The organism is Microbacterium keratanolyticum (assembly GCF_016907255.1).
Lineage (GTDB): Bacteria > Actinomycetota > Actinomycetes > Actinomycetales > Microbacteriaceae > Microbacterium > Microbacterium keratanolyticum.
Window position 1 is genome coordinate 850,918 of sequence record NZ_JAFBBQ010000001.1, and the last position, 55,139, is coordinate 906,056.

The 55,139-nt window shown below is 67.9% G+C and carries 57 protein-coding genes (2 of these 57 only partly in view); 20 read left to right on the forward strand and 37 right to left on the reverse strand.

The window, feature by feature from the left end; translation table 11 throughout:
- The 3 genes from JOD62_RS04055 to JOD62_RS04065 all read right to left on the reverse strand — a co-directional run.
- Positions 1-1,049, reverse strand: partial view of a sensor histidine kinase gene (locus JOD62_RS04055; protein WP_271171439.1) — the 5' portion only. Its footprint begins 139 nt before the window's first position; 1,049 of the gene's 1,188 nt are visible here — the first part of the coding sequence; the start codon lies at positions 1,047-1,049; its stop codon lies beyond the left edge, outside the window.
- A gap of 80 nt (positions 1,050-1,129) precedes the next feature.
- On the reverse strand, positions 1,130-2,158 hold the full coding sequence (locus JOD62_RS04060; RefSeq protein ID WP_204938043.1) for an AMP-binding protein: 1,029 nt from the start codon (positions 2,156-2,158) through the stop codon (positions 1,130-1,132).
- A 5-nt stretch (positions 2,159-2,163) separates the two neighbouring features.
- On the reverse strand, positions 2,164-3,075 hold the full coding sequence (locus JOD62_RS04065; RefSeq protein ID WP_204938044.1) for a 1,4-dihydroxy-2-naphthoyl-CoA synthase: 912 nt from the start codon (positions 3,073-3,075) through the stop codon (positions 2,164-2,166).
- 70 nt (positions 3,076-3,145) lie between these two features.
- Here JOD62_RS04065 and JOD62_RS04070 point away from each other — a divergent pair, with 70 nt between their 5' ends.
- Positions 3,146-3,841 carry a peptidylprolyl isomerase gene (locus tag JOD62_RS04070; RefSeq protein WP_271171440.1) on the forward strand — a complete coding sequence of 232 codons (696 nt, stop codon included), beginning with the start codon at positions 3,146-3,148 and terminating at the stop codon, positions 3,839-3,841.
- Here the strand turns inward: JOD62_RS04070 and JOD62_RS04075 are convergent.
- On the reverse strand, positions 3,828-4,781 hold the full coding sequence (locus JOD62_RS04075) for a permease prefix domain 1-containing protein (protein ID WP_204938045.1): 954 nt from the start codon (positions 4,779-4,781) through the stop codon (positions 3,828-3,830). The genes JOD62_RS04070 and JOD62_RS04075 overlap by 14 nt on opposite strands.
- A 2-nt stretch (positions 4,782-4,783) precedes the next feature.
- Entirely contained in the window at positions 4,784-5,128 is a 345-nt protein-coding gene (locus JOD62_RS04080; protein ID WP_204938047.1) for a PadR family transcriptional regulator, read from the reverse strand.
- 129 nt (positions 5,129-5,257) lie between these two features.
- Here JOD62_RS04080 and JOD62_RS04085 point away from each other — a divergent pair, with 129 nt between their 5' ends.
- Positions 5,258-6,241 carry an o-succinylbenzoate synthase gene (locus tag JOD62_RS04085; RefSeq protein WP_204938048.1) on the forward strand — a complete coding sequence of 328 codons (984 nt, stop codon included), beginning with the start codon at positions 5,258-5,260 and terminating at the stop codon, positions 6,239-6,241.
- Here JOD62_RS04085 and JOD62_RS04090 read toward each other — a convergent pair.
- Complete coding sequence (locus tag JOD62_RS04090; protein WP_204938050.1) at positions 6,211-6,864, reverse strand: TetR/AcrR family transcriptional regulator; 654 nt, start codon at positions 6,862-6,864, stop codon at positions 6,211-6,213. The genes JOD62_RS04085 and JOD62_RS04090 overlap by 31 nt on opposite strands.
- Before the next feature lie 140 nt (positions 6,865-7,004).
- On the opposite strand from JOD62_RS04090, the gene JOD62_RS04095 reads away from it, so the two are divergent.
- The 3 genes from JOD62_RS04095 to JOD62_RS04105 all read left to right on the forward strand — a co-directional run bounded on the left by JOD62_RS04095 (position 7,005) and on the right by JOD62_RS04105 (position 12,270).
- On the forward strand, positions 7,005-9,815 hold the full coding sequence (locus tag JOD62_RS04095) for an MMPL family transporter (protein ID WP_204938052.1): 2,811 nt from the start codon (positions 7,005-7,007) through the stop codon (positions 9,813-9,815).
- Positions 9,812-11,782: a YhgE/Pip domain-containing protein gene (locus JOD62_RS04100; protein ID WP_204938054.1), complete on the forward strand. Its 1,971-nt coding sequence runs from the start codon at positions 9,812-9,814 to the stop codon at positions 11,780-11,782. Before JOD62_RS04095 ends, JOD62_RS04100 begins: the two co-directional genes overlap by 4 nt.
- Before the next feature lie 80 nt (positions 11,783-11,862).
- Entirely contained in the window at positions 11,863-12,270 is a 408-nt protein-coding gene (locus JOD62_RS04105) for a RidA family protein (protein WP_204938055.1), read from the forward strand.
- Positions 12,271-12,336: 66 nt separating this feature from the next.
- Here the strand turns inward: JOD62_RS04105 and JOD62_RS04110 are convergent, their stop codons facing one another.
- The 8 genes from JOD62_RS04110 to JOD62_RS04145 form a co-directional block, all read right to left on the reverse strand.
- The gene (locus JOD62_RS04110; protein ID WP_204938057.1) at positions 12,337-12,735 is read right to left on the reverse strand and encodes an SHOCT domain-containing protein; all 399 of its coding nucleotides are present in this window, start codon (positions 12,733-12,735) and stop codon (positions 12,337-12,339) included.
- Positions 12,736-12,947: 212 nt separating this feature from the next.
- Positions 12,948-13,934 (reverse strand): c-type cytochrome biogenesis protein CcsB, encoded by a 987-nt coding sequence (gene ccsB / locus JOD62_RS04115; RefSeq protein ID WP_204938058.1) that lies wholly within the window; start codon positions 13,932-13,934, stop codon positions 12,948-12,950.
- A gap of 4 nt (positions 13,935-13,938) precedes the next feature.
- A complete protein-coding gene (gene resB, locus JOD62_RS04120; RefSeq protein WP_271171441.1) occupies positions 13,939-15,726 on the reverse strand; it encodes a cytochrome c biogenesis protein ResB in 1,788 nt (595 codons plus the stop codon).
- The gene (locus JOD62_RS04125) at positions 15,707-16,462 is read right to left on the reverse strand and encodes a cytochrome c biogenesis CcdA family protein (RefSeq protein WP_204938059.1); all 756 of its coding nucleotides are present in this window, start codon (positions 16,460-16,462) and stop codon (positions 15,707-15,709) included. Before JOD62_RS04125 ends, resB begins: the two co-directional genes overlap by 20 nt.
- Positions 16,459-17,097, reverse strand: coding sequence for a TlpA family protein disulfide reductase (locus tag JOD62_RS04130; protein ID WP_271171442.1), 639 nt, complete (start codon positions 17,095-17,097; stop codon positions 16,459-16,461). Before JOD62_RS04130 ends, JOD62_RS04125 begins: the two co-directional genes overlap by 4 nt.
- Positions 17,098-17,161: 64 nt before the next feature.
- Positions 17,162-17,791 carry a histidine phosphatase family protein gene (locus JOD62_RS04135; protein ID WP_204938062.1) on the reverse strand — a complete coding sequence of 210 codons (630 nt, stop codon included), beginning with the start codon at positions 17,789-17,791 and terminating at the stop codon, positions 17,162-17,164.
- Between the two features lie 49 nt (positions 17,792-17,840).
- Positions 17,841-18,206, reverse strand: coding sequence for a DUF5684 domain-containing protein (locus tag JOD62_RS04140; protein ID WP_204938063.1), 366 nt, complete (start codon positions 18,204-18,206; stop codon positions 17,841-17,843).
- Positions 18,207-18,258: 52 nt separating this feature from the next.
- Positions 18,259-18,678 (reverse strand): MerR family transcriptional regulator, encoded by a 420-nt coding sequence (locus JOD62_RS04145; RefSeq protein ID WP_204938064.1) that lies wholly within the window; start codon positions 18,676-18,678, stop codon positions 18,259-18,261.
- Between the two features lie 70 nt (positions 18,679-18,748).
- Between JOD62_RS04145 and JOD62_RS04150 the strand changes: the two genes are divergently transcribed.
- Together JOD62_RS04150 and aspS are read left to right on the forward strand one after the other, a co-directional pair.
- Positions 18,749-19,657: an NAD(P)/FAD-dependent oxidoreductase gene (locus JOD62_RS04150; protein ID WP_204938065.1), complete on the forward strand. Its 909-nt coding sequence runs from the start codon at positions 18,749-18,751 to the stop codon at positions 19,655-19,657.
- Positions 19,658-19,699: 42 nt separating this feature from the next.
- Positions 19,700-21,481: an aspartate--tRNA ligase gene (gene aspS, locus JOD62_RS04155; protein WP_204938066.1), complete on the forward strand. Its 1,782-nt coding sequence runs from the start codon at positions 19,700-19,702 to the stop codon at positions 21,479-21,481.
- 94 nt (positions 21,482-21,575) lie between these two features.
- Here the strand turns inward: aspS and JOD62_RS04160 are convergent, their stop codons facing one another.
- Complete coding sequence (locus JOD62_RS04160) at positions 21,576-22,403, reverse strand: sulfite exporter TauE/SafE family protein (protein ID WP_204938067.1); 828 nt, start codon at positions 22,401-22,403, stop codon at positions 21,576-21,578.
- A gap of 26 nt (positions 22,404-22,429) precedes the next feature.
- Here JOD62_RS04160 and JOD62_RS04165 point away from each other — a divergent pair, with 26 nt between their 5' ends.
- Complete coding sequence (locus tag JOD62_RS04165; RefSeq protein WP_204938068.1) at positions 22,430-22,957, forward strand: GNAT family N-acetyltransferase; 528 nt, start codon at positions 22,430-22,432, stop codon at positions 22,955-22,957.
- Between the two features lie 36 nt (positions 22,958-22,993).
- On the forward strand, positions 22,994-23,176 hold the full coding sequence (locus JOD62_RS04170; RefSeq protein ID WP_204938069.1) for a YegP family protein: 183 nt from the start codon (positions 22,994-22,996) through the stop codon (positions 23,174-23,176).
- Between the two features lie 55 nt (positions 23,177-23,231).
- On the opposite strand, the gene JOD62_RS04175 is transcribed toward JOD62_RS04170, so the two are convergent.
- The 6 genes from JOD62_RS04175 to JOD62_RS04200 form a co-directional block, all read right to left on the reverse strand.
- The gene (locus JOD62_RS04175) at positions 23,232-25,733 is read right to left on the reverse strand and encodes a DUF2156 domain-containing protein (protein WP_204938070.1); all 2,502 of its coding nucleotides are present in this window, start codon (positions 25,731-25,733) and stop codon (positions 23,232-23,234) included.
- Positions 25,734-25,747: 14 nt separating this feature from the next.
- Positions 25,748-27,052: an alpha/beta hydrolase gene (locus tag JOD62_RS04180; RefSeq protein WP_204938071.1), complete on the reverse strand. Its 1,305-nt coding sequence runs from the start codon at positions 27,050-27,052 to the stop codon at positions 25,748-25,750.
- Positions 27,053-27,139: 87 nt separating this feature from the next.
- A complete protein-coding gene (locus JOD62_RS04185) occupies positions 27,140-27,895 on the reverse strand; it encodes an amino acid ABC transporter ATP-binding protein (RefSeq protein WP_204938072.1) in 756 nt (251 codons plus the stop codon).
- Positions 27,892-28,689: an amino acid ABC transporter permease gene (locus JOD62_RS04190; protein ID WP_204938073.1), complete on the reverse strand. Its 798-nt coding sequence runs from the start codon at positions 28,687-28,689 to the stop codon at positions 27,892-27,894. Before JOD62_RS04190 ends, JOD62_RS04185 begins: the two co-directional genes overlap by 4 nt.
- A 31-nt stretch (positions 28,690-28,720) precedes the next feature.
- Entirely contained in the window at positions 28,721-29,539 is an 819-nt protein-coding gene (locus JOD62_RS04195) for a basic amino acid ABC transporter substrate-binding protein (RefSeq protein WP_204938074.1), read from the reverse strand.
- A 131-nt stretch (positions 29,540-29,670) separates the two neighbouring features.
- Positions 29,671-30,939, reverse strand: a complete 1,269-nt coding sequence (locus JOD62_RS04200) for an MFS transporter (RefSeq protein WP_204938075.1) — start codon at positions 30,937-30,939, stop codon at positions 29,671-29,673.
- Between the two features lie 125 nt (positions 30,940-31,064).
- Between JOD62_RS04200 and JOD62_RS04205 the strand changes: the two genes are divergently transcribed.
- Positions 31,065-31,571, forward strand: a complete 507-nt coding sequence (locus tag JOD62_RS04205) for a MarR family winged helix-turn-helix transcriptional regulator (protein WP_204938076.1) — start codon at positions 31,065-31,067, stop codon at positions 31,569-31,571.
- A 12-nt stretch (positions 31,572-31,583) separates the two neighbouring features.
- Here JOD62_RS04205 and JOD62_RS04210 read toward each other — a convergent pair whose 3' ends face one another.
- From JOD62_RS04210 to JOD62_RS04235, 6 genes are all read right to left on the reverse strand, one after another.
- Positions 31,584-31,886, reverse strand: coding sequence for a Dabb family protein (locus JOD62_RS04210; RefSeq protein ID WP_204938077.1), 303 nt, complete (start codon positions 31,884-31,886; stop codon positions 31,584-31,586).
- Entirely contained in the window at positions 31,883-32,146 is a 264-nt protein-coding gene (locus JOD62_RS04215) for a glutaredoxin family protein (RefSeq protein WP_204938078.1), read from the reverse strand. Before JOD62_RS04215 ends, JOD62_RS04210 begins: the two co-directional genes overlap by 4 nt.
- Positions 32,143-32,445, reverse strand: coding sequence for a rhodanese-like domain-containing protein (locus tag JOD62_RS04220; RefSeq protein ID WP_204938079.1), 303 nt, complete (start codon positions 32,443-32,445; stop codon positions 32,143-32,145). Before JOD62_RS04220 ends, JOD62_RS04215 begins: the two co-directional genes overlap by 4 nt.
- 86 nt (positions 32,446-32,531) lie before the next feature.
- Positions 32,532-32,630: a 30S ribosomal protein bS22 gene (locus tag JOD62_RS04225; protein ID WP_003792170.1), complete on the reverse strand. Its 99-nt coding sequence runs from the start codon at positions 32,628-32,630 to the stop codon at positions 32,532-32,534.
- Between the two features lie 103 nt (positions 32,631-32,733).
- Positions 32,734-32,925 carry a helix-turn-helix domain-containing protein gene (locus tag JOD62_RS04230; protein ID WP_204938080.1) on the reverse strand — a complete coding sequence of 64 codons (192 nt, stop codon included), beginning with the start codon at positions 32,923-32,925 and terminating at the stop codon, positions 32,734-32,736.
- A gap of 100 nt (positions 32,926-33,025) precedes the next feature.
- Positions 33,026-33,970, reverse strand: coding sequence for a TetR/AcrR family transcriptional regulator (locus tag JOD62_RS04235; protein WP_204938081.1), 945 nt, complete (start codon positions 33,968-33,970; stop codon positions 33,026-33,028).
- A gap of 83 nt (positions 33,971-34,053) precedes the next feature.
- On the opposite strand from JOD62_RS04235, the gene JOD62_RS04240 reads away from it, so the two are divergent.
- Both JOD62_RS04240 and JOD62_RS04245 read left to right on the forward strand, forming a co-directional pair.
- Positions 34,054-34,962 carry an ATP-binding cassette domain-containing protein gene (locus tag JOD62_RS04240; RefSeq protein WP_204938082.1) on the forward strand — a complete coding sequence of 303 codons (909 nt, stop codon included), beginning with the start codon at positions 34,054-34,056 and terminating at the stop codon, positions 34,960-34,962.
- Positions 34,959-35,777 carry an ABC transporter permease gene (locus tag JOD62_RS04245; RefSeq protein WP_204938083.1) on the forward strand — a complete coding sequence of 273 codons (819 nt, stop codon included), beginning with the start codon at positions 34,959-34,961 and terminating at the stop codon, positions 35,775-35,777. The genes JOD62_RS04240 and JOD62_RS04245 overlap by 4 nt, the downstream gene beginning before the upstream one ends.
- Positions 35,778-35,795: 18 nt before the next feature.
- On the opposite strand, the gene JOD62_RS04250 is transcribed toward JOD62_RS04245, so the two are convergent.
- On the reverse strand, positions 35,796-36,212 hold the full coding sequence (locus JOD62_RS04250) for an ArsR/SmtB family transcription factor (protein ID WP_204938084.1): 417 nt from the start codon (positions 36,210-36,212) through the stop codon (positions 35,796-35,798).
- Positions 36,213-36,290: 78 nt separating this feature from the next.
- On the opposite strand from JOD62_RS04250, the gene JOD62_RS04255 reads away from it, so the two are divergent.
- Entirely contained in the window at positions 36,291-37,721 is a 1,431-nt protein-coding gene (locus JOD62_RS04255; RefSeq protein ID WP_204938085.1) for a TrkH family potassium uptake protein, read from the forward strand.
- On the forward strand, positions 37,714-38,385 hold the full coding sequence (locus tag JOD62_RS04260) for a potassium channel family protein (protein WP_204938086.1): 672 nt from the start codon (positions 37,714-37,716) through the stop codon (positions 38,383-38,385). The genes JOD62_RS04255 and JOD62_RS04260 overlap by 8 nt, the downstream gene beginning before the upstream one ends.
- 128 nt (positions 38,386-38,513) lie before the next feature.
- On the opposite strand, the gene proC is transcribed toward JOD62_RS04260, so the two are convergent.
- On the reverse strand, positions 38,514-39,353 hold the full coding sequence (gene proC / locus JOD62_RS04265) for a pyrroline-5-carboxylate reductase (protein WP_204938087.1): 840 nt from the start codon (positions 39,351-39,353) through the stop codon (positions 38,514-38,516).
- Positions 39,354-39,462: 109 nt separating this feature from the next.
- Between proC and JOD62_RS04270 the strand changes: the two genes are divergently transcribed.
- Positions 39,463-40,434 (forward strand): cation diffusion facilitator family transporter, encoded by a 972-nt coding sequence (locus tag JOD62_RS04270; RefSeq protein ID WP_204938088.1) that lies wholly within the window; start codon positions 39,463-39,465, stop codon positions 40,432-40,434.
- A gap of 15 nt (positions 40,435-40,449) precedes the next feature.
- Positions 40,450-41,334, forward strand: coding sequence for an alpha/beta hydrolase (locus JOD62_RS04275; protein WP_204938089.1), 885 nt, complete (start codon positions 40,450-40,452; stop codon positions 41,332-41,334).
- A gap of 33 nt (positions 41,335-41,367) precedes the next feature.
- Here JOD62_RS04275 and JOD62_RS04280 read toward each other — a convergent pair whose 3' ends face one another.
- On the reverse strand, positions 41,368-41,823 hold the full coding sequence (locus JOD62_RS04280; protein WP_204938090.1) for a nucleoside deaminase: 456 nt from the start codon (positions 41,821-41,823) through the stop codon (positions 41,368-41,370).
- 96 nt (positions 41,824-41,919) lie between these two features.
- Here JOD62_RS04280 and upp point away from each other — a divergent pair, with 96 nt between their 5' ends.
- Positions 41,920-42,552 carry a uracil phosphoribosyltransferase gene (upp, locus tag JOD62_RS04285; protein ID WP_204938091.1) on the forward strand — a complete coding sequence of 211 codons (633 nt, stop codon included), beginning with the start codon at positions 41,920-41,922 and terminating at the stop codon, positions 42,550-42,552.
- A gap of 9 nt (positions 42,553-42,561) precedes the next feature.
- Here upp and JOD62_RS04290 read toward each other — a convergent pair whose 3' ends face one another.
- The 3 genes from JOD62_RS04290 to nadE form a co-directional block, all read right to left on the reverse strand.
- Entirely contained in the window at positions 42,562-43,356 is a 795-nt protein-coding gene (locus JOD62_RS04290; protein ID WP_204938092.1) for a GNAT family N-acetyltransferase, read from the reverse strand.
- Complete coding sequence (locus JOD62_RS04295; RefSeq protein ID WP_204938093.1) at positions 43,353-46,847, reverse strand: TM0106 family RecB-like putative nuclease; 3,495 nt, start codon at positions 46,845-46,847, stop codon at positions 43,353-43,355. The genes JOD62_RS04290 and JOD62_RS04295 overlap by 4 nt, the downstream gene beginning before the upstream one ends.
- Positions 46,848-46,954: 107 nt before the next feature.
- Positions 46,955-47,785 carry an ammonia-dependent NAD(+) synthetase gene (gene nadE / locus JOD62_RS04300; RefSeq protein WP_204938094.1) on the reverse strand — a complete coding sequence of 277 codons (831 nt, stop codon included), beginning with the start codon at positions 47,783-47,785 and terminating at the stop codon, positions 46,955-46,957.
- An 89-nt stretch (positions 47,786-47,874) separates the two neighbouring features.
- Here nadE and JOD62_RS04305 point away from each other — a divergent pair, with 89 nt between their 5' ends.
- Positions 47,875-48,432: a phosphorylase family protein gene (locus JOD62_RS04305; protein WP_204938095.1), complete on the forward strand. Its 558-nt coding sequence runs from the start codon at positions 47,875-47,877 to the stop codon at positions 48,430-48,432.
- An 11-nt stretch (positions 48,433-48,443) separates the two neighbouring features.
- Here the strand turns inward: JOD62_RS04305 and JOD62_RS04310 are convergent, their stop codons facing one another.
- The 4 genes from JOD62_RS04310 to JOD62_RS04325 all read right to left on the reverse strand — a co-directional run bounded on the left by JOD62_RS04310 (position 48,444) and on the right by JOD62_RS04325 (position 53,897).
- A complete protein-coding gene (locus tag JOD62_RS04310) occupies positions 48,444-51,449 on the reverse strand; it encodes an AAA family ATPase (RefSeq protein WP_204938096.1) in 3,006 nt (1,001 codons plus the stop codon).
- Positions 51,449-52,603 carry an exonuclease SbcCD subunit D gene (locus JOD62_RS04315; RefSeq protein ID WP_204938097.1) on the reverse strand — a complete coding sequence of 385 codons (1,155 nt, stop codon included), beginning with the start codon at positions 52,601-52,603 and terminating at the stop codon, positions 51,449-51,451. Before JOD62_RS04315 ends, JOD62_RS04310 begins: the two co-directional genes overlap by 1 nt.
- Before the next feature lie 54 nt (positions 52,604-52,657).
- Positions 52,658-53,389: an IclR family transcriptional regulator gene (locus JOD62_RS04320; protein WP_204938098.1), complete on the reverse strand. Its 732-nt coding sequence runs from the start codon at positions 53,387-53,389 to the stop codon at positions 52,658-52,660.
- A 193-nt stretch (positions 53,390-53,582) separates the two neighbouring features.
- Positions 53,583-53,897 (reverse strand): GNAT family N-acetyltransferase, encoded by a 315-nt coding sequence (locus tag JOD62_RS04325; protein WP_204938099.1) that lies wholly within the window; start codon positions 53,895-53,897, stop codon positions 53,583-53,585.
- A 328-nt stretch (positions 53,898-54,225) separates the two neighbouring features.
- Here JOD62_RS04325 and JOD62_RS04330 point away from each other — a divergent pair, with 328 nt between their 5' ends.
- The gene (locus tag JOD62_RS04330) at positions 54,226-54,906 is read left to right on the forward strand and encodes a winged helix-turn-helix domain-containing protein (protein WP_204938100.1); all 681 of its coding nucleotides are present in this window, start codon (positions 54,226-54,228) and stop codon (positions 54,904-54,906) included.
- A gap of 44 nt (positions 54,907-54,950) precedes the next feature.
- Positions 54,951-55,139 carry the 5' portion of a DNA-3-methyladenine glycosylase family protein gene (locus JOD62_RS04335; protein ID WP_204938101.1) on the forward strand. 759 nt of this gene lie beyond the right edge of the window, so only the first 189 of its 948 coding nucleotides appear in the window; its start codon is at positions 54,951-54,953; its stop codon lies off the right edge, out of view.

Here is a 55,139-nt window from a genome sequence, read left to right on the forward strand (position 1 = left end):
GATTCGGTCGCCGTCGAGTTTCGGACGTGAAGGTCGACATGGTGGGGCATCCACGAGATCGTCACGTCGACGTCGCCGCTCCCATGTCGGATGGCGTTCGTGAGTGCCTCCTGCAGGATGCGGTAGACGGCGAGCTGGATGCTCGCGGGCGGCTCCCCCGGCGGCAGCGGATCGATCGTCACCCGGGGTTCCATGCCTGCGTTGCGCACCTGCGCGAAGAGCTGCTCGAGATCGGCGAGCGTCGGCTGCGGCCCCTCCCCCTGCTGATGACGCAGCTGCGTCAGCAGCATCCGCACATCCGACAGTGCGGCGCGTGACGTCTGCGCGATCGTGGCGAGTGCGGTCGTCGCAGCCTCCGGATCGGTCGCTGCCGCATACCGAGCGCCGTCAGCCTGCGCGATCACGACCGCCAGCGAATGTGCGACGACGTCATGCATGTCTCGTGCGATCCGCACGCGCTCCTGCTCTGCGATCGCCACGGCCTCCGCGCGAACCTGGGCCTCCCGATTGCGACGTGACTGCAGCACCAGGCGCCAGAGCAGACCCGCCCCCCAGCACAGCAGCAGTCCGAAGACCCCGGTGATCATGAAGATGCCGCCGACAGTGAACACCCGCACGGTGGTGAAGGCGTCCTGGATCATCGACCCGCTCGACAGCACCCCGAAGTAGCCCCCGGCGATGATGCCACCCAGCACCGCGGATGCACCGCCGATCCACACCAGGCGTCTGCTGCCCCAGGCCGCGGCCGCGAACAGCACGGCGAAGATGGCGATGTTCGCGATGCTCGGCACCTGGGCCGTGCTCAGCTGCACGAATGCCGCCGCCCATGAGATGCTCAGCGCGACGCCCGGACGAAGGCGGGCGATCGCCGCCGCGAACCAGAGCGCGGCGCCGACGAGGAGCTGGACGGTGAGCGACGCCCACGTCGGCAGCACCGCCTCCGTCTGAGCGGACACCATGGCCAGCGAGAGCGGCACCGTGAGCACGAAGCCGATGGCAGCGCCCAAGATCTCAAAGACGAACTGGATCGAGATCGGCGTGCGGGTCACGACTCCACGCTACGGGAGCGGACGCTGTGCGGCATCCGTCTGCAGATGTATCCCGCGGGAGGCACACGCCCGGACGATGCTCAGGTCGTCGCGGCTCTCGCGAGGGCCGTGAGAGCCGCCCTGTCGGGTTTGCCTGATGCCAGGACGGGGATCTCGGCGACGGGGATCAGCACCGAGGGGCGGGCGGGGGCTCCGATCTGCTCCGCAACGGCGATGCGCGCGACGGCGAGCAGTTCGTCGACGACCGGTGCGGTCACGGGAGCGACGATGGCGGATGCCTCCCCCCAGCGCGCGTGGGCGATCGGAACGACCACAGACTGTTGGAGTCCGGGAATGCCGCGCACCACGCGTTCGACGCGGTCGAGCGACACGTTGACGCCACCCGAGATGATGACGTTGTCGGCGCGACCCGTCACCCTGACGACACCGCTCTCGATCTCCCCGAGGTCGCCGGTGCGATACCAGCGCGTCCCGGCGTGGTCCTCGACGAATGTCCGTGCGGTCAGCACGTCGTCGCCGAGGTATCCGTCGGCGAGCATCGGCCCCGCGAGCTGCAGTTCCCCGTCGACCGCTCGCACACGCACGCCGTCGAGCGGGACGCCGTCGTAGACGCAGCCTCCGCTCGTCTCGCTCGATCCGTACGTGCGCACAATGCGGGCGCCAAGCTCGGCAGCACGGACCCGCACGGCATCGGGCAGCGCCTGGCCGCCCACGAGCACCGCGTCGAACGCGGCGAGCGCCCGCGCCCCGTCGGGGTCGTCGAGCAGCGTGGCGACCTGCGCAGGGACCAACGAGGTGAGCAGCCGCCGGTTGCGTTCAGAGGCCACCGCCGTGGCCGCCACGAATGCCTGCGCGGTGAATGACCCCGCCAGCGTCACCGGCTCGGTGCCGGCAAGCGCCGAGCGTACGAGCACCTGCAAGCCCGCCACGTAGTCGGTCGGCAGTGCCAGCACCCACTGGCCGACGCCGATGCGCGCCGCGGTCGCCTCAGCACTCGCACGAAGGGCTGCCGCGCTCAACACGACCCGCTTGGGAACTCCCGTCGAGCCTGACGTCTCGATCACGGCGCCCGACGCCAGCGCTGCACGCCCCTGCTCTGCCCCACTCATGCGCGTCAGTAGTGATACGGGAACGCCGACCAGTCGGGCGCCCGCTTCTCGAGGAACGAATCACGACCCTCGACGGCCTCGTCGGTGCCGTAGGCAAGGCGCGTGGCCTCGCCGGCGAACACCTGCTGGCCGACGATGCCATCATCGACCGCGTTGAAGGCGAACTTCAGCATCCGGATCGCCGTCGGCGACTTGGTGAGGATCGTCCGCGCCATCGCGATCGCCTCGCGTTCGAGGTCTTCATGGGCGACGACGCGATTCACCGCACCCATCTCATAGGCACGCTGGGCAGAGTACTCCTCCGCGAGGAAGAACACCTCGCGGGCGAACTTCTGGCCGATCTGCTTCGCGAAATACGCCGAGCCGTAACCGGCGTCGAAGCTGCCCACGTCGGCATCCGTCTGCTTGAAGCGGCCGTGCTCGCGGCTCGCGATCGTCAGGTCGCAGACGACGTGCAGCGAGTGTCCGCCGCCGGCGGCCCACCCGGGAACGACGGCGATGACGACCTTCGGCATGAAGCGGATGAGGCGCTGGACCTCGAGGATGTGCAGGCGCCCCGCGCGCGCCGTGTCGTGCACGGCCGTCTCGTCGTCGGAGTACTTGTACCCGTCGCGACCGCGGATGCGCTGGTCTCCGCCGGAGCAGAACGCCCAGCCGCCGTCTTTCGCGCTCGGCCCGTTTCCCGTGAGGAGCACGACCCCGATCTTCGGGTCCTGGCGCGCGATGTCCAGTGCCCGGTAGAGCTCATCGACCGTGTGCGGGCGGAAAGCATTGCGCACCTCGGGCCGGTGGAAGGCGATGCGGGCGACACCGCCGTCACGGGAGACGTGCGCGGTGATGTCGGTGTAGGCCTCGGCGCCAGGAGCGAGCTCCCACTCGGCGGGGTCGAACAGATCGGAGACGAAGTCGCTGGTCACGCCTTCTACCCTATTCCGGCGTGCGCCGACGGCCGCAGTGGACCGTCGCACTCGCGTACGATCGGGTCTCGTGCGTCTGACTTCCTCTCCCGGCCTTCGTCGTTCCCTGCTCGCTCTGGCCGCTGCGTCAGCACTCGCCCTCACGGGATGTGCGTCGAACCCTGGTTCCCCGGAGTCGCTCGGTCCGTCGTCGGACGATGTCGCTGCCTCCGGAGCGTGCAGCTATCCCGAGACCAAGGGACGGCCAGCAGCGAAGCCGGTCGATGCACCGCACACGGATCCGACGCACTCCGGCGCAGTCGCGGCGACCGTCTCCACGAGCGTCGGCGATCTCGCCGTCACACTGGATGCGGATGCTGCGCCCTGCACGGTCAACAGCTTCCTGTCACTCGCGGAGCAGGGCTACTTCGACGACACGAGCTGCCACCGTCTCACTGTCCGCGGAATCTACGTTCTGCAGTGCGGCGACCCGACGGCATCTGGCACCGGCGGTCCCGGCTACTCGTTCCCGGACGAGCTCAGCGGCAGCGAGACCTACGGCGCCGGCACCCTCGCGATGGCCAACTCGGGCCCCGACACCAATGGCTCGCAGTTCTTCGTCGTCTACGCGCCCACCGATCTCCCGCCGAACTACACCGTGTTCGGTCAGCTCAATGAGACCAGCACGAACACGGTCGCCGAGATCGCCAAGGCCGGCACGGAGTCCGGGAGCCCCGATGGGGCTCCCAAGACCCCTGTGAGCATCACCGGCATCACCCTGAAGTAGCGGCGCGGCGCGCCTTGCGCCATCCGTCGATCGCGTCCCAGGCCGAGATGCCGACGATCATGAATCCGGTGAGCACCGCCAGGATGCGCAGCACCTCACCGTCGACCCGCCCGGTGAAGGCCAGTTCGATGAAGACCGGATTGATCAGGTCGCCCCGCACCAGAAGTGTGAGACCCCAGCTGACGAAGAGAACGGCGAGCGCGGTGTTCGCCACCGCGAACGCACGCGTCCATCGACGACTGCCGTAGACGGCGATCGCGAGCGCGCCCTCGGCGCCCATGAGCAGGAAGAGCGCCGTGATCCACCCCGGCCACAGTTCGGGGTTGAGCACCGGTACCGCGACGCCATCGACGAACGCGAACCCTCGGAAGTGATCCCAGATCACCGCGCCCGCAGCGATCACGAGGAACACGAGCGAGGCGATCATCTCCGAGCGCCCCGTGCCGTTCTCCTGCGGCTCGGGCAGCATGTCGACGTTCCAGCGCACGCCGGTGTCAGCGCCCGTGCGCTCCAAGAGGAAGAACACGAACGTCACCCAGAACGCGACGTGCATCGCCACGGTGACGGCAGCGCCGATCGAGGTGCCGATGATCTCTCCGATCGGAGCATTCGCGAGGGTCTGTCCGAGAGCGACGGCTCCCAGAACGCTCACTGGCACGATGATCAGCAGCAGCTTCAGCAGGCGCCACCACACCAGGTAGTACCGCGGACCGATCAGGTGCAGGGGACGTTCCGCGTAGCCGGCGGCGAGCGCCGCAGGGTCGCCGAGTTCGGTGAGAACGCCGCGCTCTGCGGCATCCGGGCTCTCACCCTGTTCGAGGCGCGCCTCGACAGCGTCGGCGATGGATGCTTCGAGCTCGACCCGCACATCTTCCTGCGCGTTCGGGGCGAGTGAGCGGGTGACCGCGTCGATGTAGCGCGCGGTGAGCGTTGCAGCCATGATCAGTGCTCCTCTTCCGGGAGGTCGGTGCCGAGATCGGCGATGGAGGCGGTGAGGGCGGCCCACTCTGCGGTCAGCACATCCGCGAGAGCGGCACCCGCCGCAGAGGTGCGGTAGAACTTTCGAGGCCGGGCCTCGTCGGTGTTCCACTCGCTCGTGAGGTACTCCTGCTTCTCGAGCCGACGCAGGAGCGGGTACAGCGTGTTCGCGTCGGTCGCGAAGCCGCGCCGCGCGAGTTCTTCGAGCAGACCGTAGCCGTAGCCGGGCGTGCGCAGCAGCTGCAGACACGCGAGGACGACCGTGCCGCGGCGCAGCTCCTGAAGATGCGTGTCGATTACCTCATTCATGATTGAGACAATACTGTGTGACGCACACTAATGTCAACGCTCAGCCTCCGAGCGCGCTCGCGCTGACCCCGCGCATCGCCGCGCCGCCCCCGTACCCCGGAATCGTGACGCGCGGAGCAGAATGGGCACATGCACCCCACCTTCGCCGACATCGCCGCCACCGCCCGTGTCGTGTCTCTGCCGATGCACACCCGCTTCCGCGGCGTCGACACCCGAGAGGCACTGCTCTTCGAAGGCCCCGAAGGCTGGGCGGAGTTCTCCCCCTTCGTGGAGTACGACGACACCGAGGCATCCGTCTGGCTGGCCGCCGCGATCGACTTCGCCTACGCGCCGCAACCCGGCGCCCTGCGCGATCGGGTACCCGTGAACGCGACCGTTCCTGCCGTCGCCGCAGACCACGTCGCCGCCGTCATCGCGCGATTCGACGGCACCCGCACGGCGAAGGTCAAGGTCGCCGAGCGCGGGCAGACGCTCACCGACGATATCGCGCGAGTACGCGCTGTGCGCGACACCATGGGGCCAGAGGGGCGCATCCGCATCGACGCGAACGGCGGCTGGAACGTCGACGAGGCGGAACACGCGATCCGCGAGCTCGCGGCCTTCGACCTGGAGTACGCCGAACAGCCCTGCGCGAGCGTGGAGGAGCTCGCCGAGGTGCGCACACGCGTGAAGTACATGGGCGTTCCGATCGCCGCCGACGAGAGCGTCCGCAAAGCCGCCGACCCTCTCGCAGTGGCACGCGCGGGCGCCGCGGATCTGCTCGTCGTCAAAGCGCAGCCGCTCGGCGGACTGCGCCGCGCGCTCGACATCATCGCCGCGGCGGGGCTCCCCGTCGTCGTCTCCAGCGCGCTCGACACGGCCGTCGGGCTTTCGCAGGGCGCCGCACTGGCAGCCGCGCTTCCCGAGCTGGAGTTCGACTGCGGTCTCGGCACGGCCTCGCTGTTCGCCGACGATGTCGCCGACTTCCGTCCGCGCGGCGGGACGGTACCCGCGGATCGGGCGGTTCCGGATGCGGCCGCGCTCAGCCGGCTCGCCGCATCAGACGAGCGTCGGGAATGGTGGATGCGGCGGCTGGAACGCTGCTACGACGCGCTCGACGCACCCGCCGAGTGACCCGGGGCGAGCAGCAACTCGACCATGTCGGCGAGAGCCGCTCCGCCCGCTCGATGCAGCTTCTCCCCGTCGAAGCCGCTGATGGCACAGCGCACCATCGTCCCCTCCCAGATCGAGGTGAGAAGATGCGCCGCCGTGGAGACGTCCACGCGCAGTGAGAAGGCGCCGGAGTCGACGATGCCGCGGATGATGCCCTCGATGCTCGCCGTCATCTTCTGCTCCTGCACGAGGTAGGCCTCCGCGAAGAGCGGACTGCGCAACGCATGATTGCGGATCTCGCTCATCAACATGACGTCGAGACGATCGTCCATGCCGGTCTCCATGATCTGGTGCACGAGTTCGAGCGCATCCAGGTCACTGCCCAGCATGCCGCGAGCGACGAAGGCATCGATGCGCGCGCGAATGGTCTCAAGTCGAGCGGCGGCCACCACCGAGGTGAGCTCGAGGAACAGCGCATCCTTCGACTCGAAGTTGGAGTAGAAGGCGCCACGCGTGAAACCCGCACGCTCGCAGATGTTCTCGACGCTGGCACCCTCGAGTCCGACCTCGGCGAAGACCTGGGCGGCCGCGTCGAGCAGACGGGCGCGTGTGTTCTCACGACTCCGAGTCGTCGGTGCGGTCATCAGTGCCTCCCAGGCTCTTCTCCATCATTCACACCCCGTACACAGAATGCGAGAGGCGGACCCCCTTACGATACAGGTGTGTATTGAATACACCTGTGTATCCGCACAATCACCCTCGTTCGGCTTCCCGGAGGAATCGCGTGTCCACTCTTCTTTCTTCCCTCGGTCGCTGGTCCTACCGGCACCCGTGGCGCGTCCTCGTGGCCTGGTTGCTGCTGCTCGGCATCGCCGGCGGCGGCGCTCTCGCCTTCGGCAAGAGCTTCGACAACTCCTTCAGCATCCCCGGAACCGAGTCGCAGGCAGGGCTCGAGCAACTCGAGCGCACCTTCCCGCAGGTCAGCGGCACCAGCGCGCAGATCCTCGTCGTCGCCGCCGACGGCGATCGCGTGACCGATCCGGGCTACCGCGAGCCCATCGAAGCGGCCGTCGCCGATCTCGAAGACCTCGACGGCGTGCTCGCAGCGACCTCGCCGTTCAACGAGATGGTCACAGGGATGGTGAGCGACGAGGACACCGCCGCGATCCTGCGTCTGCAGTTCGACGGCCAGGCCACGGACGTCACGGAGGAGACGACCGACGCCCTCACCGCGATCGCCCGCGAACTCGCAGACGAACTGCCCGAGGGCAGCTCCGCCGTGCTCGGCGGCGACCTCTTCGCGATGTCGATCCCGGGCGTCACGCTCACTGAGGCCGTCGGTCTGCTCATCGCACTGATCGTGCTTGTCGTGACGTTCCGCTCCTTCGTCGTCGCAGGTCTCCCCCTGCTCACGGCGATCCTCGGCGTCGGCATCTCGATGGCCGGCATCTTCGCCGCCACCGCCGTCAGCACGATCTCCTCGACGACGCCGCTGCTCGCCCTCATGCTGGGCCTCGCGGTGGGGATCGACTACGCCCTGTTCATCGTCTCGCGCCATCAGGACCAGGTGCGCGCCGGCGTCGACCCCGAGGAGTCCACGGCCCGCGCGACGGGCACCGCAGGATCGGCTGTCGTGTTCGCCGGCGTCACCGTGCTCATCGCGCTCATCGGCCTGGGCTTCGCCGGCATCCCGTTCCTGACGACCATGGGAATCGCGGCATCCGTCGCCGTTGCCGTCGCCGTCATCATCGCCGTCACCCTGACTCCCGCACTGCTCGGGTTCATGAAGGGTCGCGTCGCCGGCCGTCCCAAGAAGGAACGCCCGAAGAAGACCAAGAAGGTCGCGGAACCCCGCCCGGCGACATCCACCCGCTGGGTCACGCGGGTCACACGGCACCCGATCGTCTCGGCCCTCGCCGTCGTGATCGGCCTCGGCGTCGTCGCCATCCCTGCCCTCGACCTCAACCTCGCACTGCCGAACGCCGGCGTGCTGCCGAAGGGCTCCGAAGCGCGGCAGACATACGACCTCACCGCCGAGCACTTCGGTCCCGGGTTCAACGGACCGCTGATCCTCACCGGAACGATCGTCACCTCCACCGATCCCCTCGGCCTGATGGAGGATCTCGCCGATGCCGTCGAGGAGATCCCCGGCGTCGCCGAGGTCGCGCTGTCGACGCCCAACGAGACGGCGGACACCGGGATCGTGCAGGTCATCCCGACCACGGCTCCCGACGACCCCGCGACCTCCGACCTCGTGCGGGAACTGCGGGCACACCACGACGAGTGGCTCGAGGAGTTCGGCGTCGACCTCACCGTCACCGGCTTCACCGCCGTCGCCATCGACATCTCGGATCAGCTCGGTGCCGCCCTCCTGCCGTTCGGGATCTTCGTCATCGGCCTCTCGCTCGTGCTGCTGACGATCGTGTTCCGCTCGATCTGGGTGCCGATCACCGCAGCCGCCGGATATCTGCTGTCGATCGTCGCCGCCTTCGGAGTGGTCGCCGCCGTGTTCGAGTGGGGATGGTTCGCCGACTTCCTGCACGTGGCCCGCACCGGTCCGATCATCAGCTTCATGCCGATCGTCCTCATGGGTGTGCTCTTCGGTCTCGCCATGGACTATCAGGTGTTCCTGGTGTCGCGGATGCGCGAGGACTATGTGCACGATCCCGAGCTGCGCGGGGCGACGAGCAACAGCCCGGAGCACAGGACGATCCGTCGCGCCGCGGCGATCCGCGCCGTCCGCACCGGCTTCTCCGGCTCGGCGAAGGTCGTCACCGCAGCAGCGATCATCATGTTCGCGGTGTTCGTCGCGTTCGTGCCCGAGGGCGACTCGTCGCTCAAGCCGATCGCACTCGGCCTGGCCGCGGGCATCGCCATCGATGCCTTCCTCGTCCGCATGACGCTGATCCCCGCGCTCATGGCGATTCTCGGCGATCGCGCCTGGCGCATCCCCGCCTGGCTGGAGCGGGTGCTGCCGCACGTCGACATCGAGGGGGAGGCCGTCGAACGCGAGCGCGCCCTTGAGACGTGGCCGGGAGACGACTCGGTCATCGCCGCCGAGGCGCTGTCGGTGCAGGCGGACGCTCCGATCATCGAAGAGCTCGACCTGCGCGTCGCCCCCGGTGCCGCCGCGGTCGTCGTCGGGCGCACCGCCGCGGTGCGCACGACGCTCGCGCTCACGGTCGCGGGACGCATCCCTGCCGCAGGCGGACGTCTGCGTGTGGCAGGGCACCTGCTCCCCGGCCGTGCCAGCTGGGTGCGTGCGCATGTGGGTTGCGTGCTCGTGGCGGCATCCGAGGCTCCCCTTGAGGCCCTGCGCGATGCTCTCCGCGGGCGCAGCAGCCTCGTCGTGATCGACGGCATCGACCGACTCAGCGCCACCGAGAGCGACCAGGCATCGGCGATGCTGCGGGACGCGGCCGCACGACGCCCGCTCGCCGTCCTCGTCACGGCGGCCGACGCCGACAGCGCCGGCAGTCTCCTCGTCGATGCGGGCTGGTCACAGGCCGCTCTCGTCGACCTCGCCAGTACGGGCCGCCGGTCCGTCTCCGCGCCCTCTTCATCCGCTTCCGACACCGCAGAGGTGACCGCATGACCACTCTGATCGAACGGGCGCGCTCGCGCCGCCCTGTGACCTGGCTCACGCTCCTGGGCGTGCTGCTGCTGCCTGCCGCGCTCGGCGGTGTGCTCGTGGCCGCGCTGCAGAACCCCACCGAGCGCCTGGAGCAGATGACCGCGGCGATCGTGAACCTCGACGAGCCGGTCACGCTCGACGGGCAGATGGTTCCGCTCGGCCGCCAACTCGCCTCCGGTCTCGTCGACGGCGGTGACGCGGATTCCAACCTCACGTGGGTCATCTCGAACGAGAAGGATGCGGCGAAGGGGCTGACCGCCGGCACGTACCAGGCGGTCGTGACGATCCCCGAGGAGTTCTCCGCCGCGGCGACCTCCGGCGGCCAGGCCGTCGGCGGCGCCGACGTCACCCCCGAGCAGGCGACCATCAAGGTCACCACGGCCCCCGATGGGCGCGTTGCCGACGGGCTCATCACCAACCAGATCGCGGCGGTCGCCGCATCCACGATGGGCACCACTCTCGCGGAGACGACGCTCGAGAACGTGCTCGTCGGCTTCACGACGATCGGCGACCAGATCGGCACCGCCGCAGACGGCGCGGGTCAGCTCGCGAGCGGTGCGCGGGATGCAGCGACCGGTGCCGCCGCCATCCCCGAGGGAGCCACGAAGCTCGCCGACGGCGCCGGACAGCTCGGTTCCGGCGCGGGAGCTCTCGCCTCCGGCCTCGACACGATCGCCAGCGGAACCCGAGACGCGCAGAACGGCGCCGCGCAGCTCGGTGCCGGACTCATCGGCGGCGCGGACCAGCTGGTGGCGAACGGGATCGTGCCACAGGAGCTTCTGGGCGCTGCGGCTGTCAGCCAGCAGAATGCCGATCTCGTTGCTGCGTCTGCCCCGGGACTCGCGACAGAACTCGGCGCACTCGCGGCCGAGTGCGCCGCTGACCCCAACATCCCGGCTACGTTCTGCGGACGTCTCGGCACAGCTGCGACAACCGCAGGCGAGATGGTCCGCCCCGCGCTGACGGCTCAGGGCGCGGCAGCAGGTACCGCCTCTGGCCTGAGCCAGCTTGCCGCCGAAGCACCCACGCAGATCGCCAGCTCCATGCGCACGGCAGGCGACGCCGCGAACGCCCTCGCGGGTGGCCTCGGACAGCTGGCGGCCGGTGTCGATCAGTCGGCGGCCGGCGCGCGGGAACTGTCTACGGGCGCAGGAGCGCTCAGCAGCGGAGCGTCCGAGCTGAGCACCGGCGCGGCCACGCTCGCGACCGGCCTCGACACCCTCGCCACGGGAACCAGTGACCTTGCCGACGGCCTCGCCACGGCGAGTCGCGAACTTCCGTCGTACGCCGACGGTGAGGCCGCGAACCTCGCGTCCGTCATCGCGTCCCCGGTCGCGGCCGACTCCGGCGATGCGGCGATGTTCGGTCCCACCGCGATTCCGCTGCTCGCCACCGTCGTGCTGTGGTTCGGCGGACTGGCCTCCTTCATCGCGATGCGCGCCGTCACCGGCAGCGCCCTCACCTCGCGCCGCCCCTCGGCCGCGCTCGCCTGGCGCGCCCTGCTGCCGGCCGCGGCGATCGGCGCGGGTCAGGGACTGCTCGTCGCACTGATCGTGCAGATCGTCGCCGGCTACGACGCGACCGCATGGTGGACGTTCGCCGGCGTCGCGATGGTCGCAGGCGTGGCGTTCGCAGCCGTCAACCAGGCTCTCGTCGCCGTGTTCGGTGGGGTCGGACGTTGGATCTCCGCACTCATCGGCGTCATCGCCGTCGCCACGGGCATCATCTCCACCGTGCCGGGGTGGCTTGCAGGCATCGCCGGGTTCCTGCCGACCGCGCCCGCATCGGTGGCCCTGATCGGCGAGACCGGAGCCGGGTCCGCCGTCGTGGGCATGCTCGTCTGGGCGGTGCTGTCGTTCCTCGCGACGACGCTCGCCGTTGTCCGTCGGCGCACGACCTCCGCGAAGGCGGTTCTCGCCGCAGCGTAACCAGCCATCCCGTCTCAGCCCCCCCTGCCCTCGTGGCAGGGGGCAGGATGAAGGTCTCACCACCAGCAGCAGGAGCCCGCATGCCGAAAGCCGTGACTCTCATCCGCTCGAACTCGCTCTCGTCGGTCGCTGAATACGCTTACGCGGCGACAGCCCCGTCGGACGCCCGACTGATCTTCCTCGCGGGGTCGTGCCCGCTCAACGACGACGGGTCGACCGCGGGGATCGGCGACTACGCAGCGCAGGCGGCGAAATGCCTCGAGAACATGCGCATCGCCCTCGCCGAAGCCGGAGCCGACATCCACGACGTCATCAGCACGCGCGTGCTCGTGGCATCGACCCGTCAGACCGACCTCGTGGCCGCGTGGGAGGTCGTGCGCGACGCCTTCGGAGCGCACGACGTACCCAGCACATTGATGGGCGTGACCGTGCTCGGCTACGACGACCAGCTCGTCGAGATCGAAGCCATCGCGGCCGTCATCGACTGATCACACCCCTGGCCGACGACAGAGCCGCGCACACCCCGAAGGGCGCGCGCGGCTCTGCGTAAGAGGTCAGGCTTTGGCGAGCGCCGACTGCTTGAGCTTGTCGAACTCTTCTGCCGTGATCGCACCCGAGTCGAGCAGCTGCTTCGCGTGGGCGATCTCCGCGGCGGGGGTGGCAGCGACGCCCGAGACGGAACGGATGTATTCGTTCGCCGCCTCCTGCGCCTGGGCGGCCTGCTGCTGGGCGCGCTCGCCCATGCCACGGCCACGCGCGATCAGGTAGACGAGCGCCGTGACGAAGGGCAGGAACACCAGGAACAGCATCCAGACGGCCTTGGCCCATCCGTTGAGCTTGTGATCACGGAACAGGTCGCTGATGATCGAGAACAGCGCCATGAGGTAGGCGACGAAGACGAAGATCGTCAGGAACCACCAGATGGCGTCCCAGATCGTGGTCCAGAAGGACATGATTTCTCCTTGACGGGGTAGGTGACGGTGATGCGAGAACAACGTCGATGTCGTCAAGACCCCTTCGTCAATGAAGAGGCGCGCGCCATCCCGGTCAGAATACCGGCAGCGAAGCCTGCTTTGTCACCGGTTCTCACCCCAAAAGCGGGATCGGCGGTCACGGATCTCTCCGCGCACGCCGATCTGGCCGTTCTGACCAACAGCGCTCGGGCTTACAGTCCCGAGTAGGCGTGCAGACCCTTGAAGAACATGTTGACGATCGTGAAGTTGAAGATCACGGCGGCGAATCCGATGATCGACAGCCAGGCCGATCGTGCACCGCGCCAGCCGCGCGTCGCACGCGCGTGGATGTAGCCGGCGTAGACGACCCAGATGATGAACGTCCAGGTCTCCTTCACGTCGAAGCCCCAGTAGCGACCCCACGACTCCTGCGCCCAGATCGAGCCCGCGATGAGCGTGAAGGTCCACAGGATGAATCCGACCGTCACGAAGCGGTAGGCGAGGCTCTCGAGACGATCCGCAACCGGAAGCGTCGCAAGGAAGCCGGGGCCGATCTTCGCTTCGCCCGCGGCGAGACGGCGCTCACGGCGGCCCTGCATGAGCTGCAGCACGCTCAGCGCGAAGGCGAGCCCGAAGAAGGCGGTGCTGAGCGATGCCACGAAGACGTGGATGATGAGCCACACACTCTTCAGCGGGTCCATGAGCGGCACGATCTCGACGTAGAAGCTCGTCGCCGCGCCACCGAGCAGCACGACGATCAGGCCGAGGATGAACGTGCCCAGATAGCGCAGGTCCATCCAGATGTTCACGGCGATGAAGACGGCGATGATCAGCAGGGTGCCCATCATCGCGAACTCGTACATGTTCGCCCACGGAACGCGCTCGGCCGCGATGCCGCGCAGGACCGTGCCGGTGAGGTGGAACAGGAATCCGAGCACCGTGAGCGCCATGCCGATGCGTGCCATCACGTAACGGCGGCGTGGTGCGGCAGGCGCGGCGGTTGCCGGGACGGCAGGAGCGGATGCGGCGCCACCGCCGCCCACCGAGGCCCCGACGAGCGCGGGCTTCTGGGCCGCCGTCTGTGCGTCGCCCGCAGCCTGCGAGCGTGCGGCCAGATCGAAGGCGAAGGCCACGAAGGCGCCCGCGTAGATCGCGATGGCGGTCCAGATGAGCAGAATCGACAGCGAGTCGAGGTCCATTGCTTCAGTCTACTTTCGGGGTTGTCGCAGGTGTTTCGGTGTTTTCTGCGGCGTCGGGCTCGTCGTCCGGTGCCGGTGCATAGTGTCCGCTCTCGTCGAGCGCACGGCCGTGCTTCGCCGCGACGTCGTCGATGGCGATCGCGAGCGTGGGGTCCTCGCCACGCGCCAGAGCCGCGTACTCGAACGACACCGTGTCGTCCGCGACGGTCGCCTTGACCCAGACGCGGCGGCGCGGCACGAACATCGCGAGCAGGAGTCCGGCGACCGCGAGCACGGCGAAGCCGAGCACCCAGATGGCCGAGGCATCGTGATGGATCTGCAGCGATGCGAAGCGCTTGACGGACTGGCTGTAGTCAGCGGCGCCGGCCGGAGACTCGTTCTCGAAGGTGACCGAGCCGCGACCGCCCGGAAGCTCGGCGGTATCACCCGGTGCGAGCTCGATCGAGTCGACGCCCGTCTCGCCGCCGGTGAGCTGCTCCATGCCGCTGGGATCGAGCACGTACACCGAACGCGGGGTGCCGTCGTCGATGCCGAGGTCGCCCTCGTAGACGTTGAGGGTCAGCATCGGGTTGATCAGATCGCCGAACGCAGAGGTGAAGGCACCGGTGCTGAGCTCGACCTGCGTCGGGTAGAAGAACCCGACAAGACCGATCTGCTCAGGCAGGCCGTCGGGGATCTTCACGACGCCGAGCGAGGTCATCGCGGCGTCCTGCGGGAGGAACGGCACGGAGTCGCGGAAGATGACATCGCCGTCGGCGTTGCGCACCGTGATGGTCGGCGCGTAGCCGTTGCCGAGCAGGTAGATCTGATCGCCCTCGATCGTGATCGGCGAGTTGACGACGACCTTGTCGGTGCGCTGTTCCTGACCGGGAACGTCGATCGTGACGTGGGCGGCGAAGTTTCCGGCCTGTCCTGCGGCGGTCGTGCCGATCGGTTCGTAGGTGACGTCGAACTCGTCGAGGGTCATCCGGTACGGGGCCAGCGCCCCCTCGGCGACGAAGCGTCCGCGGTTCATCGACGAGTAGTCGAGCAGCGTGTTCACGAAACTCGTGCCCTCGACGACGACGCGCTGTCCCGTGTAGGCGAAGCTGCCTCCGACCGCGACGGTCACGAGGATTCCCACGAGCGCGAGGTGGAAGAGCAGGTTGCCCGTCTCGCGGGCGTAGCCACGCTCCGCGGAGACGGAGTAGCCCCGCTTGTCGTCGTAGCGGACGACGCGGTAGCCCGAGGAGCGCAACTGCGCCTCGGCACCGTCGATGGCGGCGGATGCTGCCGCCGAGGCATCCTGATCGGCGACGACCGTGCGCGACACAGCGCGGAAGTCGTCCAGGCGGCTCAGCCGCACCGGCGTGCGCGGCGGCTTCGTGCGCAGCGCCTTGAAGTGGTGCTTGATGCGAGGCAGCACGCACCCGATCAGCGAGAGGAACAGCAGCAGATAGATGGCCGAGAACCACGCCGACAGGTAGACGTCGAACATCTGCATGGCGTCGAGAATCGGGAACAGATCAGGGTTCTCGCTCTGCCACTGCGTGACGCCGTTCGGGTCGGCCATCCGCTGCGGGAAGATCGAGCCGGGAATCGCGGCGATCGCGAGCACGAGCAGCAGTACGAGCGCCGTGCGCATCGATGTCAGCTGCCGCCAGCCCCAGCGCATCCACCCGACGACGCCGAGCGCCGGAGACGTGATCGTGTCATTGTCACTGTCGATGTGGTCAGAGGGACGCAGCGGATCGGCAGCCGTGCCGGTCGCCGCGGCCTTCTTCGACGCCTTCTCAGAGGGGGAGGATGACACTGCTCATCACCGCCCCGAGTCGCGACATGATGTCGGTCCAGATTCCGCTGACCATGAGCACGCCGAGCAGCACCAGCAGCACACCTCCGATGATGTTGACCGTGCGCACGTGGCGGCGCAGGAAGCCGAGCGAACGGGTCGCCCAGCCGAAGCCCATCGCCACGAGCAGGAACGGGATGCCGAGTCCGAGCGAGTACGCGAGGCCCAGCAGGCCTGCACGCCACGGGTCGCCGACATTCCAGGCGACGGCGGTGATCGCCGTGAGCGTCGGCCCCATGCAGGGCGTCCAGCCGATGCCGAGCGCGAAGCCGAGAAGCGGGGCGCCGAGCAGGCCCGTGCGGCCGGAGATGTTCATGCGCATCGTGCGCTGGGCGAAGCCGAAGAGGCCAATGAACACGAGCCCCATGAGGATGATCACGACGCCGAGGATGCGGGTGATCAGATCGCCCCACTCGATGAAGAACATGCCGGCTGTGCCGCCGACGATGGTCAGCGCGATGAAGACGGTCGTAAAGCCGGCGATGAAGAGCAGCACCCCGCCGACGAGGCGTCCGCGCGAGGGCTTCGCCCCTGCCGATCCGGATGAGCCGCTGTCGACGCTGCCTCCGAGGAAGCCGAGATAGCCCGGGACGAGCGGGAGCACGCAGGGCGAGAGGAAGGAGATCAGCCCCGCGAGGATCGCGACCGGGACGGCGAGCCAGAGCGCGCCGAATCCGACGACGGCGTCAACGTTCACGCCTTCTCCGCGCGGATGTCTTTGACGAGCGTGCGCAGGATGGAGGCGTCTTCGAGCTGACCGATGATGCGCGCCGCGACGCGCCCCTGCTTGTCGAGGACGAGCGTCGTCGGAGTCGCCTGGATCGGGGTGACCTGCGCGAACGCCAGCTTGGCCTCGCCGGTGTTGACGTCGATGAGGCTCGGATAGGTGATGCCGTACTCTTCCGCGAACGAGAGTGCGGTGTCGGCCTGGTCGTACGTGTTCACCCCGATGAACGAGACGCCGTCATCTTTGAACTCCTGCCAGACGGCCTCCAGGTCGGGGGCCTCGACGCGGCACGGGCCGCAGGCGGCGTACCAGAAGTTCACGACGACCACATCTCCGGCGACCTCGTCGCTGGAGAACTTCTCGCCGTTCTCGAGGACTCCCCCGTAGACGACGGGCTCTCCGCGCTCGGCGATCTTCACCTCTTCGACGCGGAAGCCGTTCGCCGCGATGTAGCCCTTGTTCGACCCGTCGAGGTACTGCTGGGCGACGGGGTCAGGCGCGCACGCGGCGAGGCTGACGGCGAGAGCGGCGACGACCACCGAGGAACCGAGACGCACAGCTCGCGATCGTGCCGCGCTGCGATTCGGGCGCAGAGAGGTGAACACGGCCTTGATTGTACGGAGCATCCCTATGCGTCTCCGGGGAAGACTCATACCCGTGTGGGGTACCTCACACGGCCCCGACGTCGACGGCACCACCGGTCACCGCGGGGGCGGCGTAGGCGACCTCACGCCAGACGTCACCCACCCGCTCGAATGAGGTGACGCTGGAGAGGTCGCATCGGCGTGTGCGCGGGTCGTGCCGGAGCGGGAGACCCGCAACCCGCAGGTGCGTGATCCAGATGGGCGCCTGGTGCGAGACGAACACGACGTCACCGGACTCGGCACCGTGCCAGGCCTCATCCATCGCCTCCAGCATGCGCGCCGCGATCGACTCGTACGGCTCCCCCCAGCTCGGCAACGACGGCTGGCGCAGGTGCCACCAGTTGCGCGGGTCCATGAGGGCGCGCTTCATCTGCCGCCCCTCGAAGACGTTCGTCGGCTCGATGATGCGCTCATCCAGCACCGGTTCGAGGTCGAAGCGCTCGGCGAACGGTGCAGCCGATTCCTGGGTCCGCTCCAGCGGCGAGCAGCGCAACGCCGTGACCGGTCGTCCGAGCGTCGCAACGTACTCGGCGGCGGCACGGGCCATCTGACGCCCGGCATCGCTCAGCCGGTAGTTCGGAAGCCGCCCGTAGAGGACGCGGGTCGGGTTGTGGACCTCACCGTGGCGAACCAGGTGCAGACGTTCAGCGGGCATGGCCCCAGTCTAGGGAGAGCGGATGCCGCGGCATCCGCTCTCCTGAGGTTCAGACCTTGCGGTACTCGGCGCTGCCGAATCCGATGATCAGGTGACCGATGTACGGGAAGAGGAACAGCAGGAAGAACGAGAAGACGCCGCCCTTGCCGAAGTTTCGTCCTTCCTTGATCGCCACGACGATCGCGAAGATCACGTTGACGATGGGGATCAGGTAGAGCAGCGCCGCCCACCCGGTCATGCCGGCGATCTTCACGAGGAAGATCCAGTTGACGATCGGGATCAGCGCGAGGATGCCCGGGTAGCCCGCCTTCGAGAACACGCGCCACATGGTGACGGCGTAGACGATGTAGAAGATCACACCCCAGACGACGGAGGTGGTCGAGAGCAGCTGCTCGCTGATGAGATTCGAATCCATGGTGGCTCCTGAAGAGGTAGTGCGGAGGACGAACGGAAACTTCGGCCAGAGTCTAGCGATCCGCACCCCCGACGCGCGCGAGGACATCGGCGACACTCGCCTGGAACCGCGGGCAGGTGGCGATGTCGTGTGCACGGCAGCCCAGCGCGTGCTCCGTCATCTCGCGCGAGAGGCGGATCTCCTCCGCGCGACGGTCAAGTTCGTCCAGGTGCTGCTGCAGCACAGCGTGCCGTCCGGCGCTGCCGTCGTCCAGGAGCACCACGATCTGCTCGAGTGTCATTCCCGCCGCTTTGCTGCGCTGGATCACGGCGATGCGCACGACGTCGTTCTCGCCATAGCGACGGCGCCCGGCAGAGTCGCGCGCGGGCCGCAGCAGCCCGACGCTCTCCCAATGACGGAGCACGTTCGTCGGCAGCCCGAAGCGCCCCGCGACCTCGCCGACCGACCACAGGCCCTGCGCACTTGACTTCATGTTGACATGAAGTCACAGACTGACGGAAACCGCAAGAGGGCGCCTGGTGCGCAGACGAGAGGACGATGAGATGAACGACGTGATCGTGATCGGTGGCGGGCCCGCAGGACTGCAGGCTGCCTTGACTCTCGGCCGGATGCACCGCAGCGTCGTGCTGCTCGATTCCGGCGAGTACCGCAACGCCGGGGTGCGGCACATGCACAACATGATCGGCAATGACGGGCGCGACCCCGGAGACCTGCGCGCCGCGGCACGTCGCGAGCTCACTGCCTACCCGACCGTGTCGATCCGCGACATCGCCGCGAGCGAGGTGACGGGAAGCGCGGGCGAGTTCGCGGTGCGCCTCGCGGACGGCTCCGACATCCACGCACGGCATGTGCTGCTCGCAACGGGGATCGCGGATGATCTGCCCCCGGTGCCGGGTCTTGCCGAGGCGTGGACCGTCACAGCGTTCACCTGCCCGTTCTGCGACGGCCATGAGTTCGCAGGCCAGAACATCGCGATCCTCGGCGGCGGCCCGCGCGCTGCCCATCTCATCGGCCTGCTCGCACCGATCGTCGGAGGCATCACCGTGCTGCCCGTAGGCGCATCGCTGTCCGCTGACGACCATGCGGCCCTGGACGCGACGGGTGCGCACCTCTCCGAGCTGCCGGCGACCGCGATCGCGCACACGTCCGACGGTGTGCGGATCACCACCGAGAACGACGAATTCACCGTCGCGGGCATCTTCGTCGCGGCAGCCACGTCGCGGCAGCGCGCCCCCTTCGCGGAGGAGCTCGGCCTCACCATCCATGCCTCCGGCGCGATCTCGACGGACGACTTCGGCCGCACGTCCGCACCCGGCATCTGGGCGGCGGGCGACCTCGCGCATCGCGCGTCGCTGCCCGGGCCCATGGCATCCGTCCTCGCCGCGGCATCCGCGGGACAGACAGCGGCAGCCATGATCGTCGCCGAACTCGCCGCGCAGCGCCCCGCATAGAATGGCCAGGTTCCCTATTTCCCCGATCAGGAGGAATCTTCCGTGCTTCGCACTCACACGATCGGCTCTCTGCGAGCCGAGCACACCGGCCAGACCGTCACCCTCACGGGTTGGGTCGATCGCCGTCGCGATCACGGAGGAGTCGCTTTCATCGATCTTCGCGATGCATCGGGCATCGCGCAGATCGTCATCCGCGACGAGGAGATCGCGCACCCGCTGCGCAGCGAGTTCGTTCTGAAGGTCACGGGCGAGGTCTCCCGCCGCCCCGCAGGCAACGAGAACCCGAACCTGCCCACGGGTGAGATCGAGGTCATCGCGTCCGAGGTCGAGGTGCTCAACGAGTCCGCGCCGCTGCCGTTCCAGGTGTCGACCGCTCTCGCCGACAGCGAGACGGTGGGTGAAGAGGCGCGCCTCAAGCACCGCTACCTCGACCTGCGCCGCCCGACCACGGCGAACGCGATCCGCCTGCGCTCGCAGGTCTACAAGGCCATCCGCGACGTCCTGCACGACGAGGACTTCGTCGAGGTCGAGACCCCGACGCTGACGCGCTCGACGCCGGAGGGCGCGCGCGACTTCCTGGTGCCCGCACGTCTGCACCCGGGCAGCTGGTACGCACTGCCGCAGTCGCCGCAGCTGTTCAAGCAGCTGCTCATGGTGGGTGGCGTGGAGAAGTACTTCCAGATCGCACGCTGCTACCGCGATGAGGACTTCCGTGCCGATCGTCAGCCCGAGTTCACGCAGCTCGACATCGAGATGAGCTTCGTCGAGCAGGAAGACGTCATCACGCTGATGGAGTCGCTCATCCAGGCGATGTGGAAGACGATCGGCGTCGATGTGGCGCTGCCGCTGCCGCGCATGACCTACGCCGAGGCGATGGCGAAGTACGGCTCCGACAAGCCCGACCTGCGCTTCGGGCTTGAGCTCGTCGAGGCGACCGAGTACTTCTCCGAGACGACCTTCCGCGTCTTCCAGGCCGAGTACGTCGGCGCCGTGGTGATGCCCGGCGGCGCGAGCCAGCCGCGCAAGGCGCTTGACGCCTGGCAGGAGTGGGCCAAGCAGCGCGGAGCCCGTGGCCTTGCCTACGTGCTCTTCAACGAGGACGGCACTCTCGGCGGCCCTGTCGCCAAGAACCTGTCCGAGACCGAGCAGGCAGGTCTCGCCGAGCTCGTCGGCGCCTCTGTCGGCGACTGCGTCTTCTTCGCAGCCGGAGCGACCAAGCCCAGCCGCGCGTTGCTCGGTGCGGCGCGTGTCGAGATCGGCCGCCGCCTCGGCCTGCTCGACCCCGACACGTTCGCGTTCACCTGGGTCCTGGATGCCCCGATGTTCGAGCCCGCTTCCGAGGCTGTCGCCTCGGGCGATGTGGCCGTGGGTGCGGGTGCCTGGACGGCCGTCCACCACGCCTTCACGGGTCCGAAGCCCGAGTTCGCCGACACCTTCGACACCGACCCGGGCTCGGCTCTCGCCTACGCGTACGACATCGTGTGCAACGGCTCGGAGCTCGGTGGCGGCTCGATCCGCATCCACCGCGAGGACGTGCAGAAGCGCGTGTTCAACGTGATGGGCATCACCGACGAGCAGGCGGATGAGAAGTTTGGCTTCCTGCTCGAGGCGTTCAAGTTCGGCGCTCCCCCGCACGGTGGAATCGCGCTCGGCATGGACCGCGTCATGCAGCACCTCACGAAGACCGAGTCGATCCGCGACGTCATCGCGTTCCCGAAGTCGGGTGGCGGCTTCGACCCGCTCACCGAGGCTCCCGGCGTCATCTCGCCGGAGCAGCGCGCCGAGGCGGGCGTCGACTTCGTCCCGGAGGACGCCGACGCCTGAGCATCCGCTCTTCGAGACCCCGCTCTCTCGCCGAGACCCCGTGTCGCCTGCGCAGGCAACACGGGGTCTCGGCGTTGAAGCGGGGTCTCGGCGTTTAGAGGGCCCCCGCGAACAGCGGCGCGAGGTTCTCGTTCCACACGTCGAGACCGAGCTTGCCGATGAGCAGCACGACGACTGAGAGAAACACCCAGCGGATGAAGGTCGTGCCGCGCGAGATCGCCATGCGCGAGCCGAGATAGCTGCCGGCGATGTTTGCGACCGCGAGGATCCCGCCGAGGATCCAGAGCACGGCTCCGTGCGGGATGAACAGCAGCAGCGCCCCGGTGTTGGTGGCGAGGTTCACGATCTTCGCCTTCGCACTCGCCTGCAGGAAGTCGTAGCCGAGCAGGCCGACGAGGGCGATGATGAGGAAGGTGCCGGTGCCCGGGCCGATGAGGCCGTCGTAGAAGCCGATGACGAGTCCGGATGCGCCGGCCGCGATGTGGTGCTTGTGCCCGCGGAAGCGGAGCATCGTCGCCGCCCCCATCTGCGGCTTCAGCGCTGTGAACAGCGCGACGGCGAGGAGCGCCACGACGATGATGGGTTTGAATGCCGATGCGGGCAGTGCGGTGGCGAGACTCGCGCCGCCGAAGGATCCGGCGAGCGCGATGAGCGCCATCGGTATCGCCGTGCGGATGTCGGGTTTCGCGCGCCGGTAGTAGGTCGCGCTGCTCGTCGCGGTGCCGAAGACGGAGGCCAGCTTGTTCGTCGCGAGGGCCTGCACGGGTGTGATCCCGGGGATCAGCAGCAGCGCGGGCAGTTGCAGCAGGCCGCCGCCGCCCACGACGGCGTCGATCCATCCGGCGCCGAATGCGGCCACGACGATCAGCAGGAGCATGCCCCAGGTGAGCTGCTCGAGGCCGAGGAACGCGCCGATCTCCATTGCTCTCAGGATGCCAGACTGAGGGCATGCTCGATGCCCTGCCTCTTCCGTTTCCGTTCGAATCCCGCGCGGGTGCCGCTACGCTGCGCCGCGCTGAGCGCGACGACGCCGATGCCGTGATCGCGCTCCTCGCGGACGACCCGATCAGCGCCGCACGCGGTGATGTGGCATCCGATGCCGATCGCCCTCTCTACCTCGCCGCCTTCCGCGATGTGCTCGCGAGCCCGGGCAACGATCTGCTCGTGATCGAACTCGACGGCGCCATCGTCGGCACGCTGCAGCTCACGCTGATTCCCGGGATGGCTCGCCGCGGCGCCCTGCGTCTGCTCGTCGAAGCCGTGCGGGTGAGCAGTGCCCTGCGCTCGTCCGGAATCGGCTCCGCGGCGATGCGCTGGGTGACCGACGACGCGGCGCCTGCGCTCGATGCAGCGATGGTGCAGCTGACATCGGATGCTGCGCGCACCGACGCGCACCGGTTCTACGAGAACCTCGGGTTCACCGGCTCGCACCTCGGATTCAAGTACGTCATTCCCTCGGAGAGCACGGCACGATAGCGTCTGAGCAATACCCCACCCCGAGGGAGGAACCCCATGGCAGGAAAGTTCGAACTCTACGAAGACAAGGCGGGCGACTACCGCTTTCGCCTGAAGGCGGGCAACGGCGAAGTCATCGCGACAGGCCAGGGCTACGCCTCGAAGGCCGGTGCCCTCAACGGCATCGATTCTGTGCGCCGCAATGCCGCGGACGCGGAGGTCATCGAGGTCGAGAGCTGACAGCGAGAGAAGGCGTCCCTCCGCACTCGCGGGAGGACGCCTTCTGCGTCGGATGCTAGGGCGTGAGCGTCTTCGCCAGCGCCACGTACTCCTGCGGTGAGACCTCCGGCAGGTAGGCCTTTCCGATGGCGAGACCGATCGTCGGCAGCTGCGCGGGGTCTGCATAGGCCATGTAGATCGTGTGATACTCCGGGTTGAACTTGGCTTTGAACCGGAACAGCGACGTGAAGCCGTACGCGGGCTCCAGCACCTTCCCGAGCCAGCCGAGCAGACGAGTCATGACGGTCGCCTCCGGTGCCTCTTCGCCTGGCGCCAGAGGCTTCTCTGCGAGCGGTGCACCGGACAGGCTGATGACCTCGACGCCCTCCTCCTTCATGCGGAATGCCGCCGAGGCGATGATGAACTCCATGATGCCGGGCATGGAACCGTCTCCGCGGCGCATGAAATCGATCGTCCAGCCGACGACACGTCCGTCCCGCCAGCTCGGCAGCCAGCTCGTGATCGCTTCAAGCCCGCCATTCTTGTTGAAGGCGAGATAGAGCGCGACGTCCGGATCCTTGAGCTCTGCCATCCCGCCGAGCGTGAAGCCCATCTCGGGCAGCTCCTTCTCAGAGACCCACTGCTCGCTGAGCGCCGTGATCTCCGCGGCGATCGTGGCAGGCAGGTCATCCCACGTCGACCAGAGGGTCGTGATGCCCTCACGTTCGCCCTTGTTGTACGCCTGCCGCACCTTCGCCCACGGCTTGCCGGTGAGTTCGAAAGTCCCGAGCGGGATCACGGTCTCCTCTCCCACGGACAGGTACTGCCACCCGAAGTCCTGGAACGTCGCGAGGTGCTTCTCATGGAAGCTGTAGAAGACCGGGCTCCATCCCTGCGCGTCGCAGAAGTCGACGAAACCGCGGATGGTCGCAGCGGATCGCGTCTCGTCGCCCACAGGGTCGGACATCGTGAGGGCGATGCCGTTGATCACCCGGTAGGCGACAGCACCGGAGCCGTCGTCGGCGAACCAGTATTCGTTGCCGGGCCAGGTGCCCATGAAGCCGAGGGTTCCTCCGCCGCCGGTGCGCAGCAGCTCTCGGAAGCGCTTCTCCCCCGCCGCATCCCGGTCGCTGGAGGTCGCCCGGTAGAGCACGAGCATGCCGATGATGACGATCACCCAGAACACCACACCGACCCACTGGTGCGCGAACAGCGCGAGTCCCTCGGTCGGCGCGACAGCCGCGGGCACCCCCTGCAGGAAGCCGGCGGGCAGGAACCGGCGCAGCGCATCGACGAGCACATCGCCGACACCGACCGGCACCGCGAACGACGACATCGCGGTGAGCGCGATCACCACGTATGCCGTCGCCAGGAGGACGAAGGCCCCCAGCACGGTGAGCGCGAAGCGCGCGGATGCCTCCTTCGGCGCCCGCACGGCGAACCGACGGCGGGTGATCAGGAGCATCACCACGACCGCGATGGGGACGAGCACCGCGGCGACCGCCCAGAGAGCGAACTCCTCGCCGACGATGTCGACGGTGGCGGTGTCGAGCAGCGCCAGCGTTCCGAGGCTCACCGCGGTCAGCACGGCGATCGCGATGTTCACGATCACGGCGAGAATCCACGCGGCACGGCGTCCGACCCGCAGCCCCCATGCGGCGAGAAGGCTGAGGGCGAGCGGCAGCAGGCTGAGCAGGAAGGGCCCGGCGCCCGCGCTGAGCGCCAGCGAGACATCCGCCACGCAGCGCTCGGAGAAATCATCGGCGCAGCGCTCAAGCACCTCACGTGCGTCCACTCCACGGAAACCTGCCACGGCGAGCGCGAGCGGACCGTTGCCGATCCCCGAGATGAGCACGATCAGCGGTCCGAGGCCGGTGACGGCGACCATCGCGGCGACGAGCGTGCGCGTCTCCCCGTAGGAGCTGCGATACAAGGCAGAGCCGGACGTACCTCGGGCGAGCAGCATCCCGACGAAGAGACCGATCACGGCGGCCAGCAGCCGGTAGATGCTGTCGGCGTCGCCCGCGTACAGGGCGAACATGAGAACCCCGGCGAGGCCGATGAGACGGATGCGCCGCCGGAACAGCGCGGGTGCGAGGGCGCTTCCCGCCATCACCACACCGAAGACACCCACCGCCGGATCCAGAACCGTCTCCGCTTCAGCGGCGAGCGCCCACATCGCGCCGCCCTGCGCGGCCAGTGCCTCGATGCCGATTCCCGCGAGCATCGCCGCCACGCCGACCCCGAAGAAGAGCATCAGGGCGCGCAGCGACCCGAGCAGTCGCTCGGCGTAAGCCATAACGGTCAGCACGATCGCGAGGGTGAGTACGAGATCGATCGCCGAGTCAACCAGAAGCAGGGCGGTGATGGGCGTCCACCAGGCCCCGGCGGCGAACGTCGTCAGCGGACTCGCGGCGAGTTCGAGCGGATGGTTGCCCCACAGCGTGCCCCAGGCGAGCGCGGTCGTGACGAGGACGATGCTGAGCGCCACCGAGAAGGGATGCTGCCGCACATAACGACCGATGTGCCGCGCCACCCGCGTCACGGCCGGTTCGGGGCTATGCGTCTGCGTGGTCATGTTCGCCTTTCGGTTCAGTTCTCGGACAGGCCGATACGCGGGTAGAGGGCTTCAAACGCGCGCTGCAGCCCGCCGCGGACCGCCGACACCGTGTGATCGGCACCCGGCAGGATGAACAGCTCCGTGTCGAAGCCGGCCGCCTCCGCCAGTACCGCGTTCGTCTCCGCGGCGGTCACGAAGTCAGGGTCGTTCTCGCCCGCCGTGAACACGGCGAAATGCCCGTCGAATGCGCCCTTGTTCTTGCCGAGAATCGCGGCCGGCTTCGCGGCGTCGTAGGCCTTCGCGCTGCCGTCGAAGACCTCATCGCGCACGGTGTCGGGTTCTTCGCTTCCGGGGAAGGCCTCGCCCGAGATGCTGAGGACGTTGCCCCAGGTGCCGGGGTGCTGCGCCGCCCAGGTGATGGCGCACGCGCCGCCGTTCGAATAGCCGCCGATCGTCCAGTACCGCGGGTCCGCGGGCACATCGAGGTGCTCGCGAATGAACGTCGGAATGTCGCGGTTGAAGTACGAGGCCACGCCCCCGAAGGCGACGGAGTCCGCGCATGCCGGATTGACGTTCGGGTCCCCCAGCTGGTCGGCGACGATCGCGATCGGCGCGAGCCCCCGATGCTGCGCGGCAAGGGCGTCCAGTGCCTCCTGCACGAACTGCGGGTTCGGGTCGCCCGGCTTACCCATCATGAACACGACGATCGGCAGCTCCGGCGGATCCTCGACGAGCGCTGCCGGGGGCAGATAGATGGCCGCGTCCCGCGGAACGAATCGATCCGTCGAGGGGATGGAGAAGGCACCGCTGAGCTGGAACACCTCGCCCTTCGCCGGCATGACGGCCGGGGGCGTCCACGTGCGGTAGAGAGGTTCGTCGGAGGTGGGATCCGGTGTCGGCTCGGGCAGCTCTGTCGCCGGAGGGAGCGTGGAGATCCCGAGCACGTCTCCGACTGTGCGGTTGATGCCGAATGTGGCGTTCACGCCGACCGCAAGCGAGATCAGGACGGAGAAGATCGCGAAAATCGCCACGATCTTGCGCCAGAGCGTACGGTTCCAGAGACTCACCACGGCGAGACCGAGTCCTGCGAAGCATCCGATGGTCCACCACATCACACCGACCGGCATCGTCGCGCCGAACGCCTCGGAGAACTCGATCACCGCAAGGGTCGCGACGCCGACCATGGCGCCGAGCAGCACGGCGACCACCGCGAGCAGCAGCCGCAGTGCCGTCCACCGACGACACACCAGCACGATGAGCATGGCCGCGGTCGCTCCCCAGACGACGAACGGCACCGGCCCATCGACGATGTCGACGTTCAACAACGACTCAACCACGCACGACTCCCCTGAGCATTTCCCCACTCTCGCGCTCATGATAGCGAGCGCGAGGAATGCGGATGCACGACGCCTACGGCGTGGGCCTCACAGCACGCGGGAGAGGAAGTCCTTCGTCCGCGGATGCTGCGGGTTGGCCAGCACCTCGCGCGGGTCGCCCTCCTCCACGATGTGGCCGCCATCCATGAAGATCAGGCGCGAGCCGACCTCGCGGGCGAAGCCCATCTCGTGCGTCACCACGAGCATCGTCATGCCCTCATCGGCCAGCGTGCGCATGACCTGCAGCACTTCGCCGACCAGCTCGGGATCGAGAGCGGACGTCGGCTCGTCGAAGAGCATCATGTCGGGGTTCATGCACAGTGCGCGCGCGATCGCCACGCGCTGCTGCTGACCGCCGGAGAGGTGACCCGGGTAAGCATCCGCCTTCTCCGCGAGACCGACACGATCGAGCATCTCGCGCGCGATCTTCTCCGCCTCTGCCTTCGAGCGCTTCTTCACCCGCTGCTGCGCGATCGTGAGGTTTCCCATCACGCTCAGATGCGGGAACAGGTTGAAGCTCTGAAACACCATGCCGATGCGCGTGCGCACGCGGTCGATGTCGACATCCGGATCCGTGATGTCGATGCCCTCGATGAGGATCTTGCCGCCGGTGGGCTCCTCAAGCAGGTTCACCGAGCGCAGAAGCGTCGACTTCCCGGAACCGGAAGGCCCGATCACGCAGACGACCTCACCCGGACGCACGGTGAGATCAATGCCCTTGAGCACCTCATTGTCGCCGTAGCTCTTCACGAGCCCCTGCACATCGATCGCGGGGGCGTGGACGTTGATCAGATCGGTGCTCATCGCTCTCTCGCCATTCGTCGCTCCAGCCACGCGCTGAAGCGCGTGAGAGGAATCGTCACGATCAGGTACAGGATCGCCGCCATGATCAGCGGCGTGCCGTTCGCGTTCTGCGTGGCCGCGTCACGGGCAAACGTGGTGAGCTCCTTCGACCAGATGAAGGATCCTGCGATGAAGAGCAGCGAGGTGTCCTTCAGCAGCAGCACGAACTCGTTCGTGAGCGGCGGGATGATGATGCGGAAGCCCTGCGGGACGACGATCCAGAACGTGGTCTTCATCGGAGACATGCCCAGCGACCGCGCCGCCTCCGTCTGCCCCTTCGGCACCGCCTGGATGCCGGCGCGGATCGTCTCTGCCATGTAGGCCGACGCGACAAGAATCAGACCGACGAGCCCGAGTACGACCGGGCCACCGAGCTTGGTGCCGGGCACCCCTAGGCCGATGGGCAGGATGAACGCGATCGCGAAGATCGTGAGGATCGCGGGCAGACCTCGGAAGAGCTCGATCCAGGCCGTCGCGATCCACCGGAACGGCCCGATCTCCGACAGCTTCATCAGCGCGAGCACGATGCCGAGCAGCAGTCCGCCGATGAACGCCACCGCCGTGAACCACAGCGTGTTCACGAGGCCAGTCGTGATGATGCCCGGAAGCATCTTCAGCGCGACCTCGGGATTGAAGTACAGCTTTCCGATCCGCGCCCAGTCGGTGCTGACCGCCGCCCATACCGCGAGGGCGATCAGCACCGCATACACGGAGTACCGGTAGAGCTTCTGTTTCTGAGTGCGCCTCAACGCCATCGTCAAGGTCCCTCCGACCTGGGGTGAGTGATCAGTTCGCCGTGAAGTACTTGTCGTAGATCTTCTGGTACTCGCCGCTGTCGCGAAGGTCCTTCAGGGCTGCGTTGACCGCCTCGAGCAGTTCTGTGCGCTCGCCCTTCGCAAAGGCGAAGCCGTACGACTCGTCGGTGTTGTAGGTCTCGACGATCTTGTAGGCACTGTCGGCCTTCTCGTGCTCGAGGTTCACGGGCTGGTCCTGCAGGATCGCGTCGATCTGCCCTGCCTGCATGGCCGGCCACAGTTCACCGTCCGAGGGGTAGGAGACCAGCTCTGCACCCGTGGCGTTCTCGCCGGCATACGCCTCGCCGGTGGTGCCCTGCTGGACGCCCACGTTCTTTCCTGCCAGGTCGTCGATGCTCTTGATGCCCGAGTCCGCACGCACCAGCAGCGACTGCAGCGAGTCGTAGTACGGGTCTGCGAAGTCGATGTTCGCCTTGCGCTCATCGGTGATCGTCATCGCCGAGGCACCCACGTCGCAGGTGCCTGCGGCCAGGGTCGTCCCGGACTGCAGCGCGTCGAAGCCCACGTCCTGCACCGAGATCTTGAGGTCGAGCTCCTTGGCGATCGCGGTGAGCAGGTCGATGTCGAAGCCGGAGTATCCCGACTCGGACGAGGTGTCTTCGAACTCGAACGGCGGGTACGGCACGTCGGAGCAGACCGTCAGGGTTCCGGCCTCGACGAGACCGAACTTGTTGTCTGCCGCCGCGTCACCGTCGCCGGTGGAGCCTGCGCCACTGGCGCAGCCGACGAGAGCGAGGGAGGCGACCGCCGTGAGAGCGATGCCGAGGGCGAGGGGGGTGCGTCGAGTCATATCAGGCTCCTGTGCCGGGTGACGGATGCTATCGCGAAAGATAGGCCTTCATCTTGGCACGCGATTCCACCTTCGCCTATTCGCAGTCCCACCCCGGCGATCACGATTTCGTTGCGGTGGACGCAACTCCGTTAGGCGATCGTGAGCGGCGCGGTCGGCGGATTCGCACGCTCGTAGCGCTCCTCGAGCGGAGGCACCGGGGGTCGGACCGCGAGCGCCTTCTTGATGCGCCAGGCGGCGAACACCGCGATCATGCTGATCACCAGGTGCATGCCGAGGAAGACATCAGCGAGCCCCGCACCGAGCAGCAGGCCTGCGACCAGCGGGCCGGCGGCGGAGAAGGCCGTCTGCAGCGCGCTGATCGTACCGAGTGTCTGTCCGACCATGCCCCGGGGTGCGAGCTGGGCCGTGAGCGGATTGAGAACCGGGCTGTAGATCGTCTCGCCGACGGCGAAGATACCGTAGGTCATCACGAAGAGCGCCGAGGCGATGCCCGGGGCGAACTGCGCGAACGACAGCACCGTCCACGACACCACCCAGATCATGCCGACGGCCATGAGCAGCGTTGCGGCGTCGCGCTTCGCAGTGAGGCGCACCATCACGACCTGCAGAGCGACGATCACGATGCAGTTGACGGCCGCGGCGATGCCGATCGCCGAGGCGTCGATGTCGAGGACGGTCAGGCCGTAGGCCGGAAGACCGGCCTCGAACTGGGCGTAGAAGCCGAGCGCGAGAGTGATCGTCACGACGACGGTCCAGCGCAGCGCCGGCGTGGAGAGAATCGCGCGCACCACGCCCGTTCCCTCGGCGCGCGGAGCATTGGCGTCGAAGGCGATCTCTTCGTGCGCGGATGCGCCGCGTCCGGCGATCGCGATCAGCAGCGACGACACGACGAAGCCCGCGGCGGCGATCGCGAAGCCGATGTCGAGTCCGTTCGGGGTGGACAGGTCGACGATCTGCCCGGCGAAGAAGGCTCCGGCTGCCATGCCGAGCGACTCGCCGGTGAACTTGTAGGCGAAGACCTTGCGGCGGTCATCCCCCGATGACCATCGCAGGACGAGGACCTGCTTCGCGGGCACGGCCGCTGCGAGTCCGAGTCCGAAGACGAACATGCCCGCAAGGAACGCGAACGGCTCATCGATCACGATGAGGGACGCGACGCCGGCGGCCCCGAGCAGCTGCGCGACGACGGCGACCGTGACGGGGTTGACGCGGTCGGCCAGACGCCCCGCGATCGGCGCGGCGACGAGAGCGCCGATGGAGAAGAGGGAGGAGGCCGCCGCGGCGAGCAGCGTGCCCCAGCCGCGGGTCTCGGCCGCGTACGCGTACTGATACGGAAGCACGGCTCCCCAGCCGAGCATGCCGATGGCGGAGGCGATGATGAGCAGGCGTGCGCGCACCCGTGTGGTCCCTTCTGCGCTGGCGACGACCCCTCCGAGGTGCGTGAGCGATCCCAAGTCATTCGAACTCGAATTATTCGATTTCGAAATATTAGCAACCGAAAGACGCGTGCGAGAATTCCGACATGTCGAAACCTCGAGCAAGCACACCTGAGCTGTATAGGCGGGCGGTTGCGACGTACGTCCGCGCCGGCGGCGAGGAGTCCGTGCAGCGCGTGATCACCGCCGTGCAGAGCCTCACGAAGAAGCTCGACCAGTGGTACGCGCGTCAGCTCGCCGACCTCGACGTCACCTCCGGCGACTGGGCAGTCGTGACCTCGCTCGCGAAGGCCGGAGAGCCGCTCACCCCCAGCCAGCTGGCCGACCTGACGATGGTCGCGCCGTCATCGATGACGCACCGACTCGACAAGCTCGCCGGCCGCGGACTCATCGAACGCACGCCGGACTCGGAGAATCGCACCCGCACCTACGTCAGCCTCACAGCCGACGGCTGGGAGCTCTTCTCCCTTGCGATCCGCGGCTCATCCGTCGTCGAGACGGATGTTCTGCAGGACCTCAGCGACACCGAACGTGGCGAGCTCGCGCGGATGCTGGAGGTCGTCATCGCCCGCCTCGATGACGTCGAGGCGTAGCGAACGCGCGGGTCAGAGCGTGTAGTCGACTGCCGCGCGGGCACCCACGACCGAGCGAATGTAGGACGCGGCCTCTTCGTGGGCCGGGTGGACCTGGTAGGCCTCGAGGGCGGCGACGTCGGCGAAGTCGGCGACGAGCGTGACGTCCCAGTTCACATCCGCATACTCGGAGTTCGCGCCGACGGCAATCGACTGGATCTGCGGGACGACGCCCTCCAGGGCACGCAGCCGCCGCGTGACTTCGGCGGCGTGAGCGGCCCGCTCCGACGCATCCGCCGCGGCCATCTTCCACAGAACCACGTGACGAAGGGTCATCGGGCAGCCTCTTCCAGTGCAGTGCGAAGGCGGTCGGGGGTGACGCGCCAGTGTCCGTGCAGGTCGCCGTTGATCAGAACGACCGGGATCTTCTCCCACCACTGCCCATAGAGCGCGGTGTCATCGAGGATGGACTGCTCCACGATCTCGATGTCTTCGGCCAGCGCGTCAGGCAGCTCGGCGACGACCGCATCGATCACATCGGAGGCGACCTCGCACAGATGGCAGTCCGGCTTTCCGATGACGGTCACCGTGATCATGCCTGCGGCACCTCGACAGCGAACCCCTCGGCGATCCATGCGTCCGTGCCGCCATCGACGTTCGTCACGTCGTAGCCGCGGGCCTCCAGCGCCTGCCCGACGCGCGCCGAGCGTCCACCCGCAAGGCAGATCAGGTCGAACGCCTCCGTCGGAAGCTCTGCCATACGGTCGCCGATCTCCGACATCGGGATGTTCACGGCACCGGGCACGTGGCCTGTGGCGAACTCATGGCGCTCGCGCACATCGATGAGCGGAACGTCGGTGCGCGCAGCCAGTTCGGTGACGGTGATCGAATTCATGCACGCCTCCCGGGCGTCAAAAGGGAATACACGGGGCTGAGACACGAAGCGCCCGTCCGAGGACAGGCGCTTGGTGTATCGGCCGCTTACTTCTTGTTGCGGCGCTGGTGGCGAGTCTTACGAAGCAGCTTGCGGTGCTTCTTCTTCGCCATGCGCTTGCGGCGCTTCTTGATGACAGAACCCACGGAAACCTCACTAAGTCAGGGGGCTGGGCGCCGACCGAAACGACACCCGGGATCGGGCATGGAAAAATGCCTCGGGACAGTCTAGCGCACGGGCAGGAGTGTCCTAGCCGATGTCAGCCACGGGTCGGTGCAGTGCGGCCGTGACCGCCGACTCCGGGACCCGATAGCTGCGCCCGAAGCGCACCGCCGGAAGCTCACCGGCGTGCACGAGGCGGTACACCGTCATCTTCGACACCCGCATGATCTCGGCGACCTCGGCGACAGTGAGAAAGCGCACATCTCCCAGCTCAGGCATCCCCATGCCCCTTTCGTCTCTGACGACACACTCTACGGTCGCTGCGGGACTGATGTAAATCCCTGTGACGGGTGTGACTCGACCACACACCCCCGCGTTCTCAGCCCTTCGCTCGCGCCTTCGCGATCCGCTCGTTCGCTTCACGCAGAGTCTGGCGTTCGACCTTTCGCGCAGCCCGCAGTGCCTTCTCCGCAGCGCGCACCGCCTTCAGCGCGTCGAGGTAGCGCTTGTCTCCTGCGAGCTCAGCCTCTTCGAGTGCGATCCACTCGTGACCGGACACCTCTGGTGCCATATCCGAACCCCGCGTGGCCATGTAGGCGTCGACGCCGTCGAGAACGCGCTCAAGCCCGAATCGGAACGGATCGAATGTGGAGGTGAAGACGCCCGCATCGATCGCGCGACGCAGCTCCGGGAACTCGTCCGCGCCGATCACCGCGTCGAACAGAGCGCTCTCCTGCGCGGCCATCTGCGCGTCGTCGAGCCCGGACGTGCGCGCGCGCTCTCCGTATCCCGCCTGCACGGTGCCACACCAGCGTGCCTGCCCCATGACGGTCAGCGACGCGGCGATGCGCTCGTCGTAGGTGAGACCGGTCTCGGCGAGCGCCTGGAGTGTCGCATCGATCCACGCCGAGCTGTTGGGCGTGATCGGCGAGCCCGAGATCGGCAACGCGAGCAGCCATGGGTGCCGCTGGTAGACCTCGACTGCACCGCGATAGATCTCTGCGAGCCGCGCCCGCCACCCGTTCGCCTCGTCCAGGCTCTCGGGGGGAAGCCCCAGCGCCTCCTCCTGCATGAGCAACAGCAGGTCGTCCTTGGCGCTGACGTAGCGATACAGCGACATCGGCGTGAAGCCGAGCTTCGACGCGACCGCCGCCATGGAGACGGCTGCGAGACCGTCGGCATCCGCGAGCTCCACCGCTGCGTCGACGATGCGCTCCACGCTCATCTCGCGCTTCGGTCCGCGCTGTGGCGCTGCGGCGATGCCCCAGGCGAGCGCGATTCCGCGAGGGAGCTCCAGCGGCTCTGCGATCTCCGATTCGGTCATAGCTTCATCGTACCGTTGTATATGACATAAACAGCGTGTTACTGTCATACACAGTTTCTGGCATACACAGAAAGAGTGACCTCATGAAACCCACCATCGATGTGCGCGGATTGCGGAAGCAGTTCGGCACCAACGTGGTCCTCGACGGACTCGACCTTCAGGTCTTCGCGGGCGAGATCTTCGCTCTCCTCGGCACGAACGGCGCCGGCAAGACGACCACGATCAACATCCTCACGACGCTGGTCTGCCCGGATGGCGGCAGCGCGCACGTCCTCGGACACGACGTGGTGAGATCGCCCCTTGAGGTGAAACGTCGCATCAGCCTCACCGGCCAGTCGGCGGCGGTCGACAACGGACTCAGTGGCCTGGAGAACCTCACGATGTTCGCCCGGCTTGCAGGCCTCGGCTCGCGCGAATCACGGGAACGCGCAGACGAGCTCCTCGCAGAGTTCGGGCTCAGTGACGCGGGCCGCCGACGCGTCGGCACCTATTCGGGCGGCATGCGCCGGCGACTCGATCTCGCCCTGAGCTTCGTGGTTCAGCCCGAGGTGCTGTTCCTCGATGAGCCCACGACCGGGCTCGACACCCGCAGCCGACGAGATCTCTGGGAAGTCATCCGCTCTCTCGCCGCCGGCGGCACAACCGTCTTCCTCACGACGCAGTACCTCGAAGAAGCCGACCATCTCGCCGACCGCATCGCCGTGCTCGCGAACGGGCGGATCGCAGCGCTCGGCACTCCCTCGGAGCTCAAAGCCCTTGTCGGCACCGACAGCCTGGAGGTGCACGACGCCGCAGGCACCGTCGCACAGTCCATCCCCGTCGACGGATCTCTCGCGAGCCTGCGCGACGCCCTCCGCTTCGTGGACGCTGACGAGACCGCTGCGGTCTCGCTGCGTCACACCACCCTCGATGACGTCTTCCTCGCCCTGACCGCTGATACCGGCAACTCGTCGCATGGCGCACTCGATCACTCACTCAAGGAGTCCGCATGAGCACCGCGTCCATCCTCCACGGCCGTGGCGACATCACTCCTCCGCTGCGCCCGCTGCTGCGAGGCATCCGCGCAGAGAGCATCTTCCTGAAGCGCAGCCTCCTGCTCTCGATGCGTGACGGCGAATCGCTTCTGATGGCGATCATGCTGCCCGTCCTTCTCATGCTGCTGTTCACGTTCGTCTTCGGCGGCGCGATCGATCCGTCCGGCGGCTACGTCGACTACGTGGTTCCCGGAATCATCCTGCTGTGCGCCGGATTCGGAGCCTCATCCACGGCCGTCAACGTCGCGAACGACATGCGCAACGGCATCATCGACCGCTTCCGCACCATGCCGCTGCGGGCCGGAGCTGTGCTCACCGGTCACGTGATCGCGAGTCTCGCGCGCAATCTCGTCGCGACCGCGATCGTGATCGCCGGCGCCTTGCTCGTCGGATTCCGCCCCCAGGCGGAGCTGTGGGGATGGATCGGGGCCACGCTCATGATCGCGCTGTACATCCTCACGATCACGTACCTGTTCGCCGCGATCGGGCTCGCCGCGTCCAGCGCAGAGGCGGCGAACGGATTCGGATTCATCATCCTGTTCGTGCCGTACCTGTCCAGCGCGTTCGTCCCGGTCGACACGATGCCCGAGTGGCTGCGCTGGATCGCCGAGAACCAGCCCGTCACGCCGATCATCGAGACCGTGCGCGCCCTCCTGTTCGGGACTCCCCTGGGCGACAGCGCGCTCTGGGCGGTCGGGTGGTGCCTCGCCATCCTTGCGTTCTCGATCGCGTGGGGAGCACGGCTGTTCCGACGCAAGGCGGGGCGGCGCTGAACACGCCCCGCTCCAGGCTCAGGCGCCGAGGCGCTTGAGCGCAGTCTGCACGACGTGCTTCGCGGATGCCGCTGCGCGGCCGACCACCTCGGCCGCGTGCGCGGCGCTGTCGGGCAGTGGCGGCACGCTGAAATCGATGTCGGGCGCCGAATCGCCGTAGGCGTCGACGAGGAACGGCACGAGCCAGTCGTCGACGGCCTCGAGCGGCTCGACCGCGAGGCTGTAGAACCGGCGTTGTCCGTCTTCGCGGACGGTCACGAGCTCGCTGTCGCGCAGCACCTTGAGATGCTTGGACACCGTGGGCTGGCTGATGCCCAGTTCGCTCACGATCTGCGTCACGCTCGTGCCGCCATCGCCATCCGCCGCACGCCGGAGCAGGAGCTGAAGGATGTCTCGCCTGGTACCGTCGGCGATCACATCGAAGATGTCGGTCATGACATCAGGTTAGTCGGGCTGCCGCCGGAGTACCATGACGGAGGCCAGCGCACGAAAGCTTCGAGAGGATCGCGCACGATGTCGGGCAGTACTACGGCGTTCCGCTCGCGGTTTACCGCACGTTCGATCGCGCGCAGCCTCAAGGAGCTGACGACCTCCTCGCCGTCCCGTTTCGCGATCGTCATCTTCGCCGCGCTCATCCTGGTCTTCACCGCACTGCTGTCGCTTCCCGCGGCATCCGCCGATCGAACGGTCACGCCTCTGGCGGACGCGCTGTTCACCGCGGTCTCCACGATCTGCGTCACGGGTCTCGCCACGGTCGACATGGCCACCCACTGGTCTCCGTTCGGCATCGCCGTGATCTTCGTGGGTGTGAACATCGGCGGCCTCGGCGTGCTGACCCTCGCCTCACTCATGGGCATGGTCATCTCGAAGCGGCTCGGGCTGCGCGCGAAGCTCATCGCCGCAGGCGACACGAACCCGCTGCGCGCACACGGCGGACCCGTCAACGAGGGACAGACCGTCCGACTCGGCGAAGTCGGCCAGCTGCTCACCACGGTCGCCATCTCGGCCCTCGTCATCGAGGTCGGACTGATGATCTTGCTCTACCCGGCTCTCATAATGGCGGGGGTAGACCCGCTCACGGCACTCTGGGAGGCCCCGTTCTACGCGGCGATGTCCTTCACGAACACGGGCTTCACCCCGAACGCGGGAGGCCTCACACCTTTCGCGGATGACTACTTCCTGCTCACCGTCCTGATGGCGGGTGTCTTCCTGGGAAGCATCGGCTTCCCCGTGATCTACGCGCTCTCGAAGCACGTCTGGCACGTGAAGCGCTGGTCGCTGCACGCGAAGCTCACGCTCATCACTACCGTGCTGCTGTTCATCCTCGGCGCAGCCGTGTTCCTGGTGCTCGAGTACAACAACCCGAAGACCTTCGGCTCGATGGACGCCGTCGACACGACCTTCCAGGCGTTCTTCCTGTCCGCGATGACACGATCCGGCGGCTTCTCGGTCATCGACATCGCTGATCTCAACGGCTCGTCGATGCTCGCCGCATCCATGCTCATGTTCGTCGGAGGCGGCTCCGCCTCGACAGCCGGCGGCATCAAGGTGACCACGCTCGCCGTGCTCGCACTGGCCGTGTGGTCCGAGGCCAAGGGACGCCAGTCGGTCGAGGTGTTCGGCCGCCGCATCCCGAGCGACGTGCAGCGCGTCGCCCTCAGCGTCGTCGCCTGGGGCGCCACGATCGTCGCCGTCTCCACCATCGCGATCGCGCAGATCACGAAGGAACCCGTCGTCGAGGTGCTCTTCGACGTGATCTCCGCCTTCGGCACCGTCGGACTGTCCACCGGGCTCACCGCGGAGCTGCCCGATTCGGCGTCGTACATCATGGCGGCCACGATCTTCATGGGCCGCGTTGGTACAGTGACTCTCGCCGCGGCCGTGGCCGCGACATCCCGTTCGCAGCTGTACTCGCTGCCTGTGGAAAGGCCCATCGTTGGTTGAAGCATTGCGCAACGACGCTCCGGTTCTCGTGATCGGACTCGGTCGCTTCGGCGCCGCATGCGCCGGGGAGCTGGACCGTCTCGATCGCGAAGTGCTCGCGATCGACGACAGCCTCGAACTCGTGCAGAAGTGGTCCGAGCGCGTCACGCACACCGTGCAGGCCGACGCCCGCAACATCGACGCGCTGCGTCAGATCGGCGCCCAGGACTTCCAGGTCGCCGTCGTCGCGGTCGGTTCGCTGATCGAGGCATCCGTCCTCATCACCGCCAACCTGGTCGACCTCAAGGTTCCGCAGATCTGGGCGAAGGCCGTCTCACAGTCGCACGGAAAGATCCTCGCCCGTGTCGGCGCGAACCACGTCATCTACCCCGAGCGCGAGGCCGGCGAGCGCGTCGCGCACCTCGTGAGCGGTCGGATGCTGGACTTCATCCGCTTCGACGACGACTTCGTGCTGGCGAAGATGTACCCACCGAAGTTCATCCGCGGCGTGGGTCTGAACCAGTCCGGTGTGCGCACCAAGTACAACGTGACCGTCGTCGGCGTGAAGAGCCCCGGCAAGCCGTTCCGCTACGCGGAGGCCGAGACGATCGTCACGAACCACGACCTCATCATCGTGTCGGGCACGAACAGCGACATCGAGCGCTTCGCGTCACTCGACCGCTGACCCTCGCGCGGTCGTATCGCCGCGGAGGCCGCTTCCCGCGCCTCGGGCGACAAACCACTTTCGGCGCGAGAAACCACGTCCGCACGGGTGTTTCGTGCAAAAAGTGGTTTCTCGCGGTGGTCGCGCGCTTACGCCCCGGCGGCGAGCTCCCTCGCGCGTGCGAGCGCCGCGTCCGTCGCCTCAGTGAACACGCGGTCGAGGTGCGCGTCCTGAAGCACCGCGATCGCACGCTCGGTCGTCCCCTTCGGGCTTGTGACGCGACGACGCAGCTCCGCCGGATCCTCACCGGATGCAGCGAGAAGCGCCGTCGCGCCGATGAAGGTCTGCTCGGCCATCAGCCGCGCATCCGCCTCGCTGAAGCCCTTGTCGATCGCAGCCCGCGTGAAGTCCTCGATCAGCAGGAAGACGTAGGCGGGGCCGGATCCTGAGATCGTCGACAGCGCGTCGATCTGCTCCTCCGGCACCTCGATGACAGCGCCAACGAGTTCGAACAGTCGGCGCACGATCGCACGATCCTCCGCAGAGACGTGCGCGGCGGCCGCCAGGCCCGTGACCGCCTTGCCGACGGTCGCCGGCGTGTTCGGCATCGAACGGATGACGTTCGCCTCTTCGCCCAGCACGCGCGCAAACGTCTGCAGCGTGACGCCCGCAGCCAGACTCACGACGATCGCATCCGAACGCAGGTGCGGGGCGATCTCGGCGAGCAGGTCGGGAACCATGGCCGGCTTCACGCCGATCAGCACGACGCGCGCGGATGCCACGGCCTCGGCATTGCCGTGCGGGTTGTCGTTCAACGCGATGGCGTGCACGCCGTCGAGCCCGGCGAGCGCCTGCGTCTTCTCCTGCGAGCGGTTGGTCGCGATGATGCCTCCGTCGACCGGGATCCCCGAGGCGACGACGCCCTGCAGAATCGCCCCTCCCATGGATCCGGCACCGAGAAAGGCAAGAGAGGGAATCGCGTCGGTCATGAACTCAGTCTAGAAGCGGAGGCGTCTCCGGCAGAGGGCCATCTCGGCATCCGAACACTCCGGCGCACGCACCCGACACGCGCACCCACCTCACCCGTAGACTCTCGGCATGAGCGCTTCCGGTGGGCAAAAGGCGATCGTCGCGGCATTCCTCGCGAACATGGGCATCGCCCTGGCCAAGTTCATCGCCTGGTTCCTCTCCGGCTCCGCGTCGATGTTGGCCGAGGCGATCCACTCGGTCGCCGACTCGGGCAACCAGCTGCTCCTCATGCTCGGCGGGCGCAAGGCGCGGCGGACCGCCGATCGCTCCCACCCCTTCGGCTACGGCCGCGAGCGCTACGTCTACGCCTTCGTGGTGTCGATCATCCTGTTCTCGGTGGGTGGCCTGTTCGCGATCTACGAGGCCGTCGACAAGCTCACCCATCCCCACGAGCTCGACCCGGTGTGGTGGTGGCTCCCGCTCGTCGTGCTCGTGATCGCGATCGGACTGGAGTCGTTCTCCCTGCGCACGGCCGTGCGTGAGAGCAACCTGGTGCGCGAGCCCGGGCAGAGCTGGGTCTCATTCGTCCGTCGTGCGAAGGCGCCGGAGCTGCCCGTCGTCCTGCTCGAAGACATCGGCGCGCTCGTCGGCCTCACCTTCGCCCTACTGGGCGTGGGGCTGACGGTCATCACCGGAAACCCGCTGTTCGACGCGCTCGGAACCCTCGCCATCGGCATCCTGCTCGTGCTCATCGCGATCGTCCTGGGTGTCGAGACGAAGAGCCTGCTGGTTGGCGAGGGAGCGACCAAAGCGGACTACGACCGCATCGTCGACGCCATCCAGTCGGGGCATGAAGTCGAGAAGGTGATCCACCTGAAGACCCTCTACCTCGGCCCGGATGAGCTCATGGTGGCGGCGAAGGTCGCGCTCACCGCCGACAAGTCGGTGCGCGAAGCGTCCGCCGACATCGACGAGATGGAAGCGCGCATCCGCGCCGCCGTTCCTGCGGCGCGCGTCATCTACATCGAGCCCGACATCTATCGTCCGTCGCTGGACCCTGCACCATCGACGGATGCGTTCGTGCTGAAGTCCTCCGACTGATCACCGCCCCGCGGGATGAAGACGGAAGAGGCGTTCGCCGTGCTGCGGCAGCTGTCTGCGCAGCCGCAGATCTCGGATGCTGCGCGGGCGCAGCTGCAGGAGGTCGAACGTGTTCTGCGCGCCGACTCGCAGGCGCGACTGCGCAACGCCGTGATCCTCGACGGCGCCCCCTATGCGAGCGTCTCGTTCGGCGATGCGGATGCTGCGGATCTCGTCGTCTATCTGGTGCACGGCGTTGACACCGACCTGACGCGCTTCGGCGCCTGGGCATCCACTGCCCAGCGGCTGTGCGCGGATGTGATCCGTGCCCGCGCACTGCGGGGCGGATCGACGCGAGTCGCGACGATCGCTTGGTTTGGGTACGACTCCGGGTCGCACGCGACCGCGCGCGCGACGGCGCACGCCACACTGGGCGCCGCACGGCTAGCGGTGGACCTCGATGCGCTCGTGGCGCGCAACCCCGGCGCCGAGGTCGCTGTCGTCGCGTTCTCCTACGGGGTGACGCTCCTCGGAGAACTCGCACTGCTGGGCGGCGCGGCACGGGTCGACGCGGCATTTGCGATCGGCGGGGCCGGGATGACGCGGTTCGGTGCCGCGAGTGTGGAGGAACTCATCGCCGGGGGCGCCCTGGACTTCGCCGCGACCGAAGCACGTGCCGATGTCATCGCGCGGCTCGGTCGTCTCGGCGCCCATCCGGTCGATGCTCGCGACCTCGAGGGCGCGGCTGTCTACAGCGCCGACGGGGGGCGGGTGCCCGGGACCGACACGAATGGCGAACCGACGCAGGGCCATGGTGCGCACACGTCGACCGACGAGTTCGGCGTCACACGACGCGGATACTTCGCCCCGGACGCGCAGGCCTACCTCTCGCTCGTCGCGCAGCTGGCCGCCCGCGACTGAGCAGCAGCTGGCCGCCCGCGACTGAGCAGACGACTACCGACGTTCGGCGAAGAAACCCTGCAACTGGGCGATGGCCGCCTCGGCCTGCACGCCACCGACGACTTCGGCGCGGTACGGGAGCCGACGATCACGCAGCAGGTCGTACATCGAGCCCGCTGCTCCCGCTTTGTCATCCCAGGCGCCGAAGACGACCCGGCTCAGGCGAGACTGCAGGATCGCCCCGGCGCACATGACGCAGGGCTCCAGGGTCACGACGAGGGTGCAGCCCTCCAGGTTCCAGGAGCCGAGAGCGGCCGCCGCCGCGCGGATCGCGTTGACCTCGGCGTGCCCGGTGGGATCGTGCGTCTCCTCACGGGTGTTGCGGCCCTCCCCGATCGTCGCGCCCGTGGCGTCCAGCACCACAGCGCCCACGGGAATCTCGCTCACTGCGGCGGCCTCGGCGGCGAGGGCCAGCGCGCGCTGCATGGCTTCTGCGTCGGGAGCGGTCATGATCTGAGCGTAGGCGACTTCCTGCACGGCGGCGGGTGCGGGGCGTTGTCAGATCTCAGGTCGTGCCGGAGGCATCGGGCGCATTAGCCTAGATGCATGCGCGTTCATGTTGCCGATCACCCGCTGATCACCCACAAGCTCTCGGTCCTGCGCGACGAGCGCACCCCGTCTCCGGTCTTCCGGCAGCTGACTGAAGAGCTCGTGACGCTTCTCGCCTACGAGGCGACGCGGAATGTCAAGGTGACGCCGATCGAGATCAAGACCCCGGTGACCACCACCACGGGGGTCAAGATCTCCGAGCCGCGCCCGATCGTCGTTCCGATCCTGCGCGCGGGTCTCGGCATGCTGGAGGGGCTCGTCAAGCTTCTTCCCACCGCGGAGGTCGGATTCCTCGGCATGGTGCGCGACGAAGAGACTTACGAGCCGATGACCTACGCCGAGCGGCTTCCGACCGATCTGAGCGACCGTCAGTGCTTCGCGATCGACCCGATGCTCGCCACCGGCGGCTCGCTCGCGGCAGCGATCCAGTTCCTCTTCGACCGCGGTGCACAGGACGTGACGGCGATCTGCCTGCTGGGTACCCCGGAAGGACTGGAGACGATCGAGAAGCTCGTGGGCGACCGCGACGTCACGATCGTCCTCGGCGCTCTTGATGAGGGACTCGACGAGAACCGCTACATCGTGCCCGGCCTCGGCGACGCCGGCGACCGTCTGTACGGAACGGTCTGATCTCCACCGCTACTCGGCGGGCTCGATGAGCGCGTCAAGCCGATAGGCGCGCTCTTCGCCGTAGCGAACGAACCCGCAGCGCTCGAGGATGGGTGCGGATGTCGCGACGCGCCCCTTCACGATCGCGGTGCGCGCACCGTGCGCGGCGGCGTATCGCAACCGCTCGGCCAGGACGGCACGGTAGGTGCCCCGACCGCGGAACCCCTCGAGGGTCGCGGCACCCCAGAGACGCGCGAAGCCGTCGACGATGGTGACCCCACCCGTGCTCGCCGCGCGGCCGTCGAGCGTTGCGAGCACGCGAGCGCCGGCGCCGCTGCGTAGCTCGTCGCTGACCTCCTTGAGTTCATCACGCAGACCTGCCTCATCGAGTGCGGTCTGCTGCCACACCGAGACGTTGATCGTGTCGACGCCACGCACGTGTTCGAGACTGCGGACGATCTCTGCCGCGACGCCGACGGGCAAGCGGATCTCATCGGCGTCGATCGGCCGAGCGAAGATCGTCACGGTGTCGTCGTGCACGGCGCCGCGGCGGCGCAGCTCGTCTTCGAGATTCGGGCTGTCGGCGTCGCCGACCCAGATCGTCAGCCGTGTCGCCTCCCACTCTCGGACCCGCCCGATAGCGAAGTCGATGATCTCCCCTGGGTCGAGAATCGAGTCGACGCGGCTGCCACGAACACCCCCGCCCAGACGCTGCGGATAGCGCACCAACTGAAGGTTTTCTTGGCTCAGGTCGGCGTTGCGCGGCAGCCAGGCCCACTCCGCGGCGTGCCGCAGGATCTCGTCCGCCGAGTGCACGGCGCTCATGCGCGCACCCCATCCTCGGCTTCCACACCGACCAGGCGCGCGAAAGCGCTGAGTCTCGCGACCCCCTCCGCGGCGAAGGGAAGATCGTCGAGGAGGCCCGGTGAGTACACGAGGTAGGCAGCGAACTTCGCGCGGGAGATCGCGACGTTGAGCCGGTTCTGCAACAGCAGGAACTCGGACCCGCGCGGCGCGTCGCGTCCGCTGCTCGCGGCGAGGGACGTGATCGACACGACCGCCTCTTTGCCCTGGAAGTTGTCGACCGTTCCTACCGCGACGTCGGGGAAGCCGGCCGCTCGCAGCTCATCGATGATCAGCTGCTTCTGCGCGTTGTACGGGGCGACCACGATGATGTCGGACGCAGCGAGCGGCCGTTCGACAGGTGCATCCGCCTCACTCGTGTCAGTGAACGCCCGCCCCACCAGATCATGCACGATCGCGACGACCTGCGCGGCCTCTTCCGGTGACTGGGTCGCGTTGCCGCGATGCCGCACGGGAACGGGGTGGAGCCCCGGTTCGATGCCCTCCACCCTGCGCTTCTCGGCGCCGGGCGCCGATGCGAGCTGGCCCGCATAAGACAGCGTCGACACGGGTGCGGCGACGGCAGGGTGCATGCGCCACGAGCGGGCGAGGAAGTATCCGTGCGATGGCCGGATGACCGGGTCGTCGTGCATGACCCAGCCGAGCGCGGAGGTGTCGACGGGTTCGGGGTGTGTGCCCTGGCTCACCTGGGGAAGCTGCTGGGGATCGCCGAGAAGGAGCACGCGACGGGCGCCCGCCGCGACAGCGATCGTCGAGGCGAGGGAGAACTGTCCGGCCTCGTCGATCACGAGCAGGTCGAGGCCGCGACGTTCGACGCGGGTGGTGTTGCTGAAGTCCCACGCGGTGCCGCCGACGACGAGTCCCTTGCCGGACTGCTCGGCGATGAACCCGGCCATGCCGTTCTTGCGGATCACGGTGAAGGCGTGCTCGGCCGTGGCGTCTTTCGGGGCCTTGGCGACCTGCTGCGCAGGCACGCCCGCCTCGATGACACGATCGAGCACGGTTTCGACGATCGCGTGGGACTGCGCGACGACACCGACGCGGAAGCCGAAGTCGTTGACGAGCCGAGCGATGACACGCGAACCGGTGTACGTCTTGCCCGTGCCCGGAGGTCCTTGCACAGCGAGGTAGCTGCTGTCGAGATCGCGAATGCCCCGCACGATCGCCTCGATCGTGTCGTCTCCCGCCGGCGGCAGCGGGTTGTCGGAGCGTGTACGCGGAGCGATGCCACGCAGAATGTCGGTCGCGGCATCCGTCGGCAGCTCGGGAGCCATGCGCAACAGCCGATCAGCCCATTCTTCGATCGCGCTCTGCTGCGCCGCCGCCGGCGGCGGAGACGAGGGGGCGAGGGCGATCGGAAGAGCGTCCCAGGTCTGCCCCCGGATCGCGAACTCGCGGACCAGAAATCCTCCCTCGAGGATCTCGATGACCTCCACCTCGTGCGGAACATGGATCACTCGCGACGGCGCGGCGCTGTCGAAGGGGGCCGGCGTCTCGTACAGGGCGAACGGGCGCGCTCCGATGCCGATGGTGCTGCCGGGGGCGAGCTCGCCGCGCAGTTCGACCACGCGGGTCGAGGCGCGTCGCCCTTCTTCGACTCCCCAGTGCTCGCGCACGACGCTCTCGCTTGGCTCGATGCGCAGCACATCGCGGGTCTGATCCCACATCGAGAGCGGTTCGCGCAGACGCTGGTAGTGGGACACCCAGAAGGTCTTCGCCTCACGGGGGTAGTAGTCGAGCGCGGCGGCCGCGACGCGATACACCTGCCCGTCACGCCCCTCGTGCGTCGCGTGCTGCGCGGCGGCGAGCAGCGCGAGCGAGAGCGGTGACGGCTCGTAGGGCTTCAGTTCCGCATCGTCCGGAGGGGCAGGCAGCACCCCGCTCTCCCGTGCCAGACCGATCATCCAGTCGCGAAGACGTCGCGTCGAGACGCAGTCGTAGCGGTTGTACTCTGCCAGATCGTCGAGGATCGCCCTGCTGGCGGCGATCTCACCGGCACCCGCGAGTTCCCGCGCTTCGACATAGCGGATGATCGACTCGTCGCCCTTCTGCACGTCGGCTTCGCGCACCTCGGCCCCCATGTACAGGGGCTCGAGCTTCTTGATCGAGTACGACCGCGAACCGACCCGCACCGTGCGCAGCACGAGCGGATACAGGTCGACGAAGACGCCCTCGCGCAGCAGCCGGTCGACGTCGGCCTCACCGACGCCGTGCCGCGCCGCCATGGCCGCGAGGTGCGCGGTCTCGTAGGGCGCGTAGTGATAGATGTGCATGTCGGGATGCGATGCTCGGCGCAGCTTCACGAACTCGAGGAAGTCGAGCAGCGCCTGCCGTTCTTCGGCGAACGTATGAGCCCACAGAGCCGTGTACTGCTCGGCGTTGTCGATCCATCCGAACAGGTAGTCGATGCCCCAGTGCTCTTCGTCTCCGGACTCGGTGTAGAGCGGGTCGCCCTCGAAGTCGAAGAAGATGTCGCCCTGGCTGGGCCGTGGCATGAGGCTGATCGCCTGTGCAGAGATCAGCTCGAATGGCGGCGCAGTCTGCTCAGGCGTCACCCCCGCTTGCAGACGAGCCTGGTCACGCAGTGCCCGGAAGGTCTCGACGTGCATGCCTTCGGGCGCCGCATCCGCGACGGCCAACTGGTCGATCGTCTCGATGCCCGCCGCGCGCAGTCGCGCACGCTGAGCCGGGCGCATTCGCGCGACGAGCAGCAGATCGCGGTGCTGCTCGACCTGCTCGTTGCACGTCGCGCAGCGACCGCACGCGCGGATCTGCAGATCCCCCCGGTCATCGCCCCAGGCCAGGGGCTCGCCCTCTGCGCCCTCGGCGACGCGACGATCGGCGATCATCGCGCGCAGGCGCGCCCGGCGCACATGGAAGAGCGGAAGCAGATCGTCAACCCGGTGCGTGCTGATCGTGCCGTCGCCGAGAATGAGGTCGACCTCGTCGGAGCGTTCGATGCCGAGGCGATCGAGCTGATCGGCATATGCCGCCAGCTGCATGAGGGCGGTCACGCGCGCCTTGCGCGCGAGCTTGGAGTCCTGCACTCGCCAGCCCTGCTCGTCACGGAGGAGGAAGTCGGCGAAACCGACGAACTCGTCGGTCGAGAATGCGGCCTGGTAGATGACCGTGGCGTCGGACCGCAGCGCCGCTTCGGTCTCGGCCAGGACCTCGCGCATCGCCTCCGCGTCGCCTGCGGACACCTTCGGCAGGGTGACGACGCCCGCACCGAAATCGGCCAGGTAGTCGTCGAGGACACGCAGTTCATAGGCGTCGCCCATACGCGCAGCACGCTCGAGCGTGACGTCTTCCGGCTCTTCGACCGCCGGCACTCGGCCCAGCTTCGCATCCAGCGCCCGAGCCCAGGCGAACTCGCACTCGGCCGCCTGCTTGAGATCGCTCGCGCTCCAGACGACGCTGCGAACACCGCCTTCCGGCTCGACGACGCGCATGCTTCTCCTTCTTTGCGACAGCGGAAGCCGTCGGTGAATGCTTCGACCCTAGCCGCGGCCACAGACATCGGCCGGTGCCCGCACGCCGGGCCGAGACGCAGAACCGCTCAGTCCCCGCGGGTGCGCCACCAGCTGTCGTCCGGGGTGACCGGAAGGTGCCGCTTGTGCGCCGAGCCCAGGTACTTCGCTTCGATGAGCGCGGCAGCCTCTGCTTCGATCACGCCACCCTCGAGGTACGTGTCGATCTGCTCGTACGTGAGTCCCAGCTCATCCTCATCCGTCCGCTGCGGACGATCATCGAGCAGATCAGCCGTCGGCACCTTGAACGTCAGGAAGTCCGGCGCGCCCAGCGTCTGCAGCAGCATCCGCCCCTGCCGTTTCGTGAGTCCGGCGAGCGGCAGGATGTCTGCCGCGCCGTCTCCGAACTTCGTGTAGAAGCCGGTCACGGCCTCTGCCGCGTGGTCGGTGCCGATCACCAGCATCCCGTCATGGCCGGCGAGGGCGTACTGCGTGACCATCCGGATCCGGGCTTTGATGTTCCCCCGGTTGAAGTCGGTGATGTCTCCGTCGAGCGCCGCCTCGATGTCCTGTTCGACACCGTCGACGCCGTGCGCGATGTTGACCTCGACCGCTGTGTCTGCGGCGATGAACTCCACTGCGGCCGCCGCATCCGCCGCATCTCGCTGCACCCGGTACGGAAGCCGCACGGCAAGGAAACGGGCGGTGAGCCCCTCGGACCGCGCCTGCTCCACCGCAAGCTGGGCGAGCCGCCCGGCGAGAGTGGAATCCTGGCCGCCGGAGATTCCGAGCACGTATCCGCGTGCGCCCGTGCGGCGCAGGTAGTCGACGAGGAACTGCACGCGACGCGCCACCTCGGCCTGGGGATCGATCTGGGGCTGCACGCCGAGTGCTTCGGCAATGTCACGCTGCAGTGTCACGATGGACTCCTCGGGTCGGGCTCTTCCCTTAAGTATCCGTGCGCAATCGCCCGGCGGCTCAGGCCGCGCCGACCTGGGACAATTGGATCGTGAAGCTTCTCGTCGCCGCCCTCGCCACCGAACTGTCTGCTTTCCCGGCGGAGATCCCGGGATTCGACCGCCTGGTGACCGGCCCCGGCAAGCTGCAGGCGACGTACGCGCTGACGCGTGCGCTGGATGCCGCCCGCTACGACGAGATCGTCGTCGTCGGCACCGCAGGAGCGATCGACCACGACCTGGAGGCCACAGCGCACGAGGTCGGCAGCGCCCTGCAGCACGACGTGACGGACTTCGATGGTGTGCTCGGCCAGCACATCTCGTTGCCGGCGCGCGTGCACACCGGACGCGATGGCCTCTTGATCGCGACGGGCGATCATTTCGTGAGCGACGCGGAGGTCACCGCGGTCATCCGCCCGACCGGGGCCGCTCTCGTCGACATGGAGACTTACGCGTACATCTGGGTCGCCGAGAAGTTCGGCCTGCCGATCCGAGTATTCCGGGCGGTCTCCGACCGGGCAGAGGATGGCGCGCTGAACGACTTCACCGCTGCCCTGGCCCGGTGCAGCGCACAGCTCTGGGCACGCGTGCAGGACGAGTACGGCGTCTGAGCTCTCGGCCGTCACGCGGCATCGATCACGCTCGGTCCCTGGCTCGTCGCGCGCACGGTGATCTGGGCGGGGATCGCCTCTTGCATCGCTTCGACGTGGCTGATCACCCCGACCGTGCGCCCGCCCTGTCGCAGCTCATCGAGTGTGCGCATGGCGACCTCGAGGGTGTCGGCGTCGAGGGAGCCGAAGCCTTCGTCGATGAAGAGGGTGTCGAGCTGGATGCCTCCGGCACGGGCTGTCACGACCTCCGCGAGCCCGAGGGCGAGGGCAAGAGAGCTGAGGAAGGTCTCGCCGCCGGAGAGCGACTGCGGCGGTCTGCTCTGCCCCGTGAAGGCGTCATAGACGGCGATGCGCAGGCCTGATGCGGCGTTGCGCGAGGCGCGTTCGTCGGAGTGCTGCAGCTGGTAGCGGCCCGCGGACATGTCGTGCAGCCGGACGTTGGCGGCGGTGACGATCTCTTCAAGCTCGGCGGCGAGCACGAAGGTCTCGAGATCCATCTTGCGCTGGTTCCCCGTGCCCTTGATCGTCGCTGCGAGCGCAGAGAGCACCTCGTGCTGCGCGGTCTGCGTCGCGCTGAGCGCGTACTCCCGAGCGGCCGACTCGGTCGTCTCGTGCAGTTGCTCCACTCGCAGTGCGGCCTGCTGGGCGGCGGTGACCGCCTGCATCCAGACCGTGCGGGCGTCGGCGGCAGCGGTCTCTTCGGCGGTGAGGTCGATCGGCTCTTCAGGGAGAATCCGGAGTTCGAGCTGCAGCAGGATCTCCCGCTCTTTCTCGCGCTGCACGCTGTGCGCGGTGATGCGCCGCTCATGCGCTGCCTGCGTCTCGCGAGGAAGCAGGGCTGCCTCGGCCTGCGTCGCATCGGCGAAGGCACTGTCGGCGAGTGCGTCGCGCAGCACTGTCTGCGCCTCTGTGTGGTTCTCATCGCGGGCGCGATGCTCGTCGATCGCATCGGCAAGGGCGAGGGCGGCGTCGATCTGAACGGAGACATGGGCCATGCGCTCCGCCACGGAGTCGAAGTCGCCGCGCGTCTCGGCGATCAGCGCACACGCCTCAGCGGCGGCCTTCTCGGCGGTCGCGAAAGCTTCGCGTGCGGTCGCGAGAGCGGCGCTGGCTGCGGTGTGCTCGGTCGCGATCGCCTCCACGCGAGCACGGAGCTCATCGGCCCGGAGGTCAAGCGCGACGATCTTCTCCTGCGCATCAACGGCCCGCGCGAGTGCGTCTTCTGCCGCGAGGAGATCGGCGTCCGCCGCCGCCGGCGTGCGCCCCTCAGCGCGCGCCTCCGCAACCGCGAGCTCAGCACGAATCGCCGCCGCGGTCGCTGTCGCATCACGTTCGACGGCCGCCGCCGTGTCGCGCACCTCTTCGGCGTCTGCGACGTCGTCCGCGGTGACGGGATCGGCGTGCGCGGCAGGACGGGGATGCTCGGTCGAGCCGCACACCGCGCAGGGCTCGCCGTCGACGAGGGCCGTGGCCAGCTCTCCGGCGAAACCGTCGAGGCGGCGCTGGCGCAGCGTTGCGAGCGCGGTCTGCGCGGAGGCGAGCGCGGCGGATGCGTCCGCGACGGCGATCTCGCTCGTACGCAGCGCCGCGCGATGTGCGTCTGCCTGGACCGCGGCGGTCCGTCGCGCCTGCGCAGTGTCACGCAGTCGCTCGCATTCCTCGCGTCGATCAGCGTCGACACGGAGCTGCTCCCGCTCGGCCACGAGATCCGCCAGCTGCGCGGGGAGAGCCGCTCGTTCGGCGTCGATCGCCTGCAGCGACTCGGTCGCCGCGGTGACGCGGGCCGCAGCCTCGTGCTGCGTGGTCTCTCGTTCGGTGCTGCGCTCCTCAAGGCCGGCCACGTGCTGCCATCCGCCGCGCTCCGTCGACCGCTCGCGCGCCCAGGTGCGCAGGCCGACGGCGGTGACATCTGCGCACTGACCGGCGGACGCGATCCAGCGCGCGCGGGCATCGTCGACCTGCGCGTGCGCCTGTGCGCGCCGTTGTTCGGCGGTCCGCGCCGCATCGATCGGTGCGCGCACGGCTTCAGCGGCGCGAGCCCGATCGAGAAGCTCTCGCAGCTGCGAGATCTCGCCTGATTCCTCGTCGAGGACGCGCAGAGCGACTCGCGCGCGATCACGTTCGATCTGCGCCTGCCGATCTTCACGCAGCACGGTGAGCGCAGCGTCCGCGGCCTGCTGACGCAGCTCGGCGTCGTCACGTTCGGCCGCACGGCGCTCTGCGCGGTACCGCAGCCGCGCCACCGCGTGCTGCAGTGCGTCGATGCGCTGCGCTGTGGTCTGCGCGGGGCCGAGTTCGCCCGTCGACGCCGTGCCCGTCGCATCCGCCTCCGACTCTTCGGGGAACTCCGCTGCGACGAGGCGCTCCCCCTCTTCGACACGAGCGAGAACCGTGGCGTTGCGACCGCTCAGCGCTTGCTCGGACGCCCGGCGTCGCTCATCGAGGCGGTTCTGGAAGTCTTCGAAACGCACCGTGCCGAAGAGCCGACGCAGCAGCCGCTGACGGTCTTTGCTGTCGGCTAGGAGGAAATCCGCGAAACGGTTCTGCGCGAGCAGGATGACCTGCAGGAACTGCTCCTGCGTGAGCTGAAGAATCGCATCGAGCTCGTTCGCGACGTCGACCGCACGCGATGCGATCCCCTGCCATTCGCCGTCGCGCAGTTGCTCCAGCTCAGCCGCTGCCTTCTCCGTCGTGAGTCCTCCGCCGCGCTTCGCGGGACGAAGGTACTCGGGTGACCGCGTGACACGGAACCGCCCCGCGGTCGTGCTGAACTCGACGACGACCTGTGAGGGCTCCCCCGGCTCGCTGTGATCGCTGCGCAGGCGCTTCTCGGCTGTGCCGTAGCGTGGCACCCCGCCGTACAGACCGAAGCAGACGGCATCGAGGATGCTCGATTTTCCGGCGCCCGTGCGCCCCGCGATGAGGAAGATGCCGTCGGCCGCGAAGGCGTCGAAGTCGACGCGCTGGCGTTCCCGGAACGGACCGAATCCTTCGACCTCCAGACGATGCAGCCGCACTAGACGAGCGCCTCGGCGCGTACCCGGTCATCGAGCACCTCGCGGATCAGCGCGCTCTCTTCTGCGGTCGCCCCTTGACCGTCGCGCACGTGCACGAGGAAGGCCTCGATGCGCTCTTCGTCGGTCACCGCGGCGCGCAGCCGCTGCGCATAGCTGCGCTCATCGCTCGCCTCGGCACCCGCCGGCTCATGCTGCACGAGCGCGCAGTTCGGGAAACGCGCCCGCAGTCGCCGCATCGGCTCGGTCTGCGGAAGGGCGTCGGTGTAGACGGCGCACACCCAGGCGTCATGGTGGGCCGCGACGTTGTCGTCGGACAGGATCTCATCGAGCGTGCCCGTCAGGGTCACGAGACGCCGTGGCACCGGAAGTTCCAGCCACTCGGCGGAAGAGAGGCCGTCGGCGCCGAGCTCGATTAGCCAGGAGCCGCGTGGCTTGTGCTGCTCACCGAAGCTGTAGTGCAACGGCGCCCCTGCGTAGCGCACGGAGCCGCTCAGCTGCTGGCGACCGTGGATGTGCCCGAGGGCGACATAGTCGGGGCCGTCGAAAACGGAGAGCGGTACAACGTCGAGCCCGCCCTGGCGCACTTCTCTTTCGAGGCCCGCGGTGGCGTCGACACCGGCCGCGAAGCAATGCGCGATCGCGACCGATCGCCCCGGGTGCGATGCTCGTCCTTGATTCACGAGGGTCATCGCGTGTGCCATCGTCTGCGCCTGCGTACGCAGAGTGGCCTCGGGCCAGTGATGGCGGACGATCGCCGGTTCGAGATAGGGGATGCCGAAGAAGTGCACCGGTCCGTGGATGTCGCTGACCGTGATGGGCGTTGCAATCTTCTGCGGATCGGTGAGGACGTGGATGCCCTCACGCAGCAGCCGCGCCTGAAAGCCGAGACGGGCCGCCGAGTCATGGTTGCCGCTCGTGACGATCACGCGCGCACCGGTGTCATGCAGGGCGACGAGCGTGTCGGTGAGCAGCGTGTAGGCGGAAGCGGCCGGCGTCGCCGAATCGAAGACGTCGCCTGCGACCACAACGACGTCGACCTCGTGCGTACGCACCTGCGCGACCAGCGCGGTGAGCACCTCGGCCAGCGCCTCGAGCGTCGAGTGCCCGTGGAAGCTGCGGCCGATGTGCCAGTCAGACGTGTGCAGGATGCGCATGCTCACACGCTACGGACGGCCTCGGACATTCCGCCCAAGGCGTGCCGATGAGCCCTAGCCCAGCGCCCGCCCGATACGGTCTGCCGTCTGCTGCATGAGTGGAATGTGGCGTCGCAGCTGCTCGATGTTCTGCACCATGCGTACCGCCGTCACCGACAGCGCTCCGACGATTCCGGCACTGGCTCGGATCGGCACGGCGACGCAGTTCACGAAGTCCTCGAACTCGCCGTCATCCACCGCCCACCCCTGCGCACTCACGCGCACAAGCTCATCGTCGAGCGCCTCTCGCGACGTGATGGTCGATTCGGTGTACCGCACCCACTCGGTGTCCGCGAGGATCGCATCGCGCTCAGGAACATCGAGATCCGCGAGGATCACCTTGCCGATGCCACTGCAGTATGCCCGCACGGGCGCGCCCACGCGCGAGTACATCCGCATGCCCTGAGCGTCATCGACCTTGTCGACGTAGACGATCGTCGAATCCATGAGGGCCGCCATGTGCACGGTGTTGCCGACCGACTTGTGCAGCTGGCGCACATACGACGATCCCGCTTCCCGCAGATCCAGCGTGTTCAGCGCCGTCTGACCGAGTGCGATCAGGCGCACGCCGAGCGAGTAGCGACCGTCCTTGCGACGACGCACGAACCCCACGCGCTCCAGCGCCTGCAGTTCGCGGAACATGGTCGAGCGATGCAGGTCGAAGCTCACGGCGAGTTCGGGCACGGTCTGAGGGTCGGCCGCGAGCACGTCGAGAATTCGCGCGGCGCGGGTCACGCTCTGCGACATGGCTATACCTCCGGACAATCAAGTCTGTTGCATCTAGCGCAACGCGCGTTGCACTCTCCGCCCCAGTATGTCGGAAGACCACCCTTGCTGACTAGGACCATTGGGGCTCTCCTCAGAGCCCAGCAATCACTGGTCCTCGGTGCGGGAAAACCGAGCCGCGTCGTAACACGACGACACAGGGCGAGGAAGTGCGCTAGGCCGAGCGCTGGCGCAGCAGGTGCGCGTGATCCGGATGCTGCGCGAACCACTCCGCGACGTACCAGCAGACCGCATCGATCACGCGTCCGCCTGATTCGGCGATGTCTGCAACGGCACCGCCGACAACCCGCGCGGCATGCCCCTGGCCGCGGAAACTCGGGATTGTGAAGGCTCTGGTGAGGGCGACGGTGTGACCGTCATCGCGATAGTCGAGAACACTCACGAGCTGTCCGCGGTGGTGCAGTTCGTACCGCGAAGCATCCACCTTCTTGGTCAGGGTGAACTCGAGATCTGCGTCCTCAACAGCCATCCGACCACGCTAATCGACCCTGACGCAGAGGGGCGCATTTTGACACGCGAGGTCATTCTCAGTCATAATCGCCGCATGACCACCAACGCACGCCCTTTGTCCGCCCAGGAGGCGAACAGGAGTGCCGGCATGATGATGGCCGGCAGCGTTGGCATGTGTTGCCGAATGTGTAGCTGAACGAACAGCCACCCCTTTTGGTTCTCACCGTCGTGATCTTCGACGCGAACCCTCGAGCCGCAACCCTTGTGCTCGCTTTCCCGGCTCGCCGGTCCTTTCGCAACGCATTCTGAGCCCTTCTCGGCTCCTCTCCTTCAAGGAACCCATCATCATGTCGAACTCTGCACTTCTCGAGCGTCCCTCCACCGTCCGCGTCGCTGGCGCCCCCGTCGCCACCGCCGACCTTCCCGCCACACGCTCCCCCCGCGGCTTCGCCCTGTACGTCGGTCTCGACGAGATCAAGGCCGCAGGCGCCGGCGTCAGCCTTCCTCTCCTCGTCGACGCGCTGCGTCGCACGCTCGCTGAACTCGCCCCCGAGGCCGAGACGCACGCCACCGTCGCTCTCGCACCCCTCGGCGCCGGAGGCCGTGACCTCGACGTGGTGCGGCTCGCCCTTCAGGAGCCGGGGGCGATCGCCCGCTCCAAGGCCACTGCCGAAGAGGAGGAGACGGAAGAGAGCGGCGTCGTCGTCGACATCTCCCGCAAGCGCGTCCTCATCGATGGCGACTCGGCATCGTTCACCTACAAAGAGTTCGAGCTGCTGCAGTACCTCGTACTGCGCGAGGGTCGCACGATCGAGCGCGCCGAACTCGTGAGCGCACTGTGGCAGGCCCCCGACGACGAGACGCCCGGAGAGCGCACGATCGACGTGCACGTGCGTCGTCTGCGCGCCAAGCTCGGGCGCTACGAAGACATCGTGCGCACCGTGCGCGGTGTCGGGTACCGCTTCGACCGTCACGCCGACGTCGTCATCCGCTACGGCCACGGCACCCCCTCGCCCGACCGCTTCTGATCTTCGCCGAGGGCACTGTCGGATGCGGCACGTAGGCTGACGACATGTCGTCAGCCGTCCCCATCGAACCGTCCCGCGGGGCGATGCGGGAGAGCACCTACCGGCCGCGGCATCCGCTCGACCTGCTGCACACCGTCGGGATGCTGCGCCGCGGCCCCGGTGACCCGACCACCGTCATTGACGACGGCGTGATCTGGCGCGCGCTGCGCACTCCGCAGGGCATCGCCACTCTC

Excerpts from the sequence above, each read along its gene's own strand:
- JOD62_RS04060 (WP_204938043.1), bottom strand. The coding sequence starts at position 2,158 with ATGAGTGGGGCAGAGCAGGGGCGTGCAGCGCTGGCGTCGGGCGCCGTG.
- JOD62_RS04075 (WP_204938045.1), bottom strand. The coding sequence starts at position 4,781 with ATGGCTGCAACGCTCACCGCGCGCTACATCGACGCGGTCACCCGCTCA.
- JOD62_RS04080 (WP_204938047.1), bottom strand. The coding sequence starts at position 5,128 with ATGAATGAGGTAATCGACACGCATCTTCAGGAGCTGCGCCGCGGCACG.
- JOD62_RS04085 (WP_204938048.1), top strand. The coding sequence starts at position 5,258 with ATGCACCCCACCTTCGCCGACATCGCCGCCACCGCCCGTGTCGTGTCT.
- JOD62_RS04090 (WP_204938050.1), bottom strand. The coding sequence starts at position 6,864 with ATGACCGCACCGACGACTCGGAGTCGTGAGAACACACGCGCCCGTCTG.
- JOD62_RS04100 (WP_204938054.1), top strand. The coding sequence starts at position 9,812 with ATGACCACTCTGATCGAACGGGCGCGCTCGCGCCGCCCTGTGACCTGG.
- JOD62_RS04105 (WP_204938055.1), top strand. The coding sequence starts at position 11,863 with ATGCCGAAAGCCGTGACTCTCATCCGCTCGAACTCGCTCTCGTCGGTC.
- JOD62_RS04110 (WP_204938057.1), bottom strand. The coding sequence starts at position 12,735 with ATGTCCTTCTGGACCACGATCTGGGACGCCATCTGGTGGTTCCTGACG.
- ccsB (WP_204938058.1), bottom strand. The coding sequence starts at position 13,934 with ATGGACCTCGACTCGCTGTCGATTCTGCTCATCTGGACCGCCATCGCG.
- JOD62_RS04135 (WP_204938062.1), bottom strand. The coding sequence starts at position 17,791 with ATGCCCGCTGAACGTCTGCACCTGGTTCGCCACGGTGAGGTCCACAAC.
- JOD62_RS04140 (WP_204938063.1), bottom strand. The coding sequence starts at position 18,206 with ATGGATTCGAATCTCATCAGCGAGCAGCTGCTCTCGACCACCTCCGTC.
- JOD62_RS04145 (WP_204938064.1), bottom strand. The coding sequence starts at position 18,678 with ATGAAGTCAAGTGCGCAGGGCCTGTGGTCGGTCGGCGAGGTCGCGGGG.
- JOD62_RS04150 (WP_204938065.1), top strand. The coding sequence starts at position 18,749 with ATGAACGACGTGATCGTGATCGGTGGCGGGCCCGCAGGACTGCAGGCT.
- JOD62_RS04160 (WP_204938067.1), bottom strand. The coding sequence starts at position 22,403 with ATGGAGATCGGCGCGTTCCTCGGCCTCGAGCAGCTCACCTGGGGCATG.
- JOD62_RS04165 (WP_204938068.1), top strand. The coding sequence starts at position 22,430 with ATGCTCGATGCCCTGCCTCTTCCGTTTCCGTTCGAATCCCGCGCGGGT.
- JOD62_RS04170 (WP_204938069.1), top strand. The coding sequence starts at position 22,994 with ATGGCAGGAAAGTTCGAACTCTACGAAGACAAGGCGGGCGACTACCGC.
- JOD62_RS04175 (WP_204938070.1), bottom strand. The coding sequence starts at position 25,733 with ATGACCACGCAGACGCATAGCCCCGAACCGGCCGTGACGCGGGTGGCG.
- JOD62_RS04185 (WP_204938072.1), bottom strand. The coding sequence starts at position 27,895 with ATGAGCACCGATCTGATCAACGTCCACGCCCCCGCGATCGATGTGCAG.
- JOD62_RS04190 (WP_204938073.1), bottom strand. The coding sequence starts at position 28,689 with ATGGCGTTGAGGCGCACTCAGAAACAGAAGCTCTACCGGTACTCCGTG.
- JOD62_RS04195 (WP_204938074.1), bottom strand. The coding sequence starts at position 29,539 with ATGACTCGACGCACCCCCCTCGCCCTCGGCATCGCTCTCACGGCGGTC.
- JOD62_RS04205 (WP_204938076.1), top strand. The coding sequence starts at position 31,065 with ATGTCGAAACCTCGAGCAAGCACACCTGAGCTGTATAGGCGGGCGGTT.
- JOD62_RS04210 (WP_204938077.1), bottom strand. The coding sequence starts at position 31,886 with ATGACCCTTCGTCACGTGGTTCTGTGGAAGATGGCCGCGGCGGATGCG.
- JOD62_RS04215 (WP_204938078.1), bottom strand. The coding sequence starts at position 32,146 with ATGATCACGGTGACCGTCATCGGAAAGCCGGACTGCCATCTGTGCGAG.
- JOD62_RS04220 (WP_204938079.1), bottom strand. The coding sequence starts at position 32,445 with ATGAATTCGATCACCGTCACCGAACTGGCTGCGCGCACCGACGTTCCG.
- JOD62_RS04230 (WP_204938080.1), bottom strand. The coding sequence starts at position 32,925 with ATGCCTGAGCTGGGAGATGTGCGCTTTCTCACTGTCGCCGAGGTCGCC.
- JOD62_RS04235 (WP_204938081.1), bottom strand. The coding sequence starts at position 33,970 with ATGACCGAATCGGAGATCGCAGAGCCGCTGGAGCTCCCTCGCGGAATC.
- JOD62_RS04240 (WP_204938082.1), top strand. The coding sequence starts at position 34,054 with ATGAAACCCACCATCGATGTGCGCGGATTGCGGAAGCAGTTCGGCACC.
- JOD62_RS04245 (WP_204938083.1), top strand. The coding sequence starts at position 34,959 with ATGAGCACCGCGTCCATCCTCCACGGCCGTGGCGACATCACTCCTCCG.
- JOD62_RS04250 (WP_204938084.1), bottom strand. The coding sequence starts at position 36,212 with ATGACCGACATCTTCGATGTGATCGCCGACGGTACCAGGCGAGACATC.
- JOD62_RS04255 (WP_204938085.1), top strand. The coding sequence starts at position 36,291 with ATGTCGGGCAGTACTACGGCGTTCCGCTCGCGGTTTACCGCACGTTCG.
- proC (WP_204938087.1), bottom strand. The coding sequence starts at position 39,353 with ATGACCGACGCGATTCCCTCTCTTGCCTTTCTCGGTGCCGGATCCATG.
- JOD62_RS04270 (WP_204938088.1), top strand. The coding sequence starts at position 39,463 with ATGAGCGCTTCCGGTGGGCAAAAGGCGATCGTCGCGGCATTCCTCGCG.
- JOD62_RS04275 (WP_204938089.1), top strand. The coding sequence starts at position 40,450 with ATGAAGACGGAAGAGGCGTTCGCCGTGCTGCGGCAGCTGTCTGCGCAG.
- JOD62_RS04280 (WP_204938090.1), bottom strand. The coding sequence starts at position 41,823 with ATGACCGCTCCCGACGCAGAAGCCATGCAGCGCGCGCTGGCCCTCGCC.
- upp (WP_204938091.1), top strand. The coding sequence starts at position 41,920 with ATGCGCGTTCATGTTGCCGATCACCCGCTGATCACCCACAAGCTCTCG.
- JOD62_RS04290 (WP_204938092.1), bottom strand. The coding sequence starts at position 43,356 with ATGAGCGCCGTGCACTCGGCGGACGAGATCCTGCGGCACGCCGCGGAG.
- JOD62_RS04295 (WP_204938093.1), bottom strand. The coding sequence starts at position 46,847 with ATGCGCGTCGTCGAGCCGGAAGGCGGTGTTCGCAGCGTCGTCTGGAGC.
- JOD62_RS04315 (WP_204938097.1), bottom strand. The coding sequence starts at position 52,603 with ATGCGCATCCTGCACACGTCTGACTGGCACATCGGCCGCAGCTTCCAC.
- JOD62_RS04320 (WP_204938098.1), bottom strand. The coding sequence starts at position 53,389 with ATGTCGCAGAGCGTGACCCGCGCCGCGCGAATTCTCGACGTGCTCGCG.
- JOD62_RS04325 (WP_204938099.1), bottom strand. The coding sequence starts at position 53,897 with ATGGCTGTTGAGGACGCAGATCTCGAGTTCACCCTGACCAAGAAGGTG.
- JOD62_RS04330 (WP_204938100.1), top strand. The coding sequence starts at position 54,226 with ATGTCGAACTCTGCACTTCTCGAGCGTCCCTCCACCGTCCGCGTCGCT.